This window comes from Bacteroides sp. LFL-34, from assembly GCF_027257075.1.
Classification (GTDB): Bacteria; Bacteroidota; Bacteroidia; order Bacteroidales; family Bacteroidaceae; genus Bacteroides; species Bacteroides ovatus.
Genome location: NZ_JAPQKZ010000017.1, coordinates 1 through 57671, shown reverse-complemented (window position 1 = coordinate 57671; position 57671 = coordinate 1). Strand labels below are relative to the sequence as shown.

49 protein-coding genes and 1 pseudogene (1 of these 50 running past the window's edge) are annotated in these 57671 nt (G+C 42.0%); 23 read left to right on the top strand and 27 right to left on the bottom strand.

Annotated elements, in window-relative coordinates; translation table 11 throughout:
- The 10 genes from N5O98_RS12295 to N5O98_RS12250 form a co-directional block, all read left to right on the top strand.
- Positions 1-167, top strand: the end of a protein-coding gene (locus N5O98_RS12295; protein ID WP_004311892.1) for a DUF6047 family protein. The gene continues 1258 nt to the left of window position 1, outside the view; only the last 167 of its 1425 coding nucleotides appear in the window; its start codon lies off the left edge, out of view; it ends in the stop codon at positions 165-167.
- A gap of 4 nt (positions 168-171) precedes the next feature.
- Positions 172-987 (top strand): DUF6047 family protein, encoded by an 816-nt coding sequence (locus N5O98_RS12290; protein ID WP_004311891.1) that lies wholly within the window; start codon positions 172-174, stop codon positions 985-987.
- A gap of 4 nt (positions 988-991) precedes the next feature.
- Positions 992-2440, top strand: coding sequence for a DUF6047 family protein (locus N5O98_RS12285; protein ID WP_004311890.1), 1449 nt, complete (start codon positions 992-994; stop codon positions 2438-2440).
- 6 nt (positions 2441-2446) lie between these two features.
- Positions 2447-2758 carry a hypothetical protein gene (locus tag N5O98_RS12280; protein WP_004311889.1) on the top strand — a complete coding sequence of 104 codons (312 nt, stop codon included), beginning with the start codon at positions 2447-2449 and terminating at the stop codon, positions 2756-2758.
- 29 nt (positions 2759-2787) lie between these two features.
- Positions 2788-3858, top strand: coding sequence for a DUF6047 family protein (locus N5O98_RS12275; protein ID WP_004311888.1), 1071 nt, complete (start codon positions 2788-2790; stop codon positions 3856-3858).
- A gap of 20 nt (positions 3859-3878) precedes the next feature.
- On the top strand, positions 3879-5645 hold the full coding sequence (locus N5O98_RS12270; protein WP_004311887.1) for a DUF6047 family protein: 1767 nt from the start codon (positions 3879-3881) through the stop codon (positions 5643-5645).
- An 11-nt stretch (positions 5646-5656) separates the two neighbouring features.
- Positions 5657-6859, top strand: a complete 1203-nt coding sequence (locus N5O98_RS12265; RefSeq protein WP_004311886.1) for a DUF6047 family protein — start codon at positions 5657-5659, stop codon at positions 6857-6859.
- Positions 6859-7731 carry a hypothetical protein gene (locus tag N5O98_RS12260; protein ID WP_004318625.1) on the top strand — a complete coding sequence of 291 codons (873 nt, stop codon included), beginning with the start codon at positions 6859-6861 and terminating at the stop codon, positions 7729-7731. The genes N5O98_RS12265 and N5O98_RS12260 overlap by 1 nt, the downstream gene beginning before the upstream one ends.
- A 209-nt stretch (positions 7732-7940) precedes the next feature.
- Positions 7941-9833, top strand: coding sequence for a type IA DNA topoisomerase (locus N5O98_RS12255; RefSeq protein ID WP_005680137.1), 1893 nt, complete (start codon positions 7941-7943; stop codon positions 9831-9833).
- An 11-nt stretch (positions 9834-9844) separates the two neighbouring features.
- The gene (locus N5O98_RS12250) at positions 9845-10063 is read left to right on the top strand and encodes a hypothetical protein (protein WP_004318621.1); all 219 of its coding nucleotides are present in this window, start codon (positions 9845-9847) and stop codon (positions 10061-10063) included.
- 34 nt (positions 10064-10097) lie between these two features.
- Here N5O98_RS12250 and N5O98_RS12245 read toward each other — a convergent pair whose 3' ends face one another.
- Complete coding sequence (locus tag N5O98_RS12245) at positions 10098-10505, bottom strand: deaminase (RefSeq protein ID WP_004311882.1); 408 nt, start codon at positions 10503-10505, stop codon at positions 10098-10100.
- Positions 10506-11163: 658 nt separating this feature from the next.
- Between N5O98_RS12245 and N5O98_RS12240 the strand changes: the two genes are divergently transcribed.
- Complete coding sequence (locus tag N5O98_RS12240; protein WP_008771129.1) at positions 11164-11331, top strand: helix-turn-helix domain-containing protein; 168 nt, start codon at positions 11164-11166, stop codon at positions 11329-11331.
- Positions 11332-11336: 5 nt separating this feature from the next.
- The gene (locus N5O98_RS12235; RefSeq protein ID WP_004311879.1) at positions 11337-11648 is read left to right on the top strand and encodes a helix-turn-helix domain-containing protein; all 312 of its coding nucleotides are present in this window, start codon (positions 11337-11339) and stop codon (positions 11646-11648) included.
- Between the two features lie 65 nt (positions 11649-11713).
- On the opposite strand, the gene N5O98_RS12230 is transcribed toward N5O98_RS12235, so the two are convergent.
- Positions 11714-12943, bottom strand: coding sequence for a site-specific integrase (locus N5O98_RS12230; protein WP_004311878.1), 1230 nt, complete (start codon positions 12941-12943; stop codon positions 11714-11716).
- A gap of 533 nt (positions 12944-13476) precedes the next feature.
- A complete protein-coding gene (locus tag N5O98_RS12225; RefSeq protein WP_004300135.1) occupies positions 13477-14391 on the bottom strand; it encodes a cation diffusion facilitator family transporter in 915 nt (304 codons plus the stop codon).
- A 184-nt stretch (positions 14392-14575) separates the two neighbouring features.
- Here N5O98_RS12225 and N5O98_RS12220 point away from each other — a divergent pair, with 184 nt between their 5' ends.
- The 4 genes from N5O98_RS12220 to N5O98_RS12205 all read left to right on the top strand — a co-directional run bounded on the left by N5O98_RS12220 (position 14576) and on the right by N5O98_RS12205 (position 21275).
- Positions 14576-16882 carry a family 20 glycosylhydrolase gene (locus N5O98_RS12220; RefSeq protein WP_004300134.1) on the top strand — a complete coding sequence of 769 codons (2307 nt, stop codon included), beginning with the start codon at positions 14576-14578 and terminating at the stop codon, positions 16880-16882.
- Positions 16883-17147: 265 nt separating this feature from the next.
- Positions 17148-18920, top strand: coding sequence for an ABC transporter ATP-binding protein (locus tag N5O98_RS12215; RefSeq protein ID WP_118161355.1), 1773 nt, complete (start codon positions 17148-17150; stop codon positions 18918-18920).
- Positions 18913-20649: an ABC transporter ATP-binding protein gene (locus tag N5O98_RS12210; protein WP_004300132.1), complete on the top strand. Its 1737-nt coding sequence runs from the start codon at positions 18913-18915 to the stop codon at positions 20647-20649. Before N5O98_RS12215 ends, N5O98_RS12210 begins: the two co-directional genes overlap by 8 nt.
- Positions 20650-20666: 17 nt before the next feature.
- A complete protein-coding gene (locus N5O98_RS12205; RefSeq protein ID WP_004300131.1) occupies positions 20667-21275 on the top strand; it encodes a TetR/AcrR family transcriptional regulator in 609 nt (202 codons plus the stop codon).
- A 317-nt stretch (positions 21276-21592) separates the two neighbouring features.
- Here the strand turns inward: N5O98_RS12205 and ccsA are convergent, their stop codons facing one another.
- The 10 genes from ccsA to N5O98_RS12155 form a co-directional block, all read right to left on the bottom strand.
- Entirely contained in the window at positions 21593-23692 is a 2100-nt protein-coding gene (gene ccsA, locus N5O98_RS12200; RefSeq protein ID WP_118161356.1) for a cytochrome c biogenesis protein CcsA, read from the bottom strand.
- 20 nt (positions 23693-23712) lie between these two features.
- The gene (locus N5O98_RS12195; protein ID WP_004311876.1) at positions 23713-24867 is read right to left on the bottom strand and encodes a Rid family hydrolase; all 1155 of its coding nucleotides are present in this window, start codon (positions 24865-24867) and stop codon (positions 23713-23715) included.
- A gap of 21 nt (positions 24868-24888) precedes the next feature.
- Positions 24889-25602, bottom strand: coding sequence for a hypothetical protein (locus tag N5O98_RS12190; RefSeq protein ID WP_004300128.1), 714 nt, complete (start codon positions 25600-25602; stop codon positions 24889-24891).
- Positions 25603-25625: 23 nt separating this feature from the next.
- Positions 25626-26840, bottom strand: a complete 1215-nt coding sequence (locus N5O98_RS12185) for a porin (RefSeq protein ID WP_004303732.1) — start codon at positions 26838-26840, stop codon at positions 25626-25628.
- Positions 26841-26867: 27 nt separating this feature from the next.
- Entirely contained in the window at positions 26868-28298 is a 1431-nt protein-coding gene (locus N5O98_RS12180; protein WP_004311875.1) for a di-heme oxidoredictase family protein, read from the bottom strand.
- 110 nt (positions 28299-28408) lie between these two features.
- Positions 28409-29563, bottom strand: coding sequence for an imelysin family protein (locus N5O98_RS12175; RefSeq protein WP_004311874.1), 1155 nt, complete (start codon positions 29561-29563; stop codon positions 28409-28411).
- 26 nt (positions 29564-29589) lie between these two features.
- The gene (locus tag N5O98_RS12170; protein WP_004300124.1) at positions 29590-30930 is read right to left on the bottom strand and encodes a hypothetical protein; all 1341 of its coding nucleotides are present in this window, start codon (positions 30928-30930) and stop codon (positions 29590-29592) included.
- Positions 30931-31320: 390 nt separating this feature from the next.
- A complete protein-coding gene (locus tag N5O98_RS12165; protein WP_004300123.1) occupies positions 31321-31683 on the bottom strand; it encodes a DUF2023 family protein in 363 nt (120 codons plus the stop codon).
- A 33-nt stretch (positions 31684-31716) separates the two neighbouring features.
- Positions 31717-32223: a flavodoxin FldA gene (gene fldA / locus N5O98_RS12160; protein WP_004311873.1), complete on the bottom strand. Its 507-nt coding sequence runs from the start codon at positions 32221-32223 to the stop codon at positions 31717-31719.
- 135 nt (positions 32224-32358) lie between these two features.
- Positions 32359-33534, bottom strand: a complete 1176-nt coding sequence (locus N5O98_RS12155) for a phosphoribosylaminoimidazolecarboxamide formyltransferase (protein ID WP_004311872.1) — start codon at positions 33532-33534, stop codon at positions 32359-32361.
- 208 nt (positions 33535-33742) lie between these two features.
- Here N5O98_RS12155 and N5O98_RS12150 point away from each other — a divergent pair, with 208 nt between their 5' ends.
- Both N5O98_RS12150 and N5O98_RS12145 read left to right on the top strand, forming a co-directional pair.
- The gene (locus N5O98_RS12150) at positions 33743-34447 is read left to right on the top strand and encodes a hemerythrin domain-containing protein (RefSeq protein WP_004311871.1); all 705 of its coding nucleotides are present in this window, start codon (positions 33743-33745) and stop codon (positions 34445-34447) included.
- The gene (locus tag N5O98_RS12145) at positions 34437-35048 is read left to right on the top strand and encodes a helix-turn-helix transcriptional regulator (protein WP_004300118.1); all 612 of its coding nucleotides are present in this window, start codon (positions 34437-34439) and stop codon (positions 35046-35048) included. Before N5O98_RS12150 ends, N5O98_RS12145 begins: the two co-directional genes overlap by 11 nt.
- Before the next feature lie 543 nt (positions 35049-35591).
- On the opposite strand, the gene N5O98_RS12140 is transcribed toward N5O98_RS12145, so the two are convergent.
- From N5O98_RS12140 to N5O98_RS12115, 6 genes are all read right to left on the bottom strand, one after another.
- Positions 35592-36239 (bottom strand): acyltransferase, encoded by a 648-nt coding sequence (locus tag N5O98_RS12140; protein WP_004303727.1) that lies wholly within the window; start codon positions 36237-36239, stop codon positions 35592-35594.
- Positions 36191-37138 carry a glycosyltransferase family 2 protein gene (locus tag N5O98_RS12135; protein WP_022199037.1) on the bottom strand — a complete coding sequence of 316 codons (948 nt, stop codon included), beginning with the start codon at positions 37136-37138 and terminating at the stop codon, positions 36191-36193. The genes N5O98_RS12140 and N5O98_RS12135 overlap by 49 nt, the downstream gene beginning before the upstream one ends.
- 11 nt (positions 37139-37149) lie before the next feature.
- Positions 37150-38307 carry a sugar transferase gene (locus N5O98_RS12130; RefSeq protein WP_004311866.1) on the bottom strand — a complete coding sequence of 386 codons (1158 nt, stop codon included), beginning with the start codon at positions 38305-38307 and terminating at the stop codon, positions 37150-37152.
- Positions 38308-38324: 17 nt separating this feature from the next.
- The gene (locus tag N5O98_RS12125; protein WP_004300114.1) at positions 38325-38690 is read right to left on the bottom strand and encodes a response regulator; all 366 of its coding nucleotides are present in this window, start codon (positions 38688-38690) and stop codon (positions 38325-38327) included.
- Positions 38691-38924: 234 nt separating this feature from the next.
- Positions 38925-41309 (bottom strand): LruC domain-containing protein, encoded by a 2385-nt coding sequence (locus N5O98_RS12120; protein ID WP_004303725.1) that lies wholly within the window; start codon positions 41307-41309, stop codon positions 38925-38927.
- A 241-nt stretch (positions 41310-41550) separates the two neighbouring features.
- Positions 41551-42591, bottom strand: coding sequence for an asparaginase (locus tag N5O98_RS12115; protein ID WP_004300111.1), 1041 nt, complete (start codon positions 42589-42591; stop codon positions 41551-41553).
- A 208-nt stretch (positions 42592-42799) separates the two neighbouring features.
- On the opposite strand from N5O98_RS12115, the gene N5O98_RS12110 reads away from it, so the two are divergent.
- A complete protein-coding gene (locus tag N5O98_RS12110) occupies positions 42800-43078 on the top strand; it encodes a hypothetical protein (RefSeq protein ID WP_022199036.1) in 279 nt (92 codons plus the stop codon).
- Between the two features lie 257 nt (positions 43079-43335).
- Here the strand turns inward: N5O98_RS12110 and trpA are convergent, their stop codons facing one another.
- The 7 genes from trpA to trpB are packed head-to-tail and all read right to left on the bottom strand — an operon-like array spanning position 43336 to position 49860.
- Positions 43336-44106: a tryptophan synthase subunit alpha gene (trpA, locus tag N5O98_RS12105; protein WP_004303723.1), complete on the bottom strand. Its 771-nt coding sequence runs from the start codon at positions 44104-44106 to the stop codon at positions 43336-43338.
- 18 nt (positions 44107-44124) lie between these two features.
- Complete coding sequence (locus N5O98_RS12100; protein WP_004300108.1) at positions 44125-44748, bottom strand: phosphoribosylanthranilate isomerase; 624 nt, start codon at positions 44746-44748, stop codon at positions 44125-44127.
- A 26-nt stretch (positions 44749-44774) separates the two neighbouring features.
- Positions 44775-45557 carry an indole-3-glycerol phosphate synthase TrpC gene (gene trpC / locus N5O98_RS12095; protein WP_004311855.1) on the bottom strand — a complete coding sequence of 261 codons (783 nt, stop codon included), beginning with the start codon at positions 45555-45557 and terminating at the stop codon, positions 44775-44777.
- A gap of 48 nt (positions 45558-45605) precedes the next feature.
- On the bottom strand, positions 45606-46601 hold the full coding sequence (trpD, locus tag N5O98_RS12090) for an anthranilate phosphoribosyltransferase (RefSeq protein ID WP_004303721.1): 996 nt from the start codon (positions 46599-46601) through the stop codon (positions 45606-45608).
- 4 nt (positions 46602-46605) lie between these two features.
- Positions 46606-47172 (bottom strand): anthranilate synthase component II, encoded by a 567-nt coding sequence (locus N5O98_RS12085; protein ID WP_008651733.1) that lies wholly within the window; start codon positions 47170-47172, stop codon positions 46606-46608.
- Positions 47173-47217: 45 nt separating this feature from the next.
- Entirely contained in the window at positions 47218-48624 is a 1407-nt protein-coding gene (locus N5O98_RS12080; RefSeq protein ID WP_022199035.1) for an anthranilate synthase component I family protein, read from the bottom strand.
- 48 nt (positions 48625-48672) lie between these two features.
- Positions 48673-49860, bottom strand: coding sequence for a tryptophan synthase subunit beta (trpB, locus tag N5O98_RS12075; protein ID WP_004303719.1), 1188 nt, complete (start codon positions 49858-49860; stop codon positions 48673-48675).
- Between the two features lie 359 nt (positions 49861-50219).
- On the opposite strand from trpB, the gene N5O98_RS12070 reads away from it, so the two are divergent.
- Both N5O98_RS12070 and N5O98_RS12065 read left to right on the top strand, forming a co-directional pair.
- The gene (locus N5O98_RS12070; protein WP_004300101.1) at positions 50220-50360 is read left to right on the top strand and encodes a hypothetical protein; all 141 of its coding nucleotides are present in this window, start codon (positions 50220-50222) and stop codon (positions 50358-50360) included.
- A gap of 79 nt (positions 50361-50439) precedes the next feature.
- Complete coding sequence (locus N5O98_RS12065) at positions 50440-51585, top strand: iron-containing alcohol dehydrogenase (RefSeq protein WP_004300100.1); 1146 nt, start codon at positions 50440-50442, stop codon at positions 51583-51585.
- A gap of 76 nt (positions 51586-51661) precedes the next feature.
- On the opposite strand, the pseudogene N5O98_RS12060 reads toward N5O98_RS12065, so the two are convergent.
- Positions 51662-53287 (bottom strand): annotated as a pseudogene (locus N5O98_RS12060) (PAS domain-containing sensor histidine kinase).
- A gap of 337 nt (positions 53288-53624) precedes the next feature.
- On the opposite strand from N5O98_RS12060, the gene N5O98_RS12055 reads away from it, so the two are divergent.
- Entirely contained in the window at positions 53625-55484 is a 1860-nt protein-coding gene (locus N5O98_RS12055) for an SLC13 family permease (RefSeq protein WP_022199032.1), read from the top strand.
- A gap of 366 nt (positions 55485-55850) precedes the next feature.
- Positions 55851-57560, top strand: a complete 1710-nt coding sequence (locus N5O98_RS12050) for an LruC domain-containing protein (RefSeq protein WP_269495706.1) — start codon at positions 55851-55853, stop codon at positions 57558-57560.
- The last annotated feature ends 111 nt before the right edge of the window (positions 57561-57671 follow it).

The following is a 57671-nucleotide window of genomic DNA, read 5'->3' as shown; positions in this document are numbered from 1 at the left end:
ATTTACATTTCCTCCATGCCGAAAAGACATGCAACCGGGTAATGGCATATACCAAATCTCCCGTAAACAAGACCGTGTATCAGGAGAAAAACGGCAAAATCATTCCATATGTACCGGCTTTGAAAAAGGTATCGAAAACGAAAAGGAACAATTCCCTCAAAATGTAATGATATGAAGCAACCTGAACAATCCTATACAGCCATAGAGACAGCCCATGGCTTTGTGTTCTTTACTGATACGACGGAAGGACAGAAAAACAGGCAGGACTTTCTGCAATTTATGGCAGACCATTACTTCGATCCCCATTTCAATCTTGGTCCGGTAAATGTTTACCGGGCAGAAGGAGTCCTAAAGGATGGATCCTATGTCAATCCGGGTGAAGGCCTGTACCCGGAATATGCTTACCTGCAGATGGATAAGACACCGGAAATGGAGCTGGTCTACCGGAATGAGATGAAGCCGACCTGGGAGGATTTCGGTAGTTTCTGCCACAATATGCATTGTACCAGCAGCCATCGCAACCGTAATATCGCTGATATTTTGGAGGAAATAGAAAGCAAGGACCGTAAATTACTGGAGCTTTCCAAACAAGGTACAGCATCGGATATCCGGCAGCAGATAGAAGAAACCGGCCAGGATAAAGCCTTGCTGGACAAACTCCTCAAGCAGTATTACGATGTGCGTGGACACCGGACTGTTGGGAACATCCTCCGCGACCCGATGGAATGTGTCACCGTAGACGGTGTCCGGCTCTTTACCCCTCACCGGCAAGTATTGGCGGCAGGGCACGGACTCTTCCTGCCGGGAGAGGCAAAAAGCAACCCGTCCCATGCCTATGCATGGATAAACGGGGATTTCACCCGGATCGTATTTTCTAAGGATCCTCCTGCGAACAAACAGGTGTTCAAAGTGAAAACAGTCATCGAAAAGGCTTTGAATAAAAAGCAGGACGTGAAAAAGAAAAGAAATACCCACCCTAAATTGTAGAAATATGGACAAGAGAAACCAAATGGAAAATCCTTTTTTCGATCCCGACAAGCCGGGAAGTATTTTTGTCGGTATGGACCGTTACCATCAGTACTCTCCCCACCAGCCCCGAAATGCCCTCACATTCATTCAGAAAGGAGATGCGGACAGCCTGTTCCGCAAATTCCTGATTGACAATATCAAGGAAGCGGAGTGCTGCCCCTATATTCCGGATACGGAACTGCTCCGGTTTGACCTGGCGAACATGAGGCAGGTTCCACCGGTAGATACCCATACCCCTTTCGAGGAATATATCAGCAAGGAACTGCTGCCGTATTTTCAAGAACACTGCATTCCCCCTGCCAAACGCATTTCCCTGCGTGATGCGGTCTATACCTATAAATACAAGAATGAACCGGACGGCGGCATATTGAAGAAGTATCTCATGCAGGAACCCGCATACTTGGAGTTTCGATTACAGCAACAGGAAAAAAGGACATTGTACCGGTGCCAGCCGCGGTACACATTCCCCTTAAAAGTGGTGGAGAATGACTTCGGATACCTTATCTTTTCCGGTAACGAGATCGGCAGGAACGGATTCAGGGAGTGCATCCGGTACATCACGGACCATTACTTCGACCCGCACTACGATACCGGCCATCTGGCCGTCTACGACAGTACGTTCATGGACAAGAACCTGGTTCCTCTCATAGATGCCGCTTACAAGCCGTGCAAACCGATGGAACTGGATTATTCCTTCGATTTTTATCCGGCATCCTATATCGGTCTTGACGAACTGCCCAAAGAATTCATCGACAGTTTAAAACCGGTATGCTACCATTCGATGGAAGCGACAGCCGGGGATTTTATAAAATTCGCCACCGACTGGCATTTCAATAAGGATACGCAGGTTTCCATCAGCCGGGAGAACCATGACATTTACCGGCTGCTGACCGTCATGCGTAACGGTTATATGAATATTCATGAACAACCGTTTACCTATTTCAATGAACTGCTGCCGTATGCCAAGGAATTTGAAAAAGTCACGCAGGTTAAATCTGCCGGCGAATTCGATACGGGAAAGTTCAAGCGGTTGTCTACGGAAATCCGGAAGGCTGCCGATGGAATTTTGAAAAGGGATTTCGATGTGAGAGGGCACCGTTCCCTTGAGAATATGTTGAATGACTCCACCGTTACCTTCACCGTCGGAAGCCGAAAACTGAATGAAGTTCAAAAGACGGCACTGGCTTCGGGATACGCACTGTATCTCCCGGAAAACAACAAGGAGGCGACAAGGCATCTCCTTTTTTGCAAGACCGACTTTGAGCAGGGCAGAATTGAGGGTTCCTCCAAGCCCTTCGGCGTCAGGACATACGTGATAAAGGACGGACTGCTCTGTCCGCTGCCGGAAGAGAAGAATACCGTTAAAAAGACTGAGAATAAGAACAGACATAACAATAACCGTTTAAAATAAAGCGATATGATACCTAAAAGTCAGATGTACCTCGGAGCGCGGATTGTAGAGAACGATCCGGAAGAGGAAACTCCCGTTGTTCCCTATAAAGGAACAGTAACAGCCATTGAAGAAACCGGAAAAGGGGAACTGGATTACTTTGTCTATATCCGGCTGGATGATGAGTCCATGAAACAAAAAAGAATCTCCCTTTGCTGCCCGGACAAGATCATGACCTGTTTTCCATGGACTATAGACCTGGAAGAAAAACAGAAAATGGAGCAGAAAATGAAGAATAAAAAAGTTCCCGACCCGTCGAAACGGCATAGACTATCTTAATCAACCATTCATCTAAACCATAAAATAATATGAGTACATACATTGGTTTCAATTTGAACAGCAACAGGCAGATTGAACATTTCCAGACCATAGAGAATCGTTATGGCATCAATTCAGATGGCGGCAAATTTCTTTTCGGGCAGGCAGAACTGGCCTTGAAAGGCTCCTACATTCCTAAGGAAGAAGTCTATTTAATACCATATCAGGGTGCTGTACAACCGGGGAACATTGAAAGGTTCATCAAGGACATGACCCATAACGGAGGACTGTCTTGTGCAACTCATTTCCCATTGCGGGATATCGCCTTCGTTTACGAGAATACATCTCCTTATGGCATCCATAATGTGGATAGCATCCAGAGAATGCTTCAAAAGGCCAAAGACAATCCCCTGCTGAAAAAACAACTGAACGCTTACCGCGCATTCCATCAAGAAAAGGAAAAAGATATCTACAACAGGGTGATTACTGCAATAAATACGAACCAGGGAGTCCTGATGTTCAATGATACCGGCAGGGGGATACAGTGTGCGCAGAAATACCTGCAGCATATTGGCGATAATTTCTTCTCGCCGGTTTACAGGGATGCGGATAAACTGCAAATATATTATTTCAGCACTTCCAATATCAATCTGATCAAAGAGGCGTCAAAGTGTTCGAACATGTTTGAACATGGCTTAAAAAAGATATACCTTCCCCAAAAGGCTCATTTCCTGGATTCAAATATGATAGCCAACTATACCCCGGCGGTAGAATGCAGCATGGCTCCCTCTTTGGAATGTTATAACCAACTGGCCGAAAAGTTGAATCTGGGCAAGAGCCAGAAGAATTATAACATAGGCGTACTCGACCGGATCTGCAAGACCGGGCAAATCGGGAATTTGGAAAAAGACAGCCGGTTCAACCATCAAAACAGCTTTGTCTCCCTGGATGAACGGATCAGGCTGTCTTATGTGGGGAAGCAGGATGGCACACTGCTGAAAAATGCACTTGAACGGACCATCAAGGATACGGCAAAGAGAATCCTACAGACGGACTATGCGGTACGGGGCTATGAACCGCCCAAACAGGAAAAGAAAAAGAGTAGAAGTATCACCATGTAACTATTTTAAATTTCAATCGTATGCAAAAGCAAGAGATTTCAAACATTATGATTTTCTTTGTTACCCAGGACTTGGAAGGGCAACCCCGACAACTGGAGATGCACCTGATGCCGGAGAAAGAAGTATCGATGATGAATCAACGATTCACCGAATACCTCCAGCGGCAAAGGGAAATGTACAAGCCGTCCCTTGTCCAAAGCCACTTGCCGGATCTTTATCTGTGCCGCTACCAGTTTCCGGCAGGAGTAAGCTACCCGGATATCCGGCTCTTTGACAAGGATAACAGCTTGGTACAAAAATTCATCACCCGGAACGGAGGAAGCATGCAGGGCAATGTCTCATTGCGCGGACTGGAATACCTGCATTCTCACGATGAAGAAAAAAGCCTGCCCATGCTGGTAGCCAGCGGACTTGCCGACCACCTGCTTGTACAGCCGGAAGCCAAACGGTTCGCGCTGGCACAGGATACTCTCCACGACGATCCGTCGGAAACCCTGACCGCCGTGGAAACCGCCAAAGGAGTGCTTCTGTTCGAATATTCCGGCTTTGGAAAGACATGCTGCCATGCCTATATGCAACATCTGGCCGACCGTTTCTTCATTACGGACGAAGAGAAACCGGAGTTTGTCAACCTGTACAAGCTGACCCGTCCGGACGCAGAAGTGGTAAAGGCATTCCAAGCATCTCCCAATGCCTTCTCCTTATATACAAACTCTTTTCTGCCGGAGAAAGCACAATATCTGGATGCGACTATCCTGCGGAATGCCCGGCTGGACAGGAGCCACCGCATAGAACCGACATTCGATGCCTATGACAAGTTTGCTTCCTCCTATAACGTGCTCCCCAGTATTGCCAATGCCCAGATACTCCGGTTACTATCCTTACAGGAAACCGCAGGAATCTATGGGATAGACTATACAACCAGAAGGATTCCGTTCATACACAAGAATTCTTTCAACTCCCAGTTCAATGCGCTGCAGAATATTCCGGCTGAAAATAAAGGCGGACAGGAGAAGGTCAAATCACAGATCCGGGATCAGGCGGCCTATATCCTGAAACGTGATTACGGGCTTATCCCGGACAGCCTGCAAAACAAAGAGATAGACCCCATCATTTCCCTCCAGACTCCCAAAGGAGCCGTCTACCTGCCCGCCACGGATGAAGGAGCCATCTATAAACAGTGTTACCTGCAATATCTGGCTGACCGTTTCTTCACTCCGGAAGTACAGGCTCTGGGACGAATCAGAGAATTCTATATTTCCTGCCCGAACCATAGCACGGAGCATTACATGCAGAAGCATCTGGACCTTTTCCGGTCCAATCCTTTCTACGGGCAGCTGGCGAAAATGCCATTGTATCCGATAGAGCAATCCGAGCTGTTGAAGAAAGGCGGCTATCCCATAGAGCCGACATACCATGCATTCAAACAGTTTACGGAAGATTACCGGCTTTCGGTAACGCCGGAGAATGCCGAGATATTCACCCTGCTCTTTATACGGGAATACGGATTACCGGCTGATTTCAATACTAATGAAAGCTATAAGGAGTTCACCCACAAAGGAAATTTTAAACCGCTGGATCAAGAAATGTCCGAACTGCAATCCAAAAAGGGATATAGTGAAAAGGCATTCTACAATATTCAAAACAGGCAGCAGCAACTCGCGGACAAGATACTTGGCCTGAGATACAGACTGACCTGTCCTCCGTTGCAACTGACCGGACCGGCGGCTTCGGAAAAGAGAAAGACGGCTTCCCGTCAGAACAAGTCACATAATCCCCGCATCTAAAACTGATTATCATGCCTGCATGGATGGAAAAAATAAAAGATACATTCACCGCTAAAGCGGATTTAAAGAGCCTGTTTATTGTGTTACAGCCGGATAATCAAGTCTCGACTGTCATGGTCGTGTCGTATGTTCCGACGGATAAGGACTCTTTTCAGGTATTTATGGATCTGACCGCCCGGATTGCTATGGATCAGAAAACCATACCGGATAACTTATTGCTGCATTTTGAGGGAATACCTGCTAAAGATATTCCTTTCACCAGCGAACTACCGGCGAAAGACAGTGAGAAAGCCCTCAGTTTCATCGCCTCTTACGGAGGCATCACTGAAAACAACTCCGTACCTTTACGGAAAGCGGCTTATTTGAGAGCATGCCAAAGGGAACTGACGGCAGAGAATATCCGGGATCTGGACTACTCACCAGCTTATAAGTGCTTTATTGCACACGAAGATGCGATGGAGAAGATTGCGGCAGGAAAGCAAGCCAAACAGTTCTACACCATAGCTGAAACGGAACAAGGTGTCCGCGTATTCAATGACGGACTTTCCGGGACTATAAAGTTTCGGGATTACCTGCAATCGACAGCGGACAATTTCTACTCAAGCTCTTTGCAGGATGTGGAGTCATTGAATATTTACCGGATAGAAACCGTCTCCCGCCGGATGCTGGAACTCTCCAACGGGAATCAGACCACCATGCCGCAGGCCGGGATGGAAATTCTGGCGAATTACAAGCCGTCCGTCACTTTCGACATGCATCCTACGAGAGAAAATCTCAACCGGTTTGTCACAGCCGGCGCATTGGAACTCTCTATCCGTAACCGGAACATTATGACACTTCAGGACATAGCAGCCAGAGGATACGCCCATTTACCGGCAGACGAATCGTTTGCCTATAAAAAGGATTTCTTGTTTGTGGAGAAAGGTATCCGTGAGATTACCCGGCAAAAGGAATTGTACCGGGATTATCCTTTCCGGCAGAAGATGGATGAATTACAAAATGCTGCCAGGTCATTGGCGCAAACACTGTTAAACAGGGATGGAGTCCGGAAGAACTATCATCGGGTAAGCCCGCCTGTTGTTGTTTCTAAGAAAGGAGAAGCTCAAACAGCCGAAAAACCGCAAGACAAGCCCGGACTGTCCTGTGGCAATGAAAAGAAAAAGGTCAAGACAAAAACCGCTTCCGTTAAAAAGCAGGCGAAGCCCAAATTATAATGCATATGGAACTGATAAATAATACATTCATTCCCGAAAAAGAGATACCACGTAGCCGCAGGGCTGCCGGAAGGAAAGCATTCCTGCAAACTTTCAGAAACCTGTTTACCAGCCGGAATCATTTCAGGAGATTCATGGATACTTACCGTTTCAACACGATCCGCTGGAGCGCGTCCAACCTCCACGAACCCTCATGGGGAAAACGGATCGGATTATTCTTTCGTACCAAAAATCCAATCGCTATCCTCCGGGATGATTACCGGAGCAATCGCAGTAATCTGTTGAATAAATGGGAAACGTCCAGCCTGAACCGTATCCAGATGGAACTGGTCCGAATGGGTAGTATGCCTATTCAGAATAAGGACAGACATACTTTCAAAGCTCTGAACAGCATTGAAAAGAAAATCAAACAACTGCAGGAATATGAAGGATGTCCCGATATGAGCCATGAAAAGCAGCTTCTGGCAACATACAAGTACATTCTTTCTTCTCCTTTTGACCGGAAGTTCGGAGGATTGCCACCCGATGAGATTTGTGGGATGCTTCAGCAGAACGGACTGTCTGAATCAAACCTTCCTTACCAAAATTACGAAGGAATCCTCCAGGGCCGTGAAACAGTCATGTACGAACTGGCAACCGGAAAGAACGGGGAGAAATACCTCCAACCGGCAGATCAGGTGAAACTGAATGCGGGAATGTCAGGAATCTCAATGGATTTAATCAGCCGTTTTCCGGCAAAGGAAATACCCCTGCCGAATCTGACGGAAAGCATACAAGTATCGGAAAAGAAAGAGAAGCTCTCCATTCCCAAAGAACCGAAGAAAAGGGTACGGAAAGAAAAATCAAAGGTCAAGAGTGTAAAAATTAAATAGTCATTCATATTAAAAAAGAAAGTAACATGAAAACAATTTGTATTTGTGAGAAGCCCTCGGTGGCACGCAGCATTGCCCGGGTCCTGGGCGTAACGGAGAAACAGGAAGGATACTTGAGTGGGAACGGATATGCCGTCACATGAACTTACGGCCATCTGTTGGCATTGGCCCTGCCTCAAGACTACGGCATTGTCCATGTGGAAAAGGAGATGCTGCCTATTATTCCCGACCCGTTCAAACTGGTTGTCCGTCAGATTAAAACCGAAGATGGATACAAGGCTGATCCGACGGCTCTGAAACAATTGGAAGTAATCCGTAAACTGTTGGGTCAGGCTGATCAAGTGATATCCTGTACTGATGCAGGGCGGGAAGGAGAGTTAATTATGAGATATGTGCTTGAATATCTGGGATATCATAAGGAAACCAAACGCTTGTGGATATCTTCCATGACAGAAAAATCGATACGGGAAGGATTTGATAGCCTCAAATCAAGTAAGGAGTTTGACAACCTGTACCGTGCCGCTAAAGCCAGGAGAGAATCAGATTGGGTCGTCGGTATGAATGCCAGCCTGTCTTTGAGCATGGCTGCAGGCAAGAGTAACTATTCTCTGGGAAGAGTACAGACACCGGCACTTGGCATGATTTGCCGTCGATATCTGGACAACAGGGATTTTATAGCCAAACCCTATTATCTGCTACAGCTACGGACAACGAAAGCAGGGAAAGAACTCGTCTTAACCTGTACCGGGAAATATGATACACCGGAAAAACTCGATGTGGACCGTAAAAAAGTGTATGAAGAGACGACAGCCAAAGTGGTGCAAGTGGAGAAGAAAGAGGTTCCAGAAGAAGCTCCGCTACTTTATGACCTGACCGCCCTGCAACGAAGTGCCAATACCAAACTCGGACTGACCGCAGAACAGACGCTGAACATTGCTCAAAAATTATATGAAGGAGGCTACATTTCGTATCCCCGTACCGGATGTAGCTATATCACAGAAGACATCTTCGAACAAGTCCCTTCCCTCATCGGCCTGCTTAAGCAACATCCCCGTTTCACATGGCATGCGGAAAACCTCTGTAACCAGCCTTTAAACCGGCACTGTGTGGACGATAGCAAGATGACGGACCATCATGCGTTAATCATTACGGAGAACTATCCCCAGAGGCTTTCCCTTGACGAGCAGAATATCTATTCCATGATCGCGGGACGCATGTTGGAGGCTTTCTCCGGCAAATGCCTGAAAGAAACGGTATCCGTACAAGCGGACTGTAACGGCGTTCTTTTCGGGATAAAAGGAAGCCAAATCAAAGTTCCGGGGTGGAGAGGCATCTATAACGAACCCAGTGAGAAAGAAGAAGGAAGTCTTCTGCCCGAATTTCAGGAAGACGAAATATTGCCCGTGCTCGGTATTGATACATTGGTCAAGAAAACCAAACCGCAGCCCATATTCACTGAGGCAAGCCTGCTTGCTGCGATGGAAGGTTGTGGCAGAACATTGGACGATGAAAAGGAAAAAGAGGCAATGGAGGATTCCGGCTTGGGTACACCGGCTACACGTGCCGGAATCATCGAACTGCTCATTGCCAGACACTACGTGGAAAGAAACGGACGGTCACTGATTCCCACTCCCAAAGGACTGGAAGTATATGATATTGTAAAAGAGAAGATGATCGCCAACGTGAGCATGACCGGAGGGTGGGAATGCGCCTTGCATGAAATCGAAACCGGCAAAGTTTCCACGGAAACATTTACTCAGAGCATCAATTCCTATACCCAACAAATCACCTCGGAACTGCTTGCCCTGAAACTTAACCATCCGGACTTGCCACATTGTAACTGCCCCAAATGCGGAGCAGAAACGATTATCGTCTTTAACAAGGTCGCCAAATGCAGCGATCCCAATTGTGGGTTCCTGTTATTTAGAACGTTCAACGGCAGGGAACTGACGGATAATCAGATGCTCCTGCTGCTATCGGGGAAACGTACCGGATATCTGAAGTTTACCAGCAAGAAAGGAAAGAAGTATGAGGCATCACTCGAGCTGGATGACAATTACAGGATTGAGATGACTTTCAAGGATAATAAACCTAAAAAATAAAGAAGCGACTTATGAAAAAAGAAATGGAAGAGATACCGGATGAACTGAATCCGGACTTAATGCTGAATACGATTGCTTCCGAACTGCTGATCAAGATAGCCAAAGGGGAGATTGATATCCAGAAGCTGGTCAGGAAACAACTCTCGGACAGGGGAATCGATGACCAACGGAACTGGATAGGACCGGACAAGGCAAGAAAATATTGGGAGAAATATAAGATGCCTGTCTAAACCAAGTCAGTCAGGATAAGAAGATAATTGCAGGTTATTCAATCCGTTTGTAGGCCAGCCTGCAAATACCGGATCTGAAACATTTGTTCCCGGTCATTTCCCATGAGGAAGGACCGGGAATTTCTGTAAACAGACGTATGCCGTCCCCTTGGATATACGGTGCGACAAAAAGGATGATTTCATCCACCAACCAGTATCTGAACATGCTGCTTATAACGGAAATTGTATCCGGAGCCGCTTCTATGAAATAAATACCTTCATTTTTCTTTTTCCATTGTGTCAATGAGATGAAAGATACATCCGGCCCGAGAGTCTGTGTAGCACGTTCCCGTATTTTGGTGAGGCCATATTTGTTCGGATTATCCCACAAAGGGGAAGAAACAGTCCTGTCGAAGAGGTATCCGTCAAGAGTAGTGATTGCAAGTAATTGGAGTTTTGCCATAAGTATAATATTTAACCTATAAATATTATTCGGCAGAAGTATTTGAGAAAGCGTGGCCTTACCCAACTCCAAGACGGAGGTTCTGGTAAACCTATGAATAGTAGCTGTGTAAGCCACGCTATGACAAAGCATAGCATAAGCAATACACAAAAAGCCTCTATTCATTGAAATTTACCAGATTTCCGTCTTGAGACATTCTGCGAATGTTATGTCTATATCTAATTGGAAGGCTATTGCCTGCCATTTAAATCTATATTTCGTTCCAAAGATACTCATATTTCTGATTTCTCCGAAGAAATCCATATCATAAAGAAATGTGGCAGGGCAAAAAAGGAAAAAAGATGAAAGAGTTACCATTTGTATAAGGGATGTCGGATTTCACGACTCCCCCGTTAAATAAAAAGTATAAGAAAAGCTACGCTGACAAAAAATGACTATTAATGACTATTAACGACACTGGAAACTAAACGATTGATTTATAGTAATATTCCCTTTATCTTGCACCCAATTTCATTATTCACAATTTAATTTATAAATCATGGAACTGACAATTATCGAAACAAGTGCTTATCAGGACTTGAAGAAACAACTAAGTATGCTGTCCGTGCAAATGATGGACTTTCAAAAGAAAATAGCCCCCGTAACACCGGACAAGTGACTGGATGCGCAGGATGTGTGCCTGGCTCTCAATATTTCCAAAAGGGCACTGCAGACTTACCGGGATAACGGGCTGATTCCTTATTCTAATATCGGTGGAAAATTCTTTTATAAAGAAGTGGACATCCAGCAAATTCTGGAGGAAGGACTAATCAAAAAAAGAAAATAAAGAGTATGGCAGACATTATCACTAAAGATTCGGAAGAGTTCAAGGAACTTACCGGATGGATCAAACGGACAGGAAAAAATCTGGAGGCTGCTGCGGCACGGATACGTCCGACGATTGCAGACGAACATTATCTGAGTGGAGATGAGGTATGCCGGATGCTTCATGTTTCCAAGCGTACATTACAAACACTACGGGATGAAAAGGCAATACCTTATACCTCAATTACCTCTGTCGGGGGTAAACTGCTCTATCCGGAAAGCGGGCTATACGAGGTACTAAAAAAGAACTATAAAGATTTCAGGCGTTACTTGAAATAAGCAACCTGCCTGAATACGAAAAACACCCTTCAACATTTGCTGAAGGGTGTTTTTTCATACTTATTCTAATTGGCCAAGCGATACACGGAACCAATCTTGTCGCACATCCTATCCGTATCTTCCCCAACCTTCGGATTGATCAGTTCAGCATAGACTTGTGTGGAAAGAATCGATTTGTGTCCTAATACTTTTTGCAAAGTTTCTAACGGCATGCCTTTCAATATAGCCAAAACTGCAAAGGTATGTCTCCCGATATGAGGGGTGATATTTACATTACAATCACACTTTTTCCCTAAAACCTTAAAACTACTTTTCATGGTTTCATAATCACCGACGGGGAAAACGCAATCAGGAGAATCTTTCTTTTTGTTATCACCCTTATACTTTTCTACAAGTTCAATTGCTATAGGTAATAATTTCACGACGTATGCTACGCCTGTTTTTATACGGTTTCCCATGAGCCATGTGCCACCATCAGAATCTGTATGGATATTCTTATAAGTAATTGCTTTCAGATCTGCGAAGGCGAGGCCTGTGAAGCACATGAAAAGTAGCATGTCACGCATAGCCTGCTGACGTTTATACCTCAATTCTACATGTATAAGCCTCTGCAGTTCTTCTTCAGAGAGAAATGAACGTCTTTTATATCCCGGCTTACATCCAAAACCCGTGAAGGGATGAACTTTTATTAAACCTTTCTCTTGAGCGATATGCATTAGCCATTTCATGGTATTAACACGTCCGAATGCTGTAGAACTGGCCGAGCCGCATGTGCCCAACATCCAATTATAATAGTCTTCAATAAAATCTTTGTCAAGTTCATCAAGTGCAATGTCCTCAACATTCTTTTTGTCTTTCAAAAAAAGCAATGCGCTCTTATAATCGGCTACTAAACCAAGATAGGTGCTTTTTGCCTTTTCCTTGCCTACTTTCTCCTTGTATGACTCAAGCTGTTCCCTGAAAAGCTCCATAAGGGTGTGGGAATCTTCTTTAAAACCGACATAGCGGCTATAGACTTTCTTGGCTGTGACAAAACTGTCATGATCGCATATGTATTGGTAATGCTTGGCAATTTGGGCTTTGGCATTATCAAGTTCCTGGTTTAACATTCTAGCTTCTTCGGATTTCCCTTTAGCCCTATTAGCTTTGGCGTCCCATAAAGAAATAGACACCTCCTTCTTACAGCTAAAGCAAGCTGTGGTCTTGTTGATGGTAATACGTCCCATTACAGGTACTTTACCATTCTTAATCGATTGATTTTTAGTGTAAAACAACACTCTGAATGTACTTCTCATAACTCAACTTTTTTAGTTACAAATTTAATTACTGTTGAGGTATTTGAAGTTATGAAGAATAATGCAATATATTGAAAACTAATGCCTTATATCCGATTAGTAGGCAAATTGGAAGAGGTAACAGATAAGTAACATAACTCACTCCCAAATATGCTCTATTTAGCTTTATTCACCACATCCGATTAAAACATTAGTTTTATAACTATTTGAATTTTAATAGGTTTGCACTATATTTGCGCATCTTGAAAAAACACTTTGTTTCAAGGCTTGAAACGATTTGTTTCACACCGGGAAACACTTTGTTCCAAGCCTTGAAACTAAAAGTTTCAAGCGGCTGAAACTAATATGTCGTATAGAGACTTGTTCTTTTCTCCTTGTTAATCATTGATTGATCGGGCGGTGATAGGTGATAGATGCGGTGATAGGTTGCAAACAACCTGTCACCACCCCTGAAATCCCCATGAATAAGAGCTTTTGGAAGTGTCGGTGATAGGTGATAGAGGAAAGTGAAAGAAACTCTGTGTAGAGATGGATCAAACCATATCTTTATCGACCCCGAATTTTTCTCCTGTCTGACATTTACCGGCAGGTTCCACATGTACCAGAATGTCATATACATTATCTACCGAATTAATGATGCTCTTCTCCACTGCATCGGCAATCTCATGGGCTTGCGTGATCGTGATTTGTGGATTCACTTCTATATCAAGGGTAATCATATAGAGATTCCCTATCATTCGTGACCGGACGCGATGCGGATTACTGGCACCGGGCACTTTCTCTACAGCCTCGAATATCTTATTATATACATTGACATCTTTCACCCCGTCCATTAGCTCCACATTGGAATCAATGAAGATGCTGATGGAAGATTTGATGATAAAGAGACTGATTATCAATCCTGTTATCGAATCGAGTATCGGCAATTTGAAGATAAAAGTAAATATCAATCCTAACAAAACACTGGTTGAAATGACAACATCATTACGCATATTGATAGCGTTTGCCGTGAGCATGGAACTGTTGATCTTCTTTCCCTGTTTGTACTGGTATGAAGCCAGTAAGAGTTTACCGATAATAGAAAATATAGTGACATAGATGGCGATAGCCGATGGTATCTCTTTCACTTCATCTGAAAAGATGTTTTTAGTGGATGATAGCAACATTTGTACACCGGCATAAAATATCACGAGTGATAGAATCTTTGTTGCGATCCCTTCCGCTTTCTCATATCCGAATACATATTTCTTTGAAGGAGGGCGGTTGATGAGGCGTGCCGTAAAAATCATAACGATAGAGATAACGACGTCGGTTGCCGAGTCGATACCGTCGCCGACTACGGCTAAACTACCGGCAAATAAACCGATTATGATTTTGGATACGGACAAGATTGCATTGCCAATTGTGCTGATCCACGAGGTTGTGATTAGTATTTTCTCTCTTGACATTGAAGTGACTCTTTATAATTGTTTGTAATGGGATTGGGGAGCAAAGATAAACATTAATAGGAGTCTGTGATATGAAGTCGCAAAAAACTTTTTCTGCCTTTTTAGTAGTTTATACGTTTTAGTTGTATTATATATAGATGGTCAATTAAAAACAGGACAATTAATTTATTAAATAGTTAACCGCATGTTCAAAAAACTAAGTAGCTCTTTTCTCATTGTGTCAGCTTGTATTTTTTCTTCTTGCACGCCTACCGTCAAGCAAGAGATTGCAATCTTACCTACCCCCGTTAGTCTGACCGAGCAGTCTGGCTCGTTTGTTTTAAAAGATGGAATGAAGATTGGGGTTTCCGATCAGTCCTTGTTTCCGGCTGCCGGGTATCTGCAGGAGATTCTTCGGAATGTCATATCGTCTTCTGTTGAAGTCACTACCGATAAGAGTCAGGTAGATATGTATTTTCAGTTGAAGGATACTGTTGGAAAGCCTAGCTCTTATAAACTTGAGTCTACACCGGAGTATATTCGGGTAGAGGCAACTGACTATTCGGGTATTATTTCTGCTATTACTACTATTCGCCAGTTGCTTCCTGCAACGATAGAAGTGCAGGGAGAGAAACAGAATTATTCTATCCCTGTCGTGCAAATAGAAGATGCGCCACGGTTTGAATGGCGTGGATTTATGTTGGATGCTTCCCGCCATTTCTGGAATAAAAAAGAAGTGAAGCATGTATTAGATCTGATGTCTTTGTATAAACTTAATAAGTTCCACTGGCATCTGTCCGACGATCAGGGTTGGCGTATAGAGATCGAGAAATACCCGTTGCTTACAGAAAAAGGGGCCTGGCGTAAATTCAATACGCAGGATCGTACCTGTATGGCACGTGCGAAAGAAGAAGATAATACCGATTTCCTGATTCCGGAAGATAAGATACGCATTGTGGAAGGAGATACGCTGTATGGAGGTTATTACACTCATGATGATATAAAAGAAATAGTAGCCTATGCTACGCAAAGAGGTATCGATGTCATTCCCGAGATCGATATGCCGGGACATTTCCTGGCAGCTATCGGTCAATATCCGGAATTGGTGTGTGACGGATTAATCGGGTGGGGGAAAACTTTCTCTTCTCCTATCTGTCCGGGCAAAGATACAACGCTGGAGTTCTGTCAGAATGTGTTCAAAGAAGTTTTTGAACTTTTCCCTTATGAATATGTGCACATGGGTGGTGATGAAGTGGAAAAAGCCAACTGGAAGAAATGTCCTCTTTGTCAGAAACGGATTCGTACGGAGAAACTGGGTTCGGTAGAAGAACTTCAGGCATGGTTTGTACGTGACATGGAGAAATTCTTCCTTGCCAACGGAAAGAAACTCATAGGCTGGGATGAAGTGGTATCCGACGGATTATCTTCCGATGCTGCCATTACCTGGTGGAGAAGTTGGGCGAAAGATGCATTGCCTACGGCAACTGCACAAAAGCAGAAAGTGATTGCTTGTCCGAATGAATATTTCTATTTCGATTATGCGCAGGATCAGAATTCAGTAAAGAAAATACTTGCGTATGATCCGTGTGCAGACGAGCGGTTATCGCCGGAACAGAAGAAATATATCTGGGGTGTGCAGGCGAATCTCTGGGCTGAATGGATTCCGACAATGAAGCGCATTGAATATTTGATTGTTCCCCGTATGATAGCGTTGAGTGAAATAGCTTGGGCGGAGCCGACAGCTAAACCGGGTCTCGAAGAATTTTATCGTCAGCTTGTTCCGCAATTTAAGCGGATGGATGTGATGAGGGTAAATTATAGGGTGCCTGATTTGCAGGGATTCTATAAAGTGAATGCATTTATTGATGAAACAACTGTGGAATTGACCTGCCCGTTACCCGGTACTGAAATACGTTATACGACAGACGGCAGTATGCCTACCAAAGAATCAGCTCTTTATAACGGTGCTTTGGAAGTTGGGAAGACTACGGATTTCGCTTTCCGCACTTTTCGTCCGGATGGTTCTCCTTCGGATGCGGTGCGTACCAAGTATGTAAAGGCTCCTTATGCGGAGGCGGTGACTGCTCCGGCTGCTTTGCAGCCCGGCTTGAAAGCAGTATGGCACGATTTCCGTGGTAATCTTTGTGCGGATATTGATGCAGCTCCTGTCAAAGGGGAGTATGTGGTGGAATCGGTATCCATTCCCGAAGAGGTGAAAGGAAATATCGGTCTGGTATTGACCGGCTATCTGGAAGTTCCTGCCGATGGTATCTATACATTTGCCCTTCTCTCGGACGACGGTAGCACATTAATGCTTGACGGTGAATTGTTGGGAGATAATGATGGAGCACATTCGCCGGTAGAGATTATTGTGCAGAAGGCTTTGAAAGCCGGGCTTCATCCGATAGAGGTACGTTACTTCGATTGTAACGGAGGCGTATTGCAGATGGAACTGGTGAATGAAAAAGGTGAAAAAGAAGTATTGCCAAGTGCATGGCTGAAACATGAATAGCAAATTTCATTATTTTTAGGTATTGTCCGTCTTGCCGGCGAGCTGTACCTTTGCAGAAAATATTTGAAAACTTATGCGAATCAGTGAGAGACGAGTCGAGATTAATCATATATCAAAGGTGCACATGCACCGGATTGAATGGGATGAAGAGAGCTTATAGAAATATAAGCTCTCTTTTTTTTGAACGATTTCGAATATTGTTCTTTTTTGAAAACAAGCGATAAGTTAAATGATTGTCGAACTTAATATAGATTGAACGTACGTTATGAGTACATTGAAAAAACTTCAGAACTACATGGGTAAACGGAAAGTGCTTTTGCCTGCGGCAATGCTGCTGTCTGCCCTAAGTGCCCTGGCGGGCATGTTGCCTTATATCCTTATTTGGCTGATTGTGAGAGAACTGCTTGAACACGGAGAGATAACCTCTTCCGGTAATGTGGTGACGTATGCCTGGTGGGCGGCAGGCATGGCCGTGGCGAGCATCGTCCTTTATTTTGCCGCATTGATGTCTTCGCATCTTGCAGCTTTTCGGGTTGAATCGAATTTGCGTAAAGAAGCCATGCGCCAGATAGTGCGTATGCCTCTCGGCTTCTTTGACATTAATACGAGCGGACGTATTCGCAAGATTATAGATGACAATGCAGGGGTTACCCATAGTTTTCTGGCACATCAGTTGCCCGACCTTGCGGCTACTTTTCTAGTGCCGTTGGTAGCTGCCATACTGATTTTTGTGTTCGATTGGATACTCGGTCTGGCATGTATCGTCCCTGTAATTATTGCCATGCTGGTTATGGGTTTTATGATGAATGCGGAGGGACGGCAGTTTATGAAAAGCTACATGACCTCTCTGGAGGAAATGAATACCGAAGCTGTAGAGTATGTGAGAGGAATTCCCGTAGTGAAGGTTTTCCAGCAGACTATTTACTCTTTCAAAAACTTTCACCGCTGTATCATGAATTATAATAAAATGGTATTCGGCTATACACGAATGTGGGAGAAGCCGATGTCGCTCTATACCGTAATAATCAATGGTTTTGTGTTTTTCCTTGCTCCGTTGGCTATTTTGCTGATTGGTTATTCAGGTAATTATGCATCGGTATTACTTAATTTCTTCCTGTTTGTTCTCATTACTCCTGTATTCTCCCAAAGTATCATGAAGAGTATGTATCTCAATCAGGCTTTGGGGCAGGCGAGTGAAGCTATCGGACGTCTTGAGAATCTGGTTGCTTATGAGCACCTGACTGTTGTAGAGCATCCACAACCGGTAAAGGAATTCAGTATTCAGTTCGAAAAAATTTCCTTCAGCTATCCGGGAGCTAATCAAAAGGCGGTGGATGATGTTAGTTTCACTATTCCGCAAGGAAACACAGTAGCTCTTGTCGGAGCTTCGGGCGGAGGGAAAACAACGATTGCCCGTCTAGTTCCCCGTTTCTGGGAGGCAACGGAAGGGAAAGTTTTAATAGGTGGCATCAATGTAAGAGAAATCGCTCCCGAAGAACTGATGAAATATATTTCTTTCGTGTTCCAGAATACAAAGCTGTTCAAGACTTCTCTGCTCGAAAATATCAAATATGGTAATCCCGACGCGACAATGGAGGAAGTGGAACGGGCAGTAGATATGGCACAATGCCGGGAAATTATCAATAAACTTCCGCTCGGACTGAATACGAAGATTGGTACGGAGGGAACATATCTCTCCGGCGGGGAACAGCAACGGATCGTACTGGCACGTGCAATCCTGAAAAATGCTCCCATCATTGTACTGGATGAGGCGACTGCTTTTGCCGACCCCGAAAATGAGCATCTCATCCAGCAAGCCTTGAAAGAACTGACAAAAGGAAAAACCGTATTGATGATTGCTCATCGTCTTTCAAGCATCACTGATGCCGACAATATCCTCGTCATTGACAAGGGGAAGATTGCGGAACAAGGTACACATGCCAACCTGCTTGGAAAACAAGGCATCTATTATCATATGTGGAATGAATACCAGCAATCTGTTCGCTGGACAATAGGAAAGGAGGTTTCTAATGATTGAAGTAATAAAAAGACGTTTTGCCCTTTCAACTAAAGGAGCGAAAGATTTCTGTAAAGGTGTGTTTTTCACTACACTGCTCGATATTGTATTGATGTTGCCGGCGGTATTTGTTTTTCTTTTTCTTGAGGAATATCTTCGTCCTGTGTTTCAGCCTTCGGCTTCGGTGACGCATGGTATTCTCTATTATAGCATACTCGGTATTGTCTTTATGATAGTCATGTATATATTTGCGGTATTGCAATATCGTAGTACCTATACCACCGTTTATGATGAGAGTGCAAACCGGCGTATCTCATTGGCGGAAAAACTTCGCAAGTTGCCTCTGGCTTTCTTTGGCGAAAAGAATCTTTCCGACCTCACCGCCACGATTATGGATGACTGCACTGATCTCGAGCATACTTTCTCGCATGCGGTTCCCCAGTTGTTTGCTTCCATTATCAGTATTCTGCTTATTACCGTCGGCATGGCATTTTATAACTGGCAGTTGACGATTGCTTTGTTCTGGGTAGTGCCGCTTGCTGCCGCAATCCTTCTTTTCTCGAAGAAGGAAATACAGAAAAGCAATGAAAGTAATTATCTGAACAAGCGGATGGTGACCGAGCATATCCAGGAAGGACTCGATACCATTCAGGAGATAAAATCCTACAATCAGGAGAGAGACTATCTGGAAAAACTGGATGCGAGCATTGATACCTATGAAAAGGTATTGACTCGTAATGAACTGGTGCTCGGCATGTTGGTAAACGGTTCCCAGAGTGTATTGAAACTCGGACTGGCAAGCGTTATTATCGTTGGTGCCAATCTCTTGGCTTCGGGTACGGTTGATTTGTTTACCTATCTTATATTTATGGTTATCGGGTCGCGTGTGTATGCTCCGGTCAGTGAGGTGATGAATAATATTGCCGCTTTGTTCTATTTGGATGTGCGTATCAATAGAATGAATGAGATGGAAGCATTGCCGGTACAAAACGGGACTACCGAATTCACTCCTCAAGGTTATGATATCGAATTCAGACAGGTAGACTTTGCTTATGAGCAGGGAAAACAAATTCTGAATAACTTGTCTTTTATTGCCCGGCAAGGTGAAAAAACGGCTTTGGTTGGTCCTTCAGGTAGTGGCAAGAGTACGGCGGCCAGGTTGGCGGCACGTTTCTGGGATATCCAGTCGGGAAAGATTACCCTCGGCGGGCAGGATATCAGTCGGATTGATCCTGAAACTTTGTTGAAAAACTATTCCGTTGTCTTTCAGGATGTAGTTCTTTTCAATGCTTCCATTATGGATAATATCCGTATTGGCAAACGGGATGCTACGGATGAGGAAGTCCGGAGAGTTGCCCGCTTGGCACAATGTGATGAGTTTGTCACTAAAATGCCGCAGGGATACCAGACGATTATCGGTGAGAATGGAGAAACATTATCCGGCGGTGAGCGTCAGCGTATTTCCATTGCCCGCGCTTTGTTGAAGGATGCTCCGATTGTTCTGTTGGATGAGGCTACGGCTTCGCTTGATGTTGAGAATGAAACCAAGATACAGGCAGGTATATCTGAATTGGTACGTAACAAAACGGTGCTGATTATTGCGCACCGTATGCGCACCGTTGCCAATGCCGACAAAATTGTAGTATTGGAGAATGGAAGTGTTGCTGAAATGGGAACACCGGAGGAATTGAAAAAGAAAAATGGTATATTTGCCCGGATGGTGAACAGACAGGTTACAAATATGAATTGATAAATAGCAACGATACTATGCAATTTTTGAAAGGAGATATACAAGAGGGAATCTTGAAGGCAGCCGAAGAAGTGTTTCTGGAAAAGGGATACAAGGATGCCTCTATGCGTGAAATAGCTTCGAGGGCAGGGGTGACGGTGAGTAATATCTATCATTATTTCACCAATAAGGATGAGATATTCCGTACGATTCTGAAACCGGTATTGAATGATCTGTATGCTATGATTTATAATCACGATGCAGATCAGATGACGATAGACGTCTTTATGGATTCGGATTATCAGAAAATGTCTGTACGGGAATATATCAGATTGGTCTCTGAACATCGTGACCGTTTGCGGTTGCTGCTTTTTCAGGCACAAGGTTCTGTTTTGGAGAACTTCCGTTCTGAATATACAGATTTGATGACGCGTACGATTTCTGTTTTTTTTCAAGGAATGAAGCAGAAATATCCGCATATCAATATAGCAATAACTAACTTCTTTATTCACCTGAATACGGTATGGTTGTTTGCCCTACTCGAAGAGCTGGTGTTGCATCCTGTGAAGAAAGAAGAGATGGAGAAGTTTATAGCGGAGTATATCGCTTTTGAAACGGCTGGTTGGAAAGAGCTCATGAATGCATGAGCTCTCTCACTTTATTCTCTTACTGATATAAAAAAACGTCCGGCTTTCACAAACCGAACGTCCTTGCCTCTTTTAGAATATGTCATCTATTCATATTCCAAAATGAATACATTATATGGTTTTTCAACTTAACAACCAAATAAAAGAAATGCGGGTGAATCACTTCGGCCGATTTCTATGTATTTTTAATGTGGCTACGTAATATAATTATGACTAATTAATTTAATTCTGATACTGCAAAGATAGGGGCTTTCCGCTTTTCCCGCAATCCCCTAAAATGGGTATTCTTCTATCAATTACTAGCTATATATAGTGGTTCAGGCGTTTGCATAACTATGCATCCCTCCAAGAACATAATTTACCCCGAAATAGGTCATTAAGACGGTCAGGAAAGCAAGAATCATATAGATATGGAAGAATAGAGGCTTGCGGAAAATGCGCAGACTTTGTGAATGGAAGGCTACTCCATATACCAGAAAAGTAATCAGTGCCCATACTTCTTTCGGGTCCCACGCCCAGTATCGTCCCCAGGAAACGTTTGCCCAAACTGCTCCCAGAAAGATGCCTGCTCCTAAAAAGAAGATGGCAGGGTAGAGCAGCAAGCGGCTGACTAGCGTCAACTGTTCTATCCGGTTGTCTTGTATAGCGTCGTTTCCGGAGACATTGTTTTCCGATTCTTTTTTCCGGAGGCATAATGCCAGTATTCCGTTTAGCATGATGAATGCCAATAGGGCATAAGACATCATAATCAATGAAACATGAATACTTAGCCATGGAGAGACGAGCACCGGCATTAATGGGGTTATCTGGGGATTCATTTGTCCCAGATAGGAAACCAACAAAGCAAAGCCGGAGAGGAGGAATCCGAATGGAAGTATAAATGAAAATCTTCGATGGAGCAGACAGGCTATCAAAAGAATACAAAGAGCCATAAACTGCATGGTTTCGTAACCGTTGCTAAGTGGAATACGACCGCCGATGTACCAGCGCAGGCAATATCCTGCTAAATGGAATATGAAAGCAAGATAGAGTGCAACAGAAAAGAAAGTTCCTGCTGTGCGGGAAATCGTTTTGGCTTTGAGCGAGAGGATATTTCTTTGCAGGCTGTTATGAAGTAGAAGCAGGAAAGACAACACTCCCAATGACAGATTTATCATAAAAAGAATCTTGCTGAACGGAATCCGGTTGTAGAGTAATTCTGCTTTCACTTCCAGTTCGGAGAGAGGTTGCACGCTGCCATCAGTGGGTAATGGATGGATGAATGTTCCTTTTTCCAACATCAGGATCAGGCCTACTTTTTCATCTGTTTCCTGGATTGCTTTGGCGAGTTTGTTTTGTTGTCCTTGTTCACGTTGCCAATGTTCACGAAGACGGTAAACAGAACCGTCAAATAAATCAGTTAATCGAGCATAAGGTGTTTGTAAGTTTAATAAATGCTGTAATTCTGTATTTTTGATGTATATCAATGGCTCATTTCTCCACACTTCCGGATAAAGTAACCAGCCACCTATCACTTGTTCAGGTGTCAATCCTTTATATGAAGCTTCTCCTGTCAGTTTCTGAATGAAATCACGGGCTAATGTGTTGAAAGGTACTACCCGGTCGTGATAAATAACCTGTTCCTGTGCTAAACTGTCCGCTTGTGTTCGTTTCAATGCAGGAAGGAGTTTTTTTTGTGCTTGCATGTTACCTGCAAGGCAGAAAATAAACAGTATAAATACACCTCCTTTTTTAAGTAGCGGGTGGTTTAGCAGGCGTCGGAAATCACTACTGCGGGAAAATAGTAGCCAAATCATGGAGAGACCGAGCAGGATATATCCTGCGTAAGTCACTCCTGTTCCCCATGGATCATAATTGACAGTCAGCCAGCTCCCTTTTCCGTCATCATCGAAAGATGACTGATAGAAACGGAAACCTTGTGATGTAAATATACGATTCATTGAAATCTGTTCGTGTAATAGAACATTTTTCTGTCCGGGAAGAGAGTAGGTGATATAGCTGATGTAGTCTGCCGGTGCTTCTGTTCCGGGATAGTATGCTATACGGAAACTATCTAGTTGTATTGTGAATGGCAGATCAGCTTTTCTGCCGCTTTCCGATTCCAGGAAACTGTCTATCGTTGCCCCCGGAAGCAAGTGTACGTATCCTTTTTTGCTTCCGATAAACGTAATCATGGCCCCCACCAAGATAACGAGGAGAGAGCCATGAAACAACAATATGGGGAACCGTCGCCATAAAGCGCGTCGGATGAGAGCAACAAGTGCAATGGTGGCAATTGTTCCCCACAAACAACAAAACCAACATGTATGATATATATTTCTTTCTACAAAATCTGTCCCATACGCTTGTTCTACGAAAGTAGTCACAGCGAGTAGTCCCACCAGACAGATATATAAGATAATAAGTAACCTTTTCAACTGTATAATCTTTTATGATATTAAAATGGAGCGTATTCCTTGTTCTTACATTCTTTCACTCCCATACATTCCATCTCAATCAACCATCCGGGACGGCATACCGGAGCATGAACAAATACTTTAGGAGTATGTGGGAAACGTTTGTCATACATTGCTTTAACAACTGTATAGTCGGCTATGTCACGCAGATATACAATCATTTGTCCCAAATCTTCAAACGTGCAGTCCGCTTCTTTCAACAGGGTTTCCACATTCTCCCACATTCGTTCTGTCTGTTTGCGGATGTTGCCGGGATATACCACATCGCCTTTGTTGTTGATACTTGCCGTTCCTGAAATAAATACCTGTCGGCGGTCTCCATAATCTACATACGTGCCACGTTCAAAGCTTACTCCATATTCATAAGTTGGGTTCAGATGGGTAGGAGCATAGAGGAAATGAATCTGTTCCGGTTGCATTCCTGCTACAGCGTAAGTATCCATTTGTACCAGTACTTTCGGGTCGGCATGCCGGCCGTCGATGCCTGTGCTGGAAATATAATGTGTTTTTTCTGTCAGGTTTTGGGTGACGAAAACTTCATTACGTGCTTTCACTACTCCGGCATAATTCACATCTACATTTTGCACGAAAAACCATGTACGGATACAATTGTCTGCCAGTTTACAACCTTGTTCCATGAGTTGCATCACATAGTCGTTCAATAATAGACGGGTCTGGTATTCCGAATTGGCGGCACGATTGAATGCACTACCGCCCCAGAAGTGGCGATAGGCACTGTGTTTCACCTCAAAAAGCCCGTTATGTAAGACTTGTGTCTGTACATCTGTCAACAGGTAAACCCATAAGGCTATTTTTGTTCCGTCCAGCGGGGGCTGTTCCACAATGGAAAGTGCGCAGTCCGAACCTTCGGTTGTCAATGCCAGTAGTGTATCTGCCTGATTGGCAGCGTCACTAAGGAAATAACGTTTGAGGATGGCAACTGCTCCTTTCAATTCTTGGGTAAGTAAATAATCGTAGGTGTTTAATACTGCATTCAGCTGTTCTTCGTATGTATCTTCCGGTTTAGTAGAATGAATGATAATATGATACTCTGAAGCTTCTCCTCCTGCATTATATTTAAAAATCTCTGTTAGCGTCTTTTCAGACTGAATATTCTGTTGTTTTTTGTTGTTCATATCAGTTGGGTAAATAACTATTTATTCTTGCGCACCGTTATTGATCCAGTCGTCAATAAGGGTCAAAATCGGAGATGATACTATTTCTTTTGAGTGATCGTATCCCCAGGTTGAACTAATAGTGGTATTCAATAATGTGTGCAATACGCTTTCTTGCGCACTGCCCGGCTTGACGAGTAACATGCCATCTACTTTCTTCGACGGGCGGTTGACCAGTGCCTCGTAACTTTTGCCTTCTGTCAGATACAGGTTGGCTGCTGCCGAACTACTTCCGCCATGACAGTGTGCGCATGTCGTATTAAATACTTTTTCTTGAATGCCATGGTACATACCTACATTTACAGTTCCCACATCCATAAGGATGGTGTCGTCAACTGCTGTAAGGTCGTCCATTGACTGAAAACTGATAACTCGTTTTCTCAATTTATTAATAACGCACAATTCAATAGTGGTTACTTTATCACTGACTCCTGTCATCGTAACCTGGATCTCATCATCTTCGACCGCCGGAATTGTTTTGGTGACAACGGCATACTCGCTCTCATCATTGAAGCCTGCCACTACAACACTATAACCATCGGGCCATTTACTGATACCATTGATCTTACCGCTCATCTTCAGCGTGCGTCCTTCTTCTGATAGGGTCTCTGTCTTTTCGTAAATACGTCCGTCATCGCATGATGTGATATATGCCAATAACAGTAGATAACCTCCGAAAAGAATGTATTTTTTCATAAACAAATCCTTTCTTGTGCTATTTAGAATGTATACTGAAGTAGAATACTGGCCGAATGTACTGCCAAACCTAAATCGTCGTTATCCCGATCAAGTTGGGTATCATGACCTTTACGGGCAATATACTGGTACATCGCTTGTAACTTCAGATTACAGTTCTTGAAAAAATAGTTCATACCCACGGCTGGCATATTTAGAAAACCATTGGTGTCCATTCCGTTACGGTTGAAGAAATCATAGCGTGCAGCTGCTTGCAGACGGGGGGCAACGAAGTAACCACCTTGTACATAGCCGCCCAGGTAATTATATGACTCGGAAATCTTTTGTCTTTTTGTGAAGCCAACATTCATATAATAGACTTCAGCACCCAGGTAAAGTTTGTTCTTTAGCATTGCAAACTCCAATCCGGCACGATAATCATTGGTACTTTCATTTTCACTTTCTACATTGATAGAGGTAGAAATACCAAACATGATTTTGTCTTCATTCAGCCTGTTCGGATTTCCCTGTGTAGCGGGCATCACTCCTTTAGGCATATAGGTGAAACGTCCGGCGTACAGTAAAGACGGAATGTGCCAGTCATCACTAAATGTTTTTGTTGCTGTATTTACCGCTGCACCCGTACCGTTGAATAAACCGATTTCATACCCGAATTTATCAGCTACCAAACCGTGAATCTCTACACCTAAATCGAATCCGGTGCCAATATTGGGTGTTACCGCATTCAAAGAATAGGGGAGGATAACGGGAGCAGTCAGTGATACTGGCAAACTAGGTAACAATGTTTCTCCCAGTGTTGTCAGGTAGGCATGTGAAAACGGAGTTTTGAATTTACCGACCCGGATGGCAAACTGCTTTTTCAGTTGAACATCAAACCAGGCTTGTTGAAGTAATGCGCCTCCACTGGCTGCCGCATTTATGGAAAGGTTGAAAGATACTTTATCGAAAGCCTTTCCGGTGAATCCGAGTACGGCGTAAGGAACTGAAAATCCGGAGTTGGCTATGTTATCTTGATTGTATGCTTTATCCAGTCCTTCATCGTCGTACCAATTGAAGTTTGCACTGGTCTGTACGAGCAGATAGGGTTTGAATACAAAATCTCCTTTCTTGGTTTCGATAGTGAATCCTTCTCTTCCAGCTAATGATACTACACCATTTTCTGTATCTTCTTCATGTTGTGCCATAGCGGCCAAAGGCATTATGGCAGTCAGCATGGCAATGATTATAAATCTCTTCATAATTACTTTATATATACTACTTTTAGTTTAAAGTGAATTTAAAAATGCAATCAGCGCATCCCGGTCTTCCTTACTCATATTCTTAAATAAGTTCTTTGATGCTTCTCCTTCTCCGCCATGCCACATGATGGCTTCTGTCAGATTGCGGGCACGTCCGTCATGCAAGAAATAAGTATGTCCGTTGACCTTTTCTTGTAAGCCGATTCCCCAAAGAGGGGTAGTACGCCATTCGTTTCCACGTGCCAGCCCGCTTATATAGTTGTCGTTCAGTCCGACTCCCATAATTTCAGAACCCATATCATGTAATAGATAATCAGAATAAGGGTGAATCGTTTGACCGCCTAACCACGGGAGTTGAGTATTATTTAATAAAACACTACCACGTGTCTTAGTGTGTAAAGTGGTCACATGACAGAGATGGCATTTGGCTTTATAGAAGTTCTGTTCCCCTTTGATTACTTGCGGATCGTTTACATTACGCCGGGCGGGAACACCAAGACTTTGCATATAGAGATCTACGTTTTCCATCTCTTCTGTGCTGACATCCAGTTGGTCGTAAGAAAGCCCCATCATGCTACCTTGGTTTACTTGTATTTGTCCTTCACAGATTTCTTCCGGATAGCGGCTGTTGGTAACGCCCATATCACTGGAGAATCCCAATTCTACAGTTAAATCGGCATGTTGAGCTTTGTTGCCGGACAATCCCAGACTTCTCACTCCGCGTTCGGTGATGTAATTACATCGTCCGCTGATTCCATATTCGGGATAATTACTTTTTGCTGCAAGTGCTTCAATTTCAACAGGATCTAGTGCCATCATTTGCCCCATGCCTACATGGCGTAATGGAATACGTACGGTACAAAACAAATCTTCCGGTTTGATTTCTTCGGCATACCATTCAGATATAGTATAATTGGGTTTGCAAAGTGTGTAGGCTTCTCCATCAGGGAAAGAAAATGTCTCGTAAGTGTATTCCACAGACAGTTTGCCTTCCGGTTGCACTCCATAGATTGCCTGGTCATGAAGCACACGTCCATAATCTTGAAAGAAAGCTCCGTTTTTACGGGATATGTAGACTAGCATGGAAGAGAATCCATAGCTGCCCGATCCACCCTCTGTCCATAAAGAGGGTTTGGTACGTCCCGCATTCCGGTGGCAACTGCCGCACGAATAACCGGCATAAACGGGACCAAGTCCGCCGCCATGACCGTTGTTACTTGTACGTACATCGTCATATAGCCTGTCACCTCGGGTGAAACGTACATCGTATGCTCCTGTTATCCAATCTGCAGGCGTGTCATAAGCAACAGACGAATTCAAGAAAATAGTTGATGTTCCGGCTGATAGAGCATAGCCCTCCGGAATCTCGATATCCAATATGTCAATTCCGTCATCATCACAGGCAGAGCATGCCAACAGGCAAAAGAAAGAGAATGAATATTTTAGAAAGTGATTCATTGTTTATTGACTTTGTTTCAATAATATGTTTTAAACATACCAAAGAAGTAAAGGTGGATCATTGAATTCCAACCTTTACTTCTCAATAATATCTTAGCTAAGATAAAGCTTTATTGTACTTTACGTGGTTCACCGTTTTTGTAGAGAAGGAATTCCAATGTGTGGAAACCGCGTACATTTTGTGCCGATTCGACAGCAGCTTCATCATCACCTTCACTCCATTCGAGATCACTCCAACTTTGAGAATTCAGTATTTGTACAATAGCATTCTGATCCAAAGGCCAGCTGTCCATGTTAGGATCAAGTCCCATTTCGTCTACCGGACCGAATAAGAAAGCTTCGCTCTTTTCCCATGGTTCACGGGCAGTGATCCAAGCATCACAAGCTGTTTCAAAAGCACTATTTGACGGATTGTCTGCAAGGACTATTACTGCATTGTAGAGAGCGTCATTTTTTTCTTTCAAACTTTTGTAGGTAGGCACTACTACTGCATCTACATATTGTGTTACTACAGGATTAAGTACTGCGTCCGTATTGATATTGTTGCTATTATTTGCAATATAGGATTTTAAGTCATTCTTCAGTATACTTTCCAGCTCTGCACAAGCATCCATAGCTGCTACCGTTTCGTTACTGGGAATATGATTACGGAAAGGTTGCGGAATATCCTGAATGGCTTTTACCGCTTTTTGGATAGCATTCTTTATCTTGGTATCTAATGATGAATTAGCACCGGCGATAACAGTAGATAAAGAATTAGCATTTATATTACCGTCTAAAGAACCGTAATATGCATTCCGGATGGAATAAATGTTATTGGTATAGTCATCACGAGAATGCCAGCTGTACCAGGATTCCACAGCATATAATGCTTCTTCAGTATTTCCGGCTTTATACAAGTTGTATGGGTCACCAATTTTGGCAGTACCGACTTCATTGGCAATTTCCGCGCATTTATCCACGATTTCTTCCACACAGCTCAAGGCGCTTGCGTAAGGAGAGCCACTATGAGCCTTGAACAGGGAAGCATAGCTTTCACCTCCTTTATAGCTTGAATTCCATGCGTTGTAGAGATTGGTTGCATCTGTTTTTAGAAGTGCTGCTACATTTCTCATGTAGTTATGCCAGCTTGATGCGTTTTCAGGAGTGTAATCAATATTGGCAGGATCTACTGTTGGGTTGTCATCATCACTGCTGCAAGAAGTTGTTGTGAATGCTAATCCCAATATTAGGGCTGCGACATAAAAGAATTTTGTTTTCATCATATAAAAATTAAATAATTGATTATTTGTTATTTCTTAATAAACCATCCTATATAGGCAATTCCAATAGAAAATTCGTTTTCACTGTTGTATGACTTTGATACGCCAAAAACTTTATTTGTACCAATCTGGCGGGTTGCATAGTCTGCTTTTATCACTAAGTTTGGCAAAGCGTACCAATTTAATCCCGCTGTCCACATACTTACTTGGCAACGTTTTTCCATCGTTTGCCCTTTTTCCCCTTTCTCTTGTGGGTTGTAGTATTCATAGCGGGCAAATGGATAGATTACCGGAATCTTTTTATTGCCTCCGAAGACCGAGCGGATATTAATGCCGGCTTCTGCTGCATAACTTACGGCATTCTTCGCTACCGGAGCCAGACGGCTGTAAGGCGATTTATTGGATAATTTGACATTTGCCTGACTTACTCCTAATGAATTTCCTAAATTTCCATATAAGATATTACCGCGTGCCGTTACATATTTATTGCGATACTGTGCATCTGCGGTGAAGATTCTTATCGGAATTTTTCCATAGTTTGCATAAGTCTGTTCTTTATCAGAGTTGGCTCCTGCATCTGCACAATAATAAAATGATGCACCTACACGTAAACCGGGAACTCCTTTATAATCTAAACGAAATACATACGCGGGAGAAGTGAAGTTGTCTTCCTCAAAGATTCCCTGTTTGCCACTACCTACCCATGTGTTACGATCGAATCCATTAGGGTTCAGGCCTGCTACCACCATAGCTTGGTAATCGAAGCTTGCATACCCTTTTCCGAAAGAACCAAAGATTTCCAGACCATTTTCATGCCAGGTAGAAGGCAAAAGGCTTGTTTCACCTTCCGGGCGTGAAGTTCCGAAGAAATTGATCGGTTCATGGTGTGCGTTAGTCAATCCTACCGGAACAATAATATGTCCGGCACGTACATTGAGGGAGCGGTGAATTAAACGTGTGATGTGAAATTGTTCGATAGCTACTTCACCTCCTTTTTCAACTTCTGTTTCGTATTCACCGTTTTCGGTGTTTTCTAATTCGAAAGCTGTACCTGTTCCACCAGATTCGAACTCAATCTCTGCACCGAGTATCCATTTGGAATTGAACTTATAATCAAAAGCTAAAACGAAACGGGGAATTGAAATGGTATTCCTGTTTTTCTTTGGATTACCATCGTTTCCTCCATAGAAACGGTTGATGCCATAATCTTTAAAATTAGCGACCATTTCACCGTATCCTCCAAAACGGAATTTTGTATATTCTTCTGTAGAAGAAGAATTACTACTTTTGGAAATTTCTTTTGTCTCCTGTGCTGGAATTGTAAGAGAAGGTAGGAGACTAAGAATAACGATTGCTGTTATTTTTCTCATCTTTTTAATAATTTTATCGGCTGCAAAGTTAGATGAGGTTAAAAAATGTGGCAATACCTAATATTAGGCATAGTTGTTTCTTAAATTCAGTATATGTAGGTAATTTTAATCTAAAGAGTAAAAAAAATATAGTAGTAGATAAAATAAAACAGACAAAGGTGTATTCCAGTATGATAATTTTTACTGATATACACCTTTGTCTGTTGTTAGTGTGTAGAGTTGTCTTTATTATTTCATAGTGTCACCGATTTTGTTTGTAATTGAGCGAATCGTTTCTTCTACAACCAGTTTCCTTGAGTATATCTACCATCAGGAAACTACCTTTTCAGAAACGATTCAACTCAGACAAACTACATACAAACAAAGCTAAACTTATGCTAAGGTTATCGCTTAAACTGCCATCTTTATACCTTCTTTTTTACTGCAATATCGTTTGCATTGCTGGCAAAGGTCATATCCCAGCATGGCTCCTAAAATAAAATCTTCTTCAGCAGTCAGTTGGTTTAAAGGACGGATGATGATATGCCGCATGGCTTCCATACATTCTGCCTTTCCAAAAAACAGGTTGATTTTATTGGTACCTACTTCCTGTATCATATAACTGATCTTTTGATTTTTCAATCGGCGGATGGCAAATTCTTCGTGCTCTTTACTCATTGTGTAAAGTACCATGTTGCGTACGCCTTTCTTAAACTCATAAATATGATTAAGAAAAATTCGGATTTCGCCGGGGATGATTCTTTCAGTTGCCATGATGCAAAGTATTCTTTTTATGTTAAGGTAAAATTAGCTAATTTCTTGTTTCACTTGTTCAGCCCATGCGCTGATACGTTCGTCTGTTTTGCTATCTTCGTTGACTTCGTCAAGTGGAAGACCTACAAACTTACCGTCTACGACGGCAATGGAAGAATCGAAGGTATAGCCTGCAGTATCTGTTGCTCCACAGAATTTGCAGTGGGTATCTTTCAGATCTTCATAAAGAATACCTATTGCGTCACAGAATGTGTCGCTATACGAGTCAGAGTCGCCGCAACCGAACAGGGCTACAGATTTGTGGGATAAATCACACTTCTTTAAAACTTTTACTCCATCGTACCAGTCATCTTGAAGTTCGCCTGCTCCCCATGTGGAAGAGCCGAGCACCAATACATCATATTCATTGACTAATGCCTCTGTTAGCTTGGATACATCAAATACATCTGCCGATGGTACATCTAATTTCTCTGCAATTCGACGGGCAAGGTCTTCTGTTGTTCCTGTTGTGGAACCATAAAATACACCAATTTTATTCATCTTTGATTCGTTTTTAAATGTAACGCTGCAAAGATAGAGGGTCTTAAAGAAATAGGAAATCCCCATTTATAATGGAAGATTTGTCTCCTTCTCATTATAAATGGGGATATATGGAATAAAAAATGGTCGATCTTTTTAATGGTGGAACAAGCGGATGCCTGTAAATGCCATTGCCATATTGTATTTGTCGCAAGTTCCAATCACATGATCGTCACGTACTGATCCGCCCGGTTGTGCAATATAGCTGACGCCACTCTTGTGTGCGCGTTCTATATTATCTCCGAATGGGAAGAATGCATCTGATCCTAAAGCTACGCCTGTCATCGTATCCAACCATGCCCGTTTTTCTTCGTGTGTCAGTATTTCAGGCTTTTCAGTGAAGAACTGTTGCCAGATACCGTCTGCCAGTACGTCGTCATAATCTTCCGAAATGTAAACGTCAATCGTATTGTCACGGTCTGCACGACGGATTTTTTCAATCCATGGCAAGTTCATCACTTTCGGGTGTTGGCGTAAATACCAGATATCTGCTTTATTTCCTGCCAGGCGCGTACAGTGAATACGTGACTGTTGGCCTGCGCCAATACCGATTGCCTGTCCGTCTTTGGCATAACATACAGAATTGGATTGTGTATATTTTAAAGTGATTAAGGCAATGATTAAGTCGCGTTTTGCATCAGCCGGGATTTCCTTGTTCTGCGTAGGCATCTCTTTCAAAAGACTTTCATCGATCTTCAATTCGTTTCTTCCTTGTTCGAAAGTTACTCCGAATACATCTTTATGTTCGATAGGAGCCGGGCGGTATGCAGGATCTATCTTTATTACATTATAGGTTCCTTTTCTTTTATTCTTTAGAATCTCCAGTGCTTCGGGAGTATAGTCAGGAGCAATGACGCCGTCGGATACTTCACGGTTGATGATGCGTGCTGTTTCTTCGTCACAAGTGTCGGACAATGCGATAAAGTCTCCGTAAGACGACATACGGTCTGCTCCACGTGCACGGGCGTATGCTGTAGCCAATGGAGATAGTTTCATGTCATCGACAAAATAAATCTTCTTCAGCGTGTCGCTCATTTCTACCGCAACAGCAGCACCTGCAGGGCTGACATGTTTAAAAGAAGCGGCAGCCGGCAGTCCGGTAGCTTCTTTCAGTTCTTTCACTAGTTGCCAACTGTTGAATGCATCCAATAGATTGATATAACCGGGACGTCCATTCAATACTTCGATGGGGAGTTCGCCTTCTTTCATGAAGATACGGGCAGGCTTTTGATTAGGGTTGCAGCCGTATTTCAGTTCGAGTTCGTTTGCCATTTTATTAATTACAAATTACGAGTTACTAATTACAAATTGATAGCGACAAAATTACTAAAAAAAGACTAGCTTGCCTAAAGTTACGCTACAAAATAGTAGCATATAATTAGTATTTGGCTATTTCCGGTGAATTAAAATACCTATAAATGATGATTGTATTTCAGCAAAATATTCCGTTCCTTTGCAGTCTCTAATATAAATAGGTATGATGGATAATTTACAAAAATATAAGCCAACTGATAAGATGATTGATCTCATCAGCGATAATTATTCTTTGTTGCAAGTGATGAGTCGTTTTGGGCTTTCGTTGGGGTTCGGTGACAAGACAGTCAAGGAGGTGTGTGAACTGAATGGAGTAGACTGCCGGACCTTTCTGATTGTAGTCAACTTTATGGCTGAAGGCTTTTCCCGGCTCGATGGAGATAAAGATGATATTTCCATACCTGCATTGATTGATTATCTGCGGCAGGCACATATTTATTTTCTGGATTTTTCTCTTCCCGCTATTCGTCGTAAATTGATCGAGGCAATCGACTGTTCGCAAGACGATGTTGCTTTTCTCATCCTTAAGTTTTTCGATGAATATACACGAGAGGTGCGTAAGCACATGGATTATGAAGAGAAAACCGTATTTAAGTATGTCGATTCATTGATTAAAGGAGTTGCTCCCAAAAACTATCAGATCAGTACATTTTCCAAGCATCACGATCAGGTAGGGGAGAAATTGACAGAACTGAAAAATATCATTATTAAATATTGCCCTGCCAAAACAAATGAAAATCTTTTGAACGCGGCTCTTTTCGACATATATGCTTGCGAAGCCGGACTGGAATCTCATTGCAAGGTTGAGGACTATATTTTTGTTCCTGCTATTCTGAATTTGGAAAGGAGGATTAGGGAAAATGAAAAATAACGAAGTAGTTCGAATAGCTATTGCAGAGACCTCTGTAATTATTCGTGGTGGGTTGACTGCTGCATTGAAGCGTCTTTCTAACGTAAAAGTACAACCAATAGAATTACTGTCTGTTGAAGCTTTGCACGATTGTGTCCGAACGCAATGTCCCGAGATGTTGATTGTCAATCCTACTTTTGGTGATTACTTTGATGTAGCTAAGTTTCGAGAAGAAATATCCGGTAAAAGAATACGTTTAATAGCGTTGGTTACTTCTTTTGTAGATGCTTCATTATTGGGTAAGTATGACGAGTCTATTTCGATATTCGATGATTTGGAAACTCTTTCTAAGAAAATTGCAGGTTTATTGAATGTGGTTTCCGAAGAAGAAGAGATGGATAATCAGGATACGCTTAGCCAGCGGGAAAAGGAAATCGTCATCTGTGTGGTGAAGGGAATGACAAATAAGGAAATAGCGGAAAAGCTTTTTTTGTCGATTCATACAGTGATTACACACCGAAGAAATATTAGCAAAAAATTGCAAATACATAGTGCTGCCGGTTTGACTATCTATGCTATTGTAAATAAGCTGGTTGCATTGAGCGATGTGAAAGATTTATAGCCTGCGGAAGTGTTATAAAATATAAAACCGTTTGCGTACACGAAAAATATTCGTACCTTTGCAAAGCAGTTGAGAAATTGCTGTTAGTTTATAAGGTAAAAGAAAATATTAAATAAGGTATTAGATTAGACAGTTTAAGGTATTAAAAGTTTTTTAGTTTAGTTCAATAGGATAAGTTTTTAGTAGAAGGTAAAAGGATAACAATAGGTAAGACGTTTTTAGGTAAAAAGAAGATTAGTTTTCAGGAAATTTGAGGTACTATGGAAAAGCCTTTAGGCTTTTCTGATGCAGTGGCGAGTGGTTCTATAAAAAGAATTAGCTCGTTTTTTATTTATATGGGATTTAAGTCTGTGGATTGGATTAAGGTAATAAAAAACAAAATCCCGACGAAATCGCTTCGGCGGGACTCTATTTCATTTTTTACTTAAATGTGGCTACGTAATAAAATTATGACTAATTAATTCAATTCTGATACTGCAAAGATAATGCGTTTCAGAATGTGTCACAATCACCTTTATGAGGTATATTCTGTAGCTATTCTCACTATTTATGGTTAGTAGCAGGTGTTTTCTCTACTTTTTTCCACTCTTTAGTCTCGAAATCGTATGTTTTTATGATTCTTGCAGGGCATCCGGCACATATTGAATAGGGTGGGACGGAATGACTGACTACACTTCCGGCGGCCACTACGCAATGTTTCCCTAAAGTTACTCCCGGTAGAATGACCGAATTGGCACCTACCCATACATCATCTTCGATGACAACAGGCAGTGTGCTGACACCTTGTTCGTCAATCATCTTTTCTGCATCCTGATAATTATGGTTGAGTCCTGTGACCGTTACATTCTGTGCCAGGTTGACATGATTGCCAATATTAACCGGACCTATGATTGTGTTTCTCAATCCGATGCGTGTATAATCTCCGATTGTCAAGTCGCCAACTGCATTATTCAGACAAGAGAAGTCTTCGACAACAGAATATTTACCCAAAGAGAATCGGTTGAAAGGAGGGAGGTCTTTGCGTACACTCCGATAGATGACAGAACCCTTTCCGCGTTTCAGGTATATGAAATCGAAGAGCCGTATCCACCAATTAGGGCGAGTTTTAACGGGGTGCATGATAAAACGATGTACAGCCTGTTTTAAGCCGGGGTTTTCTTTAATTCGCTGTTTAAGTGTTTTCTTCTCCATATTGAATGTTTTTTCTTCTTTTTGTCCTCTACCAGATAATCAGGAATTGCCAGGCTATAAGTGATTAATAGACCGAAAAGTGCAATCCACCATCCGAATGATAAGGTCCAATTATATACGGTAATCAACGAAGTCCAAATACTTACGAAGATACATAATTTAAGTGGAGAAGGCGTTAATTGTTGTACGATCCGGTTGCAGAAACTCCAGTTTCCTTCAAATATGGAAGGGAGTAAGTAGGAAGTTGTTTTCCGGATACGTTTACGGTAAGGACAGGCGGGTGCGGACTGGCAATAAACAATCACATCCGGCAAGTAGTCAATGTATATATTCTGTCGGAATAATTTTCGTTCGATATTAGTCTTAGAACTTTTCATGTTCTTTTGCAGCCATTTTAGGTCGATTGCCATATTAGTCCCCAATAAATTGGATGACAGTCCGAATTGTGTATTGCCGGCTCTACAGAGGCTGTTTTTTATTTCCTCACGTATAGCCCGGAAGCGATTACGGATGCCTTTGCGGTTTTCTACTATCGTATGTAGTTGGATGGCTTGTACACCGGCATCATAGGCATTATATATCTTATTCAGGAGTTGCGGAGATAAAGCGCATACTGTATTGGACAGGAAGAGGACCAGGTCGTATCGTTCCTGGTCTAAACTGTTGATTGCCTGATATAGATCGCTGTATGTGATAAACTCGTACTCTTCTTCTTTATACACATCCGGAAGAATACTTCCCTCCGGAACGAGAATGGCGCAACCATATTCCTTTTGAGCCTTCGGGTAGGTGATATGTTTGAAATGTGAGGCTATGGCCATCACAAAGAGGTATAGGAGCAAAAGCCCTGTACAGAAGAATACCAGATCATCTATTATGTAGATATAAGAGTCTATCATCTGGAAGGAGATTATACGTTCTCTTTTTGAATGAATGCAGTAACTGTTTTCAGAATAATCTTTATATCCGACCAGAAAGAGAATGTCTTTGCATAGGTGATATCCAATTGCTTGCGTTCTTCAGCAGAAAGTTTACCGGCTTCGCCTCTTTTCTCTACCTGCCATAAACCGGTCAATCCGGCCGGACCCATGAAACGGTCGATGTGTTCATCGCTTGTCAGCAACTCGGCTTCATAGAGTGGGAGAGGGCGGTTGCCTACTATTGACATATCCCCTTTTAAAATATTAATAAGCTGGGGTAACTCGTCAATACTATATTTACGTATAATACGTCCAATCTTAGTTATTCGAGGGTCATTTTCCAGCTTAACGAAAGCATTGCTTTTTTCCTTGGACTTCTTGTTTATGTAGTCTTCTTCGGAGATTACGAAATCGTCAGATATCAAGAGGATTTCTTCTTCATCGATTTCTTCATTCACTTCCGCTTCCGGTTCTTCTCCCCAAATATCCTCATCTTCCTGCTGATATTGGTTAAGGGCATTGAAATCCTTTAAATGCTTGTCTGCATCAGTATACATCGAACGGAATTTAAGAAAGTCGAATATCTGATAATTACTTCCTACGCGCTTGGATTTGTAGATAATAGGACCCTTACTTTCTATCCGGATAGCTAGTGCAGTAAATATTAAGAGAGGAGAAAGACATAATATCGCCATTCCTGAAAAGAAAATATCAAAGGTTCTTTTCCATAAAGGCAGGCGGAAAGCATTTATATTTTGTGCTTTAAGTTGAAGTGCCTTTATTTTCTGATCTTTTCTTCGTTTAAGGAAAGTTGATAAATCTTTTAAAGCCTCCTGGCTTGTTTCATATTTTATCGTATTGTTGATACCGGCTTTAAGGTATTCGGATGCTTCTTCCTTAGATAAGGAGTCGATAACGAGTACCATATAAAGCCCCGGATACTTTTTACGCATGTATTGGATATCTGCAATATCTTTGGATATGTTCACTTGTTCGAAAAATAGAGCTGCGTCATATTTTTCGCGTATTTTCTCCAATACTTTGACAGCTTTGCTACAATTGGGTGCAGCATAGAATACCCCAATACTTAGTCGGGAGAGTAGTTCTATTGTTTTGCTATCTCTGCCTATATAAACAAAATATTGCATGTGTAGAAGACCCGGTATTAGTCAATAATCTTTTTGATTCGGATTTTGAGTTCCAAAGGGTTGAATGGTTTCAGGATATAGTCTTCTGCTCCTTCTTCCAATAGTCTGATTCTTTCCGTTGTACTTTCCTCACTGGATAACATAACGATAGGAATTGACTTGAATAATTCATTGTTCTTCATGTATCTTAAGAATTCATCCCCCATCATGAGAGGCATACGAATGTCTGAAATAATGAGGTCAGGTACATTGCCTTCATTAAGCCATTCTATTGCTTTGATGGGATCTTCCAAATAGGTAAAATCATACTCTTTTCCTAGATACACACCGGCCACTTTTCCGATTGTCGATTTATCGTCGACTAGTAATATTTTTTTCTTCATACGAATAGACCTTTCTATCGCTTGCTTTGTTATTTGATTTATAGATTAAGATTGTTGTCACATAATATTTGTGATACACTGCAAATATAGATATTATTTTAGAATAATCCCCAATCAGGAGAGTAAAATTCGTGATATATCTTTTTTTTCTATTAATTGCAACTTACAGCATCTTAATGAAAAAACACGGATTCCAGTTTTTATGGAATCCGTGTTAAAGATTAATTGTTAGGCTTATTTATATACTCTTGATGAATCAAAAGTTTTCCACCATTCTTCATTCTTAGTACCGCCACTGGTCACCCAACTTTCGAATAACGAATAAGCTGATTTGATATTCACATATTCCAAAGGCCATTTGAAGTCTGTCGGAACCATGATTCCCCATGCCAGGTTATCTTTGCTGATGTAATATCTCTTACGGGAAGTAGAACTATCGTCGTTGTTGCCTCCGAACAAGTCGGTATTTGCCAACTTAGTTGGTTGATAACCGACAATATGAATCTCCTTACGCTGGTTTCTGTTTCCTTCTACGAAAATGAAAACATTCAGTTTATTGATATTAAGCTCATCCACAGAGATAGGATTGCTGAACTTTATAGTGAAACTGATATTTTTAGGACTCGTATTGGCAGAGTGACCTGCAATCGTATTGATCTGTTCGTAACGGTCTCTTCCCAATGCTTTGTGAGCATCGTCAAATAATGGAATAACCGCATAGTCCTGTCCGTTCTCAATCAGATTACTATTCACATTGAAACCTTTAAAAAGAGAGTTGTCACTGAATTCCACCGGCTGCGTAATGGCACTGGCAGGAACACCGTCCAGCATGATAGCAGCTCCAATACTCTTGGTAGCTCCGGCAGCCGATAAATCAAGACTTAACGTGAACTCTTCTGCCTTATTGCTCTTATTGATGGAGATCTTTCTTTCCTTGATAATCAGAACAAGGTCGTTCATATCGTAATCCCCATATAAAGGCCATTGGTCTTCAAACAGATAAGCATAATTGCGATTATCATCCATGATGATCGGGAACTTAGGATCTTCAGGATCTCCTCCTTCATTTCCACCATTTTTAATTCCTGTACAAACATCGATGATGACTTTAGAGTCTCCCATTTTGGTGAAGTATGCGCCATTCAGTACATGGAAGTTTTCCCACCATTGGTTCTTTTCAACGTGGCTATCACATTCAATAACCAAATTTCCATCATATGTGAAACCTTGTCCGGTGATAACCGGTGATTTTATCATAGAAGTATTTTCGCCTTTTCCATAAAACTTGGCATAACCGGGAGGTATGCTGATACTTGTCGTAGCATCCAGCATAGAACCATCACTTAAATTTACTGTTCCATTAACAAACTCCATTTTAGGAGCTTTCAAATATCCTTGAGTAAAGTTAAACGTCGCTCCGTTGGCATAGAAAGAAGTCGTTGCTTCCATGCTACAAGCGTTGTTGACAGTCGTATTGGTGAGACTGATGGTTGTAAACTTCATGATGTTGTTGTTGGTAGCAACAGCGTCGGAATTTGCAATTAATTTCTCTCCATAAATCTCTCCGTTATTTTCCAAAGAGAAATTAGACGGCAGATTTAATTCTCCTTCCAAACTGATTTTATTGTCATTTACAATTTTCGTATTGGAATTGATTGAGATATTCTTGCTGGTTATGGTTCCTTTGTTGTAGAGTGTTGCACCGGAATGTAGTGTCATTGTGTTCGCTACAGTCAGTGCACCCCAGTTTCTTAATGCAGCAGGCGCTCCATTGGTGAATGATATATCCTCTGCATTCACTTCTCCCTTTTCCATAATGGTCAACATGGAGTTTCTAATGAACGTCATGGTTCCTGATGCTTCAATTTTAGCATTATTCATCACAATGATTTCAATACCGTTTTGGAATTGGAATGTTGCGGGAATCGTCCATTTAGCATCTACATAAACTTTGGTTGCAATTTCACCGTCATAACCGTCAAACTTGAATGTGCCGGCATAGTCAGAGGTGATTTTGTAAGAAGCATCACGCAGCAAAGTGGTTCCTGACATTTCAGTCACTTCTTTTGCATTAGCAGGTATGGAATAGTAATCCGGCTTTTCAAATGAAAGGCCTCTTGTAGCAGCGGCACGACTCATCAACGCTCTATTTTGTGCAGTAGATCCTGCATAATAGAGTTTACAGGTAATATTATCACTGTTTTCCGGCACATCGAACTGATATACCTGTTCACGTCCTCTAGGGTCGGTTTGCTTCACATAAATACCCTTTTGAGTTGGCAGCAGACTGACAGCGGTTGTAAATTTAAAGTTGTTTTCTTTATTAGCTGTCCTTGCAGCGAGCACGGAAGCGCTTTCATTAGTCAAAGGATCTTCTGCATATATTTCAACTAAATAAGCAAATAGTCCTCCTTCTTCATCTTTCACTTCGACCGAGACATTTTTAGTGGTTATCATGTTCCAATCGATATCATCGGGAGCAGCAAAGCCATCTCCCATCGGGTTAGGTGTTTCGTAAGACGGATCATAGAGATCCTTTCCAGAGTCAACACAACTAGACATAGTACCTGCCATCGCTATTGCAATGATGGGTACAAATTGAATTGTTTTCTTCATCATAATGTATTATTGCTTGATTGTTTGTAACCAAATCCATCACAAAAATAACTGCATATCTTTTATTGGAAATGTTTTTTCTGTTATTTTATGGAGTGAAAACAACTATACTTCCGTTTTGGTTCTTCTTTGGCTCTTTTAGGTTTGATTCGGTCTTGATGATGATGAAGAGAAATCCCCTGATTTTCACTTTTATACAACTGTTTAAAATGAAAATCAGGGGGTTACAATAGATGGATTTAACTTAAGACTTGGTGATTTCTCCTATTAAGCAGGAGTTCATTTTATATCGGATATCCTTGTTGGGTAATCCATGTCCCAATAAAAACATGAGCTTTGTTATGGCACATTCGGGGGTACTGTCATATCCACTGATTACACCTGCTTCCAGAAGATGCATTCCTGTTTCGTAACGTCCCATTTCTACTGCTCCGGAGGCACATTGTGTAATGTTGACAATGATAATTCCACGATCGGTAGCTTCCTTTAGTTGGCGGATGAACCATTCTTTTTGCGGAGCATTTCCCGAACCGAAGGTTTTCATGACAACCGCTTTCAATCCCGGAACATGAAGCAGAGAAGTCACGATACTCTCTTGAATGCCCGGAAAAAGCGTTAGAATAACTACATTGGTGTCAAACAGGTAATGCGGCTTTAACGGTTTTGTCGGGTCTGGTTTTCGAATGAGATTAGGCTCATATTTAATGTGGATACCTACCCGTGCCAATGGCGGATAATTGAAAGAGCGGAAAGCATTGAAATTCTCCGCATTGATTTTGGTGGTACGGTTGCCACGCATCAAATGATTCTCAAAGAAAATACAAACCTCCGGAACAATGGCTGTACCATCCGGATTTTTAGCTGCTGCAATTTCGATGGCTGTGATGAGGTTTTCCTTTCCGTCTGTGCGCAAAGTCCCGATCGGGAGCTGGGAACCTGTGAGGATGACAGGTTTGCTTAGATTTTCGAGCATGAAACTTAGTGCAGAGGCAGTGTAAGCCATTGTGTCTGTTCCGTGAAGGATGACGAAACCATCGAAATAATCATAATTGTAATTGATGATCTTTACCAGTTTTGCCCAGTAAGCAGGTTCCATGTCCGAAGAGTCGAGAGGGGGATCGAATTGGTAGGAGGAAATGCGGTAGTTGAATCTTTTCAGTTCGGGGACGTGCTTAAGCAAATGATCGAAGTTGAAATTTTCTAAGGCACCTGTTTCCGGATTCTCTATCATTCCGATAGTCCCACCCGTGTAAATTAACAAAACGGAAGGAGTTTCTGCTCTCATAATTGTTGAATTACTGTTAAAACATTGGCAAAGATACGGATTAAATGCGAATAATGAGTGCTAAACGACGAATTATATAAAGTTGGAAGGACAAGACTATAAAAAATATCTATGTTGCATTTTTGCGATATGTAGTATGAAAAAATGTCCCCATCTTTGGGGCAGGTTGGACGAAGTGTCCGGCTTTAAATAAAAAACGAAAGAGAAAATGAAAAATGACCGGTATTTTCCGTTAGAAATCTGTTTTTGGGCAGGCGACAATTTGAGCGTCATGATGTATCAGACAGGGGGAGTGCAACTTGTAGGGATTTATGTGTTGTTGCTGTATCTGTGTGCAAAGAATGACTACAGCAAATCAGTGGTTAATAGTATGCAAAAACCAGTGGAAAAAAGTGCAGTGGAAAAAAACTCTGAAACGCCGATGGATAAAGGGCAAAAACCGAATGAAACCCAAGAGAGTAGAAGAGAAATATTACTACTGTTGTAAACAACAGCAGCAATATTGGCGAGGAAAGGAAGACTGCTGCTGTTGTTGTTCGGACTTCGGATTCGGTGAATGACAGGGGCAACGAGATTGTCAGCCCACGCCTCGATCCTGTTCAGTCCACGTCTTGTTTTTGTTCAGCTCACGGCTTGTCTCTGCTCGTCCCACGGGTGAAGTACGGCCTCCCCACGGCTTGCAGAAATAGCCCCACGGTTTGCGGAAATAGCCCTGCGGCCTGCGGAAATTTTCATCCGAGGCTCTTACTTCAGGGCTTCTTTCAGTCTGGTAATCGCCTTTTCCGGGTCTTTTTCTTCTTCGAGCAGAGTGACGAACTTACTGCCGATGATAGCTCCGGAAGCGTGTTCGCAAGCTGCTTGGAATGTTGCTTTATTGGAGATACCAAATCCCACCATCAACGGATTGTTCAGATGCATACCTTCAATCTTTTTGAAGTAAGCCCGTTTTTGTTCGTTGAAATCTTGTTGCGCTCCGGTGGTTGCTGCTGATGAAACCATATAAATAAATCCGTCGGTATGTGTATCTATCTCGCGTACCCGTTCTTCGCTGGTTTCCGGTGTGATGAGCATAATCACTCTGATGTTATAGCGTTCGGCAATGATACGATAATGTTCTTGGTAATCACGGAAAGGGAGATCAGGGATAATGACGCCGTCGATACCACATTCCACACATTTACGGCAGAAATTCTCAAATCCGAATTGCATGATTGGGTTTAAATATCCCATAAGCACAAGTGGGATTTTTACGTCCTTGCGAATATCCCGTAATTGTTCAAAAAGAAGTTTTAGAGACATACCATTGCGCAATGCCTGCGTAGCGGCATTCTGAATAACAATGCCATCTGCCATCGGATCACTGAAAGGAATGCCGACTTCAATCATACTCACTCCGTGCTTTTCGAGCGTGCGGATTACATCAGCGGTACCATCCAAAGTAGGAGTACCGGCACAAAAATAAATAGAAAGTATGTCTTTCTTGTTGCTATTGAAAAGTTGATTAATTCTATTCATGACGTTGGAATTTTTAGATTATGATTTTAATTCGTTTAAAAATGTCCGGATACGCTCCGGATCCTTTTCTCCCGGTTTCAATTCAAAACGGCTGTTGAGATCGTATCCGGCAAGCCGGGGATGTTTAAACTCTTTCAGGGCATTGGCACTGTATGAGTTAATGCCTCCGCTCAATAGGAAGGGTACATGTCCATTGTACATATCCAGAATACTCCAGTCGAATTGATTTCCCGAACCACCATACTGTTCGCATTTGGTATCGAACAGAAAAAGATCACAGACTTTTTCGTAGTCATATACCTTTCTCAAATCTTTGGGACGGTCTACTGAAAAGGCCTTGATGATTTTCAATCCAGTGGAATGTAAGGACCGGCAGTATTCCGGCGATTCATTTCCGTGGAGCTGTACATAATTCAGTCCGAAACGATCAGCATACATGCTGATTGTCTGCTTGTCTTCGTTGACGAAAACTCCGACACGCCGGGCATGAATGGGCAAGTAAGCCGGAAGCTCGTAGACATATCGGGGAGATTTAGGATAGAAGATGAATCCCAGCATATCTATGCCTTCGATAGACTCTACGTCCTGTATGTTTTCAGCTTCACGCATACCGCATACTTTGATAATTTTTCCGTTAATCATAGGGCTGTCCGTTTTGAATAATTAGTTTATTGGATTGCTTGCAGGAAATTCTGTAAAGTTTCTCCCGGTTGCTGTGTTTTCATAAATGTTTCACCGATCAGGAATCCACGGAATCCGGCTGCCCGAAGTCGGTTTACTATTTCCGGATCGGAGATGCCGCTTTCGGATACCAATACAGCATCTTGGGGAAGCTGTCCGGCCAAGCGGAAAGAGTTTTCTACATCAGTGAAGAAAGTACCCAGATTACGATTGTTGATTCCTACCATATCTATTTTCTTGTCGATGTATATTAATTCCTCGGAGCTATGAATCTCCAGAAGAACTTCCAGACCTAGTTCATGAGCTTTTTCTGCAAGTTCATTACATTTCTCCGGTTCTAATGCGGCTGCGATAAGAAGTACGGCATCGGCACCGACAATTTTGGCTTGATAAAGCTGGTATTCGTCAATGATGAAGTCCTTCCTAAGAATGGGGATCTCTACCAAAGGGCGTGCAGTGCGGATGTCCTTCAGGCTTCCTCCGAAAAATTTCTCGTCGGTGAGGATGGAAAGGGCAGAGGCTCCTGCTACTGCATAGGAGGGAACAATTTCTTCCGGGCATGCTTCTTCCTTTATCCATCCTTTGGATGGAGACCGACGCTTGAATTCAGCGATAATACCCGATGCAGACGAGGCTAATGCCTGCTTCATAGAACGAGAGGTCGGAACTTCGCTGATACCTTCCTGTAATTGCTCGATGGAGATAGCCTGCTTTTGCAGGTCAACTTCAAATCGTTTGTTTGCTATAATCTCTGATAATATATCTTTCATTGATGTGGGATTATTAATTGTAAATGATGGATTTGCAAAAATAAAACATTAACTGTTCAATTCAATGAATTTTTTTAGGGTAGCTAATGCGCGTCCACTTTCCAATGACTCTTTGGAGAGAGCAATACATTCTTCAATAGTCTTCTCCGGACAAATCACATGGATGGCGAAAGCTGAATTGACTACCACTACATTTTTTTGAGCTTCCGTAGCCGTGTTATTCATGATCTGGTCGAAAATCTTAGCTGCATCTTCCGGTGTTTGTCCACCATCCAGGTCAGTTTCCTTATAGCGGGAGAATCCGAGACTCTCGGGAGCGTAAATCTTTTCATGATCGCTGGTCGCCACTTTAAACTCATTTGTCAGAGAGATTTCGTCATATCCGTCGAGACTATGAACAACGGCAAATTTCGTCTTGCTTTCCTGATAAGTATAGGTATAGAGGCGAAGTAACGGGAGGTTGTAAACTCCTAAAAGCTGATAGGCCGGTAATACCGGATTAACCAACGGACCGAGCATATTAAAGAAAGTGCGCACTGCCAATCCTTTACGAACCGGAGCAACTGCCTTTAATGCCGGATTGAATAAAGGAGCATGCAGATAGGCAAGATTACATTTCTCCATGCTACGGCGCAGTTGATCGACGTCACTGGTGAACTTTACACCGTGTTGCTCCATTACATTACTGGCACCGCTGACTGATGTTGCTCCGTAATTACCATGTTTCACAACCGGGAAACCGGCTCCGGCAACAGTAAAACAGGAAGCTGTAGAAATATTAAATGTATTTTTTCCATCACCTCCGGTTCCTACGATATCTATCGGAGCAAATTCACTTAAATCAACCGGAATACGCATTTCAAGCAATGCATCGCGGAAACCGCATAATTCTTCCACAGAGATATTACGCATCAGAAAGACGGTAATTAAAGAGGCTACCTGTACATCATTATATTTTCCTTGTGCGATGTTCTGTAAAATGGTGCGAGCCTCATCGCGTCCCAAATATTGATGTTCGAAAAGTTTGTATAGAATCTGTTTCATAAGTTTAATCGTTTAAGAAGTTTTTAATAATTTCTTTTCCTTGCGGAGTTAATACTGATTCGGGATGGAACTGAATACCATGTACATTGTAGGTCTTATGGCGGATTGCCATGATTTGTCCTTCCTGACTTTCTGCCGTTATTTCCAGGCAATCGGGAAAACCTTCCCGGCTGACTACCCAGGAATGGTATCTTCCAACAGGGATTTCTTTTCCCAACCCTTCAAAAAGCAAATCCTGGTGAAGGATGGTAATCGGAGTCTGTACCCCATGATATACTTCTTTGAGATTTTCCAGACGTGCTCCGAAAGCTTCGCCGATGGCTTGATGACCGAGGCAGACACCCAGAATGCTTTTGGTCGGAGCATATCTTTTAATAATAGGTAATAGCAGTCCGGCCTCTTCGGGTATGCCCGGTCCGGGAGACAGGATGATTTTATCAAATCGGTCTACTTCATCAAGCTCTATCTGGTCGTTGCGGACTACTTCTACATCTGTAGCCCCTAATTCTTTCACTGCGTGCAGTAGGTTATAAGTGAAAGAGTCGTAGTTATCTAAAAGTAATATTTTCATTTTTATTGTCATTGTAAAATGGTTGTTCAAATACTATCTCTGCTTTCAATTTTTTAATTTGATAGCTAAATCAATCGCCTTTTTCAGTGCTCCCAGTTTGTTGTTCACCTCTTGCAGTTCATATTCATCCTGACTGCGTGCTACAATACCTCCTCCGGCTTGGAACCAGAGTTCATTGTTGCGGCTTACAAAAGTACGGATAGTGATAGCCTGATTTAATTCGCCGTTCAATCCGATAAAACCGATACAGCCACCATAGGCTCCACGATTATGTGGTTCGATTTCGCTGATTAACTGCATAGCGCGTACTTTGGGAGCACCGCTTAATGTGCCGGCAGGAAACGTATCAATAAACGTTTTTATTTTATCTGCGCCCTCATTCAACATACCGCTGACACGGCTTACCAGGTGAATGACATGACTATAATATTGTGGTTCCTTATAGAATAGTACGCGTACATCATGACAATTACGGGAAAGGTCGTTTCTGGCAAGATCAACCAGCATGACATGCTCTGCATTTTCTTTAGGGTCAGCCAATAAAGCTTCTGTCAGTTCCCGGTCTTTTACTACATCTCCGGTACGGCGGGTAGTTCCGGCAATCGGATCGATGTAAGCACGACCATCTTCGATTTTGCAATGTGTTTCCGGTGAAGAACCGAAGATGCGGTATCCTCCGAAATCGAAGTAGAAAAGATAAGGAGAAGGATTGATGCTGCGGAGTGCGCGGTACACTTTGAAATCATCTCCGGCATAAGGTTGGATAAATCTTCTGGAAAGTACGATTTGGAAAACATCTCCACGCATACAGTGCGCGATTCCTTTGCGGACATTGGCTTTATGCTCCTCGTCGGTGATAGTGCTGGTAACGGGACCTGTTACAGAGAAGTTGTAAGAAGCATAATTCCGGTTTTCGATGGCTGCTTCCAGTTCCGGTAAGCCGCTTTCTTCTCCTTCGGACAACATTTCAACGAGTGTCAATTCATTTTTGAAATGATTGAAAACAATGACATACTTATATAATATGTATAGCAAATCCGGAGCGTCATTTTGCTCATCGTGACTTTCTTTCACCGGGATGTGCTCGAAGTATTTCACAGCGTTGAACGTCGTGTATCCGTAAAGTCCACATACATTCTTATTATCCCCGGTCACCTGGAATTGATTGATAAACCGGTTCATGGCCTTTTCTACATGGAAGGTTTTTGTCAGGGGTTCTTCCGTGCGGCTGTTATCGGGATAGTTGGAAGTGACAATGCCGCCGTTTATACCGATACTTGCCAGGGGACAGAGGGCTATAAATGACAAGGAATTTTCTCCGGCATGATAGTCGGAACTTTCCATTAATGCAGATTGCGGATACATGTCGCGCACTTTCAGGTAAATGCTGACAGGAGTATGCATATCTCCGAGCACTTGTTTGCTATGAGTTGTATAATTAAATGTTTTCATTTCTATAATTGCTTGATTATTGATTACGAATGATGGTTTACTAATTACTTATTGCTGTTCATTAAACGATAAATAGGTTTCAATATCTTTGTCTCCTCGTCCTGAAACAGTCAATACAACGATATCTTCCGGTTTGAACTTCAATTTTCTCAAAGCTCCTAATGCATGGGCGGATTCCAGTGCAGGGATAATACCTTCGAGTTTAGTCAGTTCGTAAGCGGCTTCTATTGCTTCGTCGTCATTGATTGCCAAAACGTTGGCACGTCTTTGTGCGGCAAGATTGGCGTGTATCGGACCAATGCCCGGATAATCCAGTCCGGCGGAAATCGAGTAAGGCTCTTCAATCTGTCCGTCTTCGTTTTGGATGACGTAAGTACGCGCTCCGTGGATAATTCCCATTTTACCGAGTTGGATGGTGGCGGCGGTCATTCCGGTTTCTATTCCTTTACCTCCGGCTTCCGCCAGAATGATGCCTACCCGTTCATCATTGATATAATGATAAATCGTTCCGGCAGCATTACTTCCTCCTCCAACGCAGGCTATCAGATAATCCGGATAGTCACGTCCTTCTTTTTCTTGCAGTTGTTTTTTTATTTCTTCGCTGATAACAGATTGCAGGCGTGCCACCATATCAGGATAAGGATGAGGGCCTACGGTAGAGCCGATAATATAATAAGTGTCGGCAGGATGGCAACACCAGTCGCGGATCGCTTCGTTGGTTGCGTCTTTCAAGGTCATGTTTCCGGAAGTAACGGGAATAACGGTAGCTCCCAGCATTTTCATTTTCTCCACATTGATATGTTGGCGTTCTACATCCGTCTTTCCCATATAAACGATACATTCCATATCCATCAACGCACATACGGTAGCTGTTGCTACTCCATGTTGTCCGGCTCCGGTTTCGGCGATGATGCGTTTCTTTCCCATGCGGCGTGCCAGCAAGATTTGTCCGATGGTGTTGTTGATTTTGTGTGCACCGGTATGATTCAGGTCTTCCCGTTTCAGATACAACTTGCAACCATACTTTTCGGAAAGGCGTTTTGCCAGATAGAGTGGGGAAGGACGTCCTACGTAGTCGCGTAATAACTGCTCAAATTCCTTTTTAAATTCTTCGCTTTCAATCACTTCGAGGTACTTGTTCGTCAGTTCCTCAACACATTTGTGGAGGATTTCCGGTACATAAGCACCACCGAATTCTCCGTAATAGCCATCCTGGTCAACTAAAAAACTTTTCATAATCCTATCTATTTTTTATGTTATTATCTAAATCTGTTCGAAAATGGGCAAATAAAAAGAGCCCTGCCGCAAGTTGCGACAGGGCTCTTTCAAATCTGTTATATCTTTAATGAGGTATATACATACGAGCACTGCTCCCTTACGACTGTCGGAGTTGTAACGGGTGCCACCACCAATATGTATTTACTAACATTGTTCTCATTGTCTTTTGTAATTTTATGAGGGCAAATATAGACACTTTGTTTGAAACAGCAAACAAAAAATGACTTTTTTTCTCTTTTGCCTTCATTTTTCTGATATAGAACAATTTTCAACCTGAACTGTTCTTATAAATATTGAATATTTAAACAAAAACAATTATGAAACAGAGAAAAGTTTTAGTAGGTATCGCTATTGCCATTTTCATTATATTATTATTGTATTGGTTATTGGTAGCAGAGGATATGAAACCCTGGTTGTCGGCTATGGTTCCTTCCGTGGCACAACAATTCTTCGCTTGATTCTGACAGGGTTCGGATAAATCATATATCTTTGCAAGGATAGTGACTAATAACCAAAATAATAACAATAGACTAAGATATGGAAAATTTTATTTTTCAAAATCCCGTGAAACTGATAATGGGAAAAGGGATGATTGCTCGGTTGGCTAAAGAAATACCGTCCGACAAGCGTATTATGATTACTTTTGGCGGTGGAAGCGTGAAGAAAAACGGAGTGTACGATCAGGTAAAGGAAGCATTGAAGAATCATTTTACAGTAGAATTCTGGGGAATCGAACCCAATCCTGCCATTGAAACTCTCCGTAAAGCTATTGCTTTGGGAAAAGAAGAGAAAGTAGATTATCTGCTGGCTGTTGGTGGTGGTTCCGTTATTGACGGTACGAAATTGATTTCCGCAGGAATCCTGTATGATGGTGATGCCTGGGATTTAGTACTTGCCGGACGTCCAGTCACTCATACTGTACCTCTTGCCACTGTATTGACTTTGCCCGCTACCGGTTCGGAGATGAATAACGGGGCAGTTATTTCCCGTCGTGAAACAAAAGAGAAATATCCTTTTTATGCTAACTATCCAATCTTCTCTATTCTTGACCCGGAAGTAACTTTTACCTTGCCTCCTCATCAGGTGGCCTGTGGTTTGGCTGATACCTTTGTTCATGTGATGGAGCAATATATGACTACTCCCGGGCAGAGCCGCATTATGGATCGTTGGGCGGAAGGCATTTTACAAACTTTGGTAGAAATAGCTCCGAAAATCCGTGAAAACCAGCATGATTATCAACTGATGGCTGATTTTATGCTTTCGGCTACAATGGCATTGAATGGATTTATTGCTATGGGAGTGTCGCAAGACTGGGCAACTCACATGATTGGTCATGAAATTACTGCTTTGCACGGATTGACACATGGTCATACGTTAGCCATTGTTCTTCCTGCCACTTTACAGGTGCTTCATGAAGAAAAAGGAGATAAACTTTTGCAGTATGGTGAAAGAGTCTGGGGAATTACTTCCGGTACGCGAGAAGAACGGATTGATGAAGCGATTTGTCATACCGAAGAGTTCTTTCGTTCGCTTGGGCTGACTACACGTTTGCATGAAGAGAACATCGGACAGGATACTATTCTGGAAATCGAACGCCGATTCAATGAACGTGGTGCTAAATATGGAGAGAATGGAAATGTAACGGGTGCTGTTGCCCGCAGGATATTAGAGACTGCACTTTAAGTATACTCTTACATTAAAAATATAGGATAAAGAGGATATTGGAACATACTTTTCACAATATCCTCTTTTCTTTTTATTATTTCTCAATTTTCTCTGACCTTGGAATTCTGAACCAGAAGCGAGAGCCTTCTCCTTCTTTAGATTCCACTCCGATAACCCCGCCCAGTCTTTCTACTATGACACGGCAGATGGCTAGTCCGAGTCCTGTCCCTTTAATAAAGGAGTTCAGTTTGACGAAGCGTTCAAACACTTTATCTATCTTGTCAGCAGGAATTCCGATACCTGTATCTTTTACATAAAAGTATATTTCATCTTTGGCTTCTTCAATCCGGTATCCCATTTCGATAGAACCTTTAGGGGTGAATTTCAAAGCATTATTTGTAAAGTTGATGATAACCTGTGATAGACGTATGCGGTCGGTATACATCATGCATTGATCTGCTTTCTCTGTGAATAAGATTTGAATGTTTGGGGAAGAATTCTTTTCTTGCATTTGTCTGCAAATACCTTCCATCAATTCGTTGATATCAGTCTGTGCAAATGTGAATTCCATAGTACCGGCTTCAATTTTAGAAAGATCGAGGATGTCGTCTATTAGTTGCAATAATAAGATATTGTTGCTGGAGATGATTTTTACAAATTCTTTTCTCTCTTCCTCTTCCTCCGTTTGGCAAACCATTTCGGAGAATCCTACAATCGCATTTAGCGGGGTTCGTATTTCATGGCTCATATTAGCGAGAAAGGCAGATTTGAGCCGATTGGATTCTTCGGCTTTTTCCTTTGCTTCCTGCAGCATTTTGTCCATCTTTAATTTTTCAGTGATGTTTTCAAAACGAAGTAATCCTCCAATAATTTCAATTTCCTTTTCATCGCCGAATACAGGTGTTGCGGTCACTTCAAAATCTACATCGTCTACTCTGATGGTATGCCGGATAATTTTGCCCTGTTCGATAGCTTTCTTGAAAGCACATTGTCCACACGGTTCATTACGAAGTGCACTGGTCTGATAGCAAATTTTTCCCGGTATGTATCGTCTGCCTTTTACCAGGCTGGCTATTTGTCTTGTTTCCTCCCATTGTACCCGGTAATTTTTATCAATATAGATAAGGCCGAAGTCGATACTTTTTAGAGCTAGTTTTTGCTTCTTCAATGCTTTTTCCAGTTCTTCCTTGGCGGCAACTAATTCTCTTTCATAATTCTTGAGTTGTGTGATATCCCACCGGGTTGCCAACAGCCATTTCTTTTCTCCTTCCCATGAAATAATAGATTTAACGGCAATAGTATCATGGGTGATTCCATCGGGAGTGGTGTATTTCTCTTCTTTGCGATATACTTTGCCTGCTTGTATGAGTTCTTTGTCGATATGCCGGTATTTTTCACCTCTTTCTTCTCCGTAAATTTCATAATCAGTATGTCCGATGGCCTCTTCACTGCTAATGCCGGATTGAGCGGCTGATTCTTTATTTCAGTAATAGTATCGGAAATCGTTTGTAATATCTTTTACAAAGATGGGGAAAGGAAGGTTATCGAGAATATCAAAGGAGAAACGGTAGGAATGATTGGTCTTTTTAATCGTTTTTTGCAATTTTCGGATTCTATATAGTAAGATGCTGATGACAAGGAGCAAAATAACTACTAGTAAATAATTATAACCCCAATGAACTTCGTTAATCCAATAATTTAACAAATAATTGTTTGCCATAAAATGTTTGATATAAATGAGGTGTAAAGATATGAATTGTTCTTTAACTTTCAAAAAATAATACATAAATATATTGTCTTTCAACATTATATTGTGAGACTGTAATTATATGCGATGAAGAAATAGTGGAGGTATGGTGTCTTGTAGTTCTTGTATGGTATCATATTTTGCTTGATTTCGAGTCTTTTTTCAGAAAGAAAATGTATTAAAATATTAAATGATGTCTCATGAACTAAAATCATTTCTAGTTTGTTTTAATAACGCTGGAGTATTTTCTATTTTTGTTCACCTAAATAAGTTTTGATAGAGTCAAAATAAAACAATCATTTAATTACGTATGCTAATAACCATTATTATTCTCGTTCTTTCGGCTGTCTTTTTCGTGAACGGCAAGGTTCGTTCGGATATTGTGGCACTGTGTGCACTGATAGCCTTACTTATTTTTCAGATATTAACTCCTGATGAAGCACTTTCCGGTTTTTCCAATTCGGTAGTCATTATGATGATCGGATTGTTTGTAGTGGGAGGGGCTATCTTTCAAACGGGATTGGCAAAGATGATTAGTTCCCGTATTCTTAAACTTGCGGGAACCAGTGAGATCCGGTTATTTCTGTTGGTGATGTTGGTGACTTCGGCCATTGGTGCGTTTGTCAGTAACACAGGAACGGTGGCACTGATGCTTCCTATTGTTGTCAGTCTGGCAATGAGTGCCGGTATGAATCCGAGCAGGCTGTTGATGCCGTTGGCTTTTGCAAGTAGTATGGGAGGTATGATGACTTTAATCGGTACTCCGCCGAACCTTGTGATACAAAATACGTTGACTTCTGCCGGACTTGAACCGCTTTCCTTCTTCTCTTTCCTGCCTGTCGGCATTGTCTGTGTGATTGTCGGTACGCTGGTATTGATACCACTTAGCAAATGGTTTCTTTCTAAAAAAGGCCAGAAAGATGATAATAAACGTTCGGGTAAGTCACTGAAACAGTTGGTAAATGAATATGGGCTTTCCAGCAATCTGTTTCGTTTGCAGGTAATAAAAGATTCCCGGCTTTTGGGCAAGACGATTATTGACTTGGATATTCGTCGCAAATATGGTTTGAATATCATGGAAGTGCGTCGTGGTGATGCATCGCAACATCGTTTTCTGAAAACGATTACCCAGAAGTTTGCTGCACCGGACACGATGTTGCAAGCCGAGGATATTTTGTATGTGACAGGAGAATTTGATAAGGTACAGCTTTTTGCAGAAGATTTCCTGCTAGAGATTTTAGGTGACCATGCAACGGAAGAAACTCAAAGCGCAACTAACTCTCTGGATTTTTATGACATCGGTATTGCTGAAATAGTGTTGATGCCAGCTTCTAATTTGATAAATCAAACAATTAAGGAAGCCGGTTTTCGTGATAAGTTTAATGTGAACGTATTAGGAATCCGTCGTAAAAAGGAATACTTGTTGCAGGATTTGGGAAATGAGCGTATTCATAGTGGTGACGTGCTTTTGGTGCAAGGAACATGGAATAATATAGCCCGTCTTAGCAAAGAGGATTCTGATTGGGTTGTTTTGGGACAACCTTTGGCGGAAGCGGCTAAAGTTACGTTAGACTATAAAGCTCCGGTGGCAGCTGCTATTATGGTGTTAATGGTGGCAATGATGGTTTTTGACTTCATTCCGGTTGCTCCGGTTACAGCTGTTATGATAGCGGGTATATTGATGGTGCTCACGGGATGTTTCCGCAATGTAGAAGCGGCTTATAAAACGATTAACTGGGAGAGTATTGTATTGATTGCAGCTATGCTTCCTATGTCTCTGGCATTGGAGAAAACGGGAGCTTCGGAATACATTTCCAATACGCTGGTTAACGGCTTGGGATCATACGGACCTGTTGCGTTGATGGCAGGTATTTACTTTACGACTTCGTTGATGACGATGTTTATCAGCAATACAGCTACGGCTGTCTTACTCGCACCGATTGCTCTGCAAAGTGCCATACAGATCGGAGTAAGTCCGGTTCCCTTCTTGTTTGCTGTGACGGTAGGTGCAAGTATGTGTTTCGCTTCTCCATTCTCTACACCGCCTAACGCCCTGGTGATGCCTGCCGGTCAATATACTTTTATGGATTATGTAAAAGTAGGATTGCCGTTGCAGATTATTATGGGAATCGTGATGATTTTTGTATTACCATTGATTTTCCCCTTTTAGTTTTTAATTTTTATCCTTTTAATAAGGAGATGAAAGAGCTCGGTATTTTGTAGTTGTAGTGCTTTGTAACACTGGATCTTTGTCGTTTAATTGAGAGTTGCATAGAATCTGCAACTCTTTTTTTTGATTGCATATTGCATATTTGTACTTCTAAGCTTTTAATATTCAATAATGTAATAGGTCGTTTTTTATTGGGAGTAATTAAAGCCTTATCTTTTAAAAGATGTTAACCGTAGGTCGAAAAATACAACTTTATCCGTTTCTTATTTGTAAATACAACTATCTTTGTACATTCATTGCTGATTGTTGATTCGTAATGATTTTTATTTTTTGTGCAAATAAAGCAAACTTAAGTATTTAAAGATTATGAAACAAAGCATTGTAAAAATCTTCACTTTTTCGTTGTTAGTATCTTCTATCAGTTTTATTAGTTGCGTTGATAATGAGAAAAATCTGTTTAATGCAGATCAACTGAAACAAATTTACGAAGAAACTTTTCCTGTAAAAAACATCGACTCTGATGGTGATTGGACAATGTCACGAAGTGTAACGGCACATGTGTCAATCAATGGGGATCAAGGAGTAGATTATAAGATACAGATATTTGATGCCGATCCATTAAGCCCGGAAAGTACAGCAAAACTCTTAGCGGAAGGAACTGTCACTCAAAGTATGACTTTGGATGTGGTGATGGATTGCGCAACATCTCTTGATAAAGTGTTTGTTGCGCGTATAGATGAACACAAACGTTATCTGGTCCAACCGACAGCGATTGAAAATGGTACAGTGACAGCGCACTTTGGAGACAAAGGTACGCCAACACGTTCTATATCACGAGCTGTGACGACTAGTATACCAGTCATGGAAGCTCCTTATACAGCCGATTTTATTAGTGCTAAAAAGGCAATTTCTACTGTCATTCAGGCTAATTGGGATCTTTCTGCAAAGTCTGGCTGGGGTGGAAGTTATGGTCAATTTCCTGTTTTTACAGAAAGTGAGCGTTGGTTTAAGATTCAGGAAGGAACTTTTAAAGCTGGATTTAGTGCAACTGGAAATAGAGATGGAGAAATAAGTGCTGTGAAAGTAATCGTTCCTCAAGGAAGCACATGGGTTATAGAGAATAGTAATCAATTTTCTGATATTACAGAAATTATCGTTGAGAATGGTGGAAAGATAGAGATTGCTAAAAATGGGAGTCTGATATTAACGCGGGCTTCTTATATAACTGTGATGCAGGGAGGAAGTATTGTTGGTGACAGAGGTATTCAGATAACAAATAGTTCGGCTGGGCGTACAAACTATAATGCGGGTACGATTGATTGTGACTTTTTGAAAATTGATGGAAGTGGAAACGGAGTTGATTTTGTGAATTATGGAACACTTAAACTGAATTCTTATAATGCTTCTACAAATGGTACGACATTGATAAATCATGGAACCATTGAAGTCGAAAATATAGATGGCAACAATAATACTAATATTAAAAACGGTTGTTATCTGAAAGCTGGAAAATTACAATTTGGTACGCTTGTTATGGGAAATACTTCCGAAGCTATTTGCAAAGAATTGACGGGTAATGGAAATGATAATAATATCGTGATGGAAGCACAATCCATGTTGACTTGTACGGGCAAAGCTAATTTATTCAGAACAGTTACCGGTCCGACACAAGGAACTGCCTTATTAAGAATTCACGAAATAGATAATACTTCCGGTCTGGCTCAATCTGCTTCTAAAGTAAGTAATAATATCATTTGTGAAATAACAGATCAAACATATAAAGGCGAAGCACATTATAACTGGTCTCCTTTTGCATGGCTAGTAAATAAGGGATTACAGCAAGGTGCTACCTATTGTAATCCGGGCAAAGCAGAATTTATACTTCCTGCTGACGGTGACTGTGTTAAAGAAGGGTATAACTCTGATGAAAAACCGGATGATGTAGAAATTCGATATGCAGTTTATTCTTATGCTTTCGAAGATAACTATCCGAAAGCAGGAGATTACGATTTCAATGATATTGTGTTGAATGTAACTTTGCCTGCAGCCGGTAATGATGTGAAAGAACTAAAATAAACACATAGCGAAAAAGTAAATTTGGGTAAAACGTAGCGAATTAGCTGATACAGCGTTCGTTACGCTTTGTTTTTCTATGGGACAGAGCCAACGAAATACCACCTCGAAGCC

Coding starts and splice junctions, on each gene's coding strand:
- N5O98_RS12185 (WP_004303732.1), bottom strand. CDS start 26,840: ATGAAGAGATTTATAATCATTGCCATGCTGACTGCCATAATGCCTTTG.
- N5O98_RS12205 (WP_004300131.1), top strand. CDS start 20,667: ATGCAATTTTTGAAAGGAGATATACAAGAGGGAATCTTGAAGGCAGCC.
- N5O98_RS12230 (WP_004311878.1), bottom strand. CDS start 12,943: ATGAGAAGTACATTCAGAGTGTTGTTTTACACTAAAAATCAATCGATT.
- N5O98_RS12245 (WP_004311882.1), bottom strand. CDS start 10,505: ATGGCAAAACTCCAATTACTTGCAATCACTACTCTTGACGGATACCTC.
- N5O98_RS12210 (WP_004300132.1), top strand. CDS start 18,913: ATGATTGAAGTAATAAAAAGACGTTTTGCCCTTTCAACTAAAGGAGCG.
- N5O98_RS12110 (WP_022199036.1), top strand. CDS start 42,800: ATGAAAAATGACCGGTATTTTCCGTTAGAAATCTGTTTTTGGGCAGGC.
- N5O98_RS12070 (WP_004300101.1), top strand. CDS start 50,220: ATGAAACAGAGAAAAGTTTTAGTAGGTATCGCTATTGCCATTTTCATT.
- N5O98_RS12085 (WP_008651733.1), bottom strand. CDS start 47,172: ATGAAAATATTACTTTTAGATAACTACGACTCTTTCACTTATAACCTA.
- N5O98_RS12275 (WP_004311888.1), top strand. CDS start 2,788: ATGAGTACATACATTGGTTTCAATTTGAACAGCAACAGGCAGATTGAA.
- N5O98_RS12270 (WP_004311887.1), top strand. CDS start 3,879: ATGCAAAAGCAAGAGATTTCAAACATTATGATTTTCTTTGTTACCCAG.
- N5O98_RS12145 (WP_004300118.1), top strand. CDS start 34,437: ATGAAAAATAACGAAGTAGTTCGAATAGCTATTGCAGAGACCTCTGTA.
- N5O98_RS12115 (WP_004300111.1), bottom strand. CDS start 42,591: ATGAGAGCAGAAACTCCTTCCGTTTTGTTAATTTACACGGGTGGGACT.
- N5O98_RS12215 (WP_118161355.1), top strand. CDS start 17,148: ATGAGTACATTGAAAAAACTTCAGAACTACATGGGTAAACGGAAAGTG.
- N5O98_RS12165 (WP_004300123.1), bottom strand. CDS start 31,683: ATGGCAACTGAAAGAATCATCCCCGGCGAAATCCGAATTTTTCTTAAT.
- N5O98_RS12155 (WP_004311872.1), bottom strand. CDS start 33,534: ATGGCAAACGAACTCGAACTGAAATACGGCTGCAACCCTAATCAAAAG.
- trpA (WP_004303723.1), bottom strand. CDS start 44,106: ATGAATAGAATTAATCAACTTTTCAATAGCAACAAGAAAGACATACTT.
- trpB (WP_004303719.1), bottom strand. CDS start 49,860: ATGAAAAGTTTTTTAGTTGACCAGGATGGCTATTACGGAGAATTCGGT.
- N5O98_RS12120 (WP_004303725.1), bottom strand. CDS start 41,309: ATGATGAAGAAAACAATTCAATTTGTACCCATCATTGCAATAGCGATG.
- N5O98_RS12235 (WP_004311879.1), top strand. CDS start 11,337: ATGGCAGACATTATCACTAAAGATTCGGAAGAGTTCAAGGAACTTACC.
- N5O98_RS12190 (WP_004300128.1), bottom strand. CDS start 25,602: ATGAAAAAATACATTCTTTTCGGAGGTTATCTACTGTTATTGGCATAT.
- N5O98_RS12130 (WP_004311866.1), bottom strand. CDS start 38,307: ATGCAATATTTTGTTTATATAGGCAGAGATAGCAAAACAATAGAACTA.
- N5O98_RS12100 (WP_004300108.1), bottom strand. CDS start 44,748: ATGATTAACGGAAAAATTATCAAAGTATGCGGTATGCGTGAAGCTGAA.
- N5O98_RS12225 (WP_004300135.1), bottom strand. CDS start 14,391: ATGTCAAGAGAGAAAATACTAATCACAACCTCGTGGATCAGCACAATT.
- N5O98_RS12180 (WP_004311875.1), bottom strand. CDS start 28,298: ATGAATCACTTTCTAAAATATTCATTCTCTTTCTTTTGCCTGTTGGCA.
- N5O98_RS12220 (WP_004300134.1), top strand. CDS start 14,576: ATGTTCAAAAAACTAAGTAGCTCTTTTCTCATTGTGTCAGCTTGTATT.
- N5O98_RS12290 (WP_004311891.1), top strand. CDS start 172: ATGAAGCAACCTGAACAATCCTATACAGCCATAGAGACAGCCCATGGC.
- N5O98_RS12250 (WP_004318621.1), top strand. CDS start 9,845: ATGAAAAAAGAAATGGAAGAGATACCGGATGAACTGAATCCGGACTTA.
- N5O98_RS12265 (WP_004311886.1), top strand. CDS start 5,657: ATGCCTGCATGGATGGAAAAAATAAAAGATACATTCACCGCTAAAGCG.
- N5O98_RS12150 (WP_004311871.1), top strand. CDS start 33,743: ATGGATAATTTACAAAAATATAAGCCAACTGATAAGATGATTGATCTC.
- N5O98_RS12080 (WP_022199035.1), bottom strand. CDS start 48,624: ATGAAAACATTTAATTATACAACTCATAGCAAACAAGTGCTCGGAGAT.
- N5O98_RS12065 (WP_004300100.1), top strand. CDS start 50,440: ATGGAAAATTTTATTTTTCAAAATCCCGTGAAACTGATAATGGGAAAA.
- N5O98_RS12140 (WP_004303727.1), bottom strand. CDS start 36,239: ATGGAGAAGAAAACACTTAAACAGCGAATTAAAGAAAACCCCGGCTTA.
- N5O98_RS12280 (WP_004311889.1), top strand. CDS start 2,447: ATGATACCTAAAAGTCAGATGTACCTCGGAGCGCGGATTGTAGAGAAC.
- fldA (WP_004311873.1), bottom strand. CDS start 32,223: ATGAATAAAATTGGTGTATTTTATGGTTCCACAACAGGAACAACAGAA.
- N5O98_RS12055 (WP_022199032.1), top strand. CDS start 53,625: ATGCTAATAACCATTATTATTCTCGTTCTTTCGGCTGTCTTTTTCGTG.
- N5O98_RS12285 (WP_004311890.1), top strand. CDS start 992: ATGGACAAGAGAAACCAAATGGAAAATCCTTTTTTCGATCCCGACAAG.
- N5O98_RS12255 (WP_005680137.1), top strand. CDS start 7,941: ATGCTGCCTATTATTCCCGACCCGTTCAAACTGGTTGTCCGTCAGATT.
- N5O98_RS12050 (WP_269495706.1), top strand. CDS start 55,851: ATGAAACAAAGCATTGTAAAAATCTTCACTTTTTCGTTGTTAGTATCT.
- N5O98_RS12260 (WP_004318625.1), top strand. CDS start 6,859: ATGCATATGGAACTGATAAATAATACATTCATTCCCGAAAAAGAGATA.
- trpC (WP_004311855.1), bottom strand. CDS start 45,557: ATGAAAGATATATTATCAGAGATTATAGCAAACAAACGATTTGAAGTT.
- N5O98_RS12175 (WP_004311874.1), bottom strand. CDS start 29,563: ATGATGAAAACAAAATTCTTTTATGTCGCAGCCCTAATATTGGGATTA.
- N5O98_RS12135 (WP_022199037.1), bottom strand. CDS start 37,138: ATGATAGACTCTTATATCTACATAATAGATGATCTGGTATTCTTCTGT.
- N5O98_RS12125 (WP_004300114.1), bottom strand. CDS start 38,690: ATGAAGAAAAAAATATTACTAGTCGACGATAAATCGACAATCGGAAAA.
- N5O98_RS12195 (WP_004311876.1), bottom strand. CDS start 24,867: ATGAACAACAAAAAACAACAGAATATTCAGTCTGAAAAGACGCTAACA.
- N5O98_RS12170 (WP_004300124.1), bottom strand. CDS start 30,930: ATGAGAAAAATAACAGCAATCGTTATTCTTAGTCTCCTACCTTCTCTT.
- trpD (WP_004303721.1), bottom strand. CDS start 46,601: ATGAAACAGATTCTATACAAACTTTTCGAACATCAATATTTGGGACGC.